This window comes from Arthrobacter glycogeni, assembly GCF_054511155.1.
This window is the reverse complement of sequence record NZ_JBTNDE010000018.1, coordinates 1-56049: the sequence shown is the minus strand read 5'-3', so window position 1 is coordinate 56049 and position 56049 is coordinate 1. Positions and strand designations below refer to the sequence as shown.

Here is a 56049-nt window from a genome sequence, read left to right as displayed (position 1 = left end):
ACGCACGGCCCAGGTGTCCATTACGCCGTCCGAGCAGAATCTGGGGGCGCTGACCGCCGCCGTGACTGAGCGTCTGGAGGGAATTGACCTGGCGGTGGGCGCTACAGCCACCCTGGGAGGCGCGTCGGCTGAGCAGGCGGATTCCTTTGCCCAGCTGTTCCTGGCGCTCTGGGCGGCCGTCGCCATCGTCTACGTGATCATGGTGGCCACCTTCAAGTCCCTGATCCAACCGTTGATTCTGCTGGTTTCGGTGCCGTTCGCCGCGACTGGAGCCATTGCCCTGCTAGTCATCACGCAGATCCCCCTGGGGCTCCCATCACTGATCGGCATGTTGATGCTGGTGGGCATCGTGGTGACGAACGCGATTGTGCTCATCGACCTCATCAACCAGTACCGGCGTCCACACGACGGCAGCCCGGGCATGAGCGTCGAGGACGCCATCATCCAGGGTGCCCGCCAGCGGCTGCGGCCCATTCTGATGACCGCGCTGGCAACCGTCTTCGCGCTCACCCCGATGGCACTCGGATTCACCGGCGAGGGAGGCTTCATCTCGCAGCCGTTGGCGATCGTGGTGGTCGGCGGCCTGGTCTCGTCCACCGCTCTGACACTGATCCTGGTGCCGGTGCTGTACCGGCTCGTGGAGGGTCGGCGGGAGGCCCGCCTGCGCTCCCGCGCCGGATCCCATCCCACCGGCCGGCGCGCAAAGTCCCACTGACGGGCCGCGGCGAATTCACCGCGGGAACAAAGCGCCGGAAACCCCGGTTACACGTGTAGTAGATGCAAATGCATCTACCCGGAGGAGGAACTATGCAAATCGGCATTTTCACCGTAGGCGATATCACTGTCGACCCGACCACAGGGACGGCACCGAGCGAACACGAGCGCATCAAGGCAATGGTGACCATCGCCAAACACGCCGAGGACGTGGGTCTGGACGTCTTCGCTACCGGCGAGCACCACAACCCGCCCTTCGTGCCAAGCTCGCCCACCACCCTGCTCGGCTACATTGCCGCCCAGACCGAGCGCATCATCCTGTCGACCTCCACCACGCTGATCACCACCAATGACCCGGTGAAAATCGCCGAAGACTTCGCCATGCTGCAACACCTCTCCGACGGCCGCGTTGATCTTATCCTCGGCCGGGGCAACACGGCGCCGGTCTATCCATGGTTTGGAAGGAACCAGCAGGACAGCGTGGAGCTCACCATTGAGAACTACAACCTGCTCCGTCGCCTCTGGGACGAAGACGTGGTGACCTGGGAAGGTAAACACCGCACCCCACTGCGCAACTTCACCTCAACACCCCGCCCGCTCGACGGCATCGCCCCTTTCGTGTGGCATGGCTCAATCCGCACCCCCCAGGTGGCCGAGATCGCCGCCTACTACGGGGACGGCTTTTTCGCCAACAACATCTTCTGGCCAAAGGAGCACTATCAGCAGCTCATTTCGCTGTATCGCGAACGGTATGCCCACTACGGTCACGGCACCGCCGAACAGGCAATCGTGGGCCTGGGCGGGCAGTTTTTCATCAGCCGCAACTCTCAGGACGCGGTGAGGAAGTTCCGCCCCTACTTCGACAACGCACCGGTCTATGGCCACGGACCGTCGCTCGAAGACTTCACCGCCCAGACACCGCTGACCGTCGGAAGCCCGCAGGAAATGATCGAGAAGACCCTCACGTTCCGGGAGTTCTTCGGCGACTACCAACGCCAACTGTTCCTGGTGGATCACGCCGGATTGCCGCTGAAGGCAGTGCTTGAGCAACTGGACCTGCTGGGATCAGACGTCCTTCCGGTACTTCGAAAAGAGTTTACCGAGCGCACTCCCGCCCATATCCCGGCGCCACCCACCTTCCAGAACCGGCTCACCGCGCCGACCGAGGCCCATCGTGTCTGACACCACCGAGCCAGCGATCCGTCTCACGGCCGAGGCCTGGGAGTCCCTGTTCCGGGCCCAGGTCGCAGTGATGCGCCGCCTGCGCACCGATCCCTCCTTCAAAAAGCTGGCGATCGGCGAGTACGACGTCCTTTTCAATCTCACCCGCTGTCCCACTGGCTGGACCCGGCTCAACGAGCTCAACCGGAGCCTGCTGATATCCCAGCCAAGTCTCAGTCGGATGGTGGAACGTCTCGAGTCCAAGGGGTTGGTCAAACGGAAACAGGCGCCGGAGGATCAGCGCGGCGTGATGGTGGCGCTGACCGATCAGGGCCACCAGCTGCAACGCGAGATTGGCGCGGCGCACGTTCGGGTGATCCACACCCTGCTGGGTCCGATCCTCAAGACCGGGGAGCTAGAACAGCTGCTTGATCTTACCCATCGAATCCGCGAGGGGGTCGACGACTCCGCGCGCGTCGACTACTGAAGCTGGACCAGCGCACCCGGCTGATCGACGGGCAGGGAATCAACCACCGCCGTGACCTCAAGCTTCTCCAGCCGTAGGCTGCCGCCCACCGTCGATAGAAAAGCCGTGTCCGCGGCATCCCGGCCCGTGGCAATCCGCAGCAGCGCCTGTCTCGGTGCCATCCCGGTGGCGTCGACTACGTGCCAGGCACCGTCCACCCACGCCTCGGCAACAGCGTGGAAATCCATCGGGCTCAGGCCCGGCGCATACACGGCGGCAAGCCGTGCCGGGACGTCCTTCGCCCGCAACAGCGAGATGACCAGGTGGGCGTAGTCCCGGCACACGCCGCGGCGGCCCAGTAGGGTTTCGACGGCACCGTCGGTCGGCCGTGAGGACCCGGCGACATACGCAAGCTCCTGACCCACCCAGTCGCGTACCGCGTTGAGCAGCCCAGATCCGGCCAACGAGCCAAATTCGGCGTACGACGTCGGCAGGAGCCGGTCCGATTCGCAGTAGCGGCTGGGGCGGACATAGCGAATAAGATCCGCTTCGGAAGCCTCCTCGGCGGTGGCCGTCCCAGTGACGGTCGCGCTGTACTCAAGTGCGATGCTCGCCTCGCCGTCCACCTGGAGGGTGTGAAGCCGTCCCCCATGGATATCTGCCAGCTCCCCCGGGACCACCGGCTGGTCATTCACCAGCACCACAAGGTTCTCGTCGAAACTGCTGTACCCGGAGTTCCGCACGGCCGCCAGGGCGAAGACGAGTGATGAGGCGGAGCTGGTCCGCGCGGTGATGCGGGCAGTGACCGATCGCTGCATGGATGTACTCCTGATCGACGTGGGGTGGCAGTGCGCGACGAGCCCGGGGTTGGGACTCTATGCTGAAGCTACCACCACGTTAGAACAAGGAAGGCTCCCTCGTGAATTCCACTCACCAGCACCAGGTCCACGACCTTGAGGGTCGCACAGCAGTGATCACGGGAGCCAACAGCGGTCTCGGGCTGCAAACGGCAATAGCCCTGGCCCGGCGAGGAGCCTCGGTGACCCTGGCCTGCCGGAACGAGGCGCGGGGGGCGACAGCCCTGGAGACACTTCGTTCCCAGGTCAACGGCGCCACGGCAGAGCTGCGGATCCTCGACCTGTCATCGCTGGCCTCGGTGCGGCGCTTCGCCGCCGACTGGACCGCTCCGCTTGATCTTCTGATCAACAATGCCGGTGTAATGGCCACGCCACGCATCCTCACCGAGGACGGCTTCGAGCAGCAACTGGGCATCAACCACCTCGGTCACTACGCGCTGACGGGTCTCCTGCTGGCCCGGCTCCGCGAAGCGGCAGAACCGCGGGTCGTGTCGGTCTCCAGCCTGGCGCACAAGCGGGGCGCCATAAACTTCGAGGACCTCAATTCCACCACCAAATACCGCCGGTGGACCGCCTACAACCAGAGCAAGATTGCCAACCTGTTCTTCACGATGGAGCTCGACCGGCGGGTGAAGGCGTCGGGCGAGCCGTTGATGGCGGTGGCCGCCCATCCCGGCCTGTCCAATACCAATCTCACAGCAGGCATGGGCACCACGGGCGTGTTGAACGTCCTCGGCGGCGTCATCAGGCTCCTGGGGCAGTCCGATATCGCCGGGTCCCTGCCCATTCTGGCGGCGGCGACGTCTCCCCAGGCCCACGGCGGCGACTACTTTGGCCCCGACGGGCCGGGCGAGACCAGAGGCAGCGCAGTCCTGGTGGCGCCGGTGCCGCGGGTGCTTGACCCCGTGATTGCCGGAAGGCTGTGGGACGTCAGCGCCGCGATGACCGGCGTCACCTTCCCCGACCTGCCGGCGGTGTGAGCGTTACTCGGCGAGCTGCAGCGACGCGATCATCCGGCGGATGCTGGTGAATTGCGCCGAGTCGAAGAATTTGTCGGCGTCGGCAATGGTTTCGAAGGACTCGGTCCGGGAACCGACCTGCTCGGGAGTCAACGCGGTCAGCGAGATCGCGTCCCCAAACGAGTACAGCCCGATGTGCTCCGGGCCCTGCACCGTGTTGGTGAGCGTGCACGCGGCACCGTTGGCGCCACCCACCACGTCGGTGATGCCGTAGGAGCTGAAGAACCTGAAGCCCTCGATCAGGCGGACCACTAGCCGGGGGTCAATTGACTGATCGGATGCTGCTGTGGACGGCAGCTCCACCGGTTGGCTGAGGATGACCGTGTAAGGGCTGGCGTCGTCGGGCGAACAATCCCCCGGCGCCGCACTGATGCCGGTGTGGAGCTCCGCCATCAGATCGCCGTCGGGATTCTCGACGGCGAGGTGGATGGAATCGGGTGCGAACCCGTCCCCGGGGGCTTCGATCGGCTCGACAACCCAATCCGGCGGAACCTCAAAGCTTGCGAGGGAGTCCGGGTCGGTGAAGATCACCCACTCGTCGTCGGGGACCGGGCGCACTGCGACCGTCGGATTTGGCGCCGATTCGGTGGTCGCCTGGGGTGCCGCAGGGCTGCTGTCCGACGACGACGCCGCCGCCGTCCCGGTTTGCGCCGGGCGGTCACCGATTTCCAGACCGGTGCAGCCGGCCAGCGCCACCGTGACGGTGACCGCCAGCGCACACCTGGCAGTGATCCGCGCGGTTCGCGTTGATCGGCTCATCTGTGTCCTGTCATCGTGGTTGCCTTGCCCTGCTGTGAGTCTAATCAGTGAAACCGCTCACAGGGAGGCATCCACACCGGTCACCGCGCAGAATTACTGGTATGCCCACCGTTTCGCCCTACACGACCGTCACCACCGAGCGCTTTCACACCGCGCTGGGATCGGTTCAGGTGAGGATTTCGCGGACCGCCGGGGTTGATGCGCCGCCGTGGGTGCTGCTGCATGGCGCGGCGGGATCCTGGCGCACCTTCAGTCAGTTGCAGGCCGCACCAAGCTTCCCCACCGAGGTGGATACGGTAGTGATCGACCTTCCAGGGTGGGGTGGCTCTCCCGGCGTCGGCGCTTTTACGATTCGCTCTCAGGCTGCGGCCATCGTCGAGGTGCTCACCCAGGCGGGCTACAGTCGATGGCGTCTCTTCGGGCATTCGATGGGCGCCGTTCCAGCCCTCGAAATCGCTACAGCCGAACCGGACCGCACCCTGGCAGTGGTTGTCCTCTCCCCCACCACGGTGATAGCTTCGCGTGCGTTTCGCCACCCGTGGCGGAACCTCCCGACGATGGGTCCGCTCCTCGGCATGAGGACCATCATGCGGTTCCTCGACCTCACCGGATCGCTGGGACCCCGCCTGGTCGCGGTCGCGCACCGGACCGGCCTGCTGAAACTGGTCTTGAGGCCCTTCGTCGTCAGCCCGACGGCCCTGACCGGACCGGTCGTCGATGCACTCGCCGTCGATGCCCGTCCCGCCGCCTTCGCTGTTGCAGCGAAGGAACTCAGGGACTATGACTTTTCTCCCTGGCGGCAGGCCGGGGGCACTCAACTGATCCTGCGGGGCGGGCATGATGTCTTCACTTCGGCTGCGGAGGTTGCGGAACTGACCCAGTTGCTGCCACAGGCACGGGCCGGCGTGCTACCAAGAACCGGGCATTTCGCCCATGTCGAGGATCCCGAGGCTGTGGCACACTTCCTGGCGCGGGAGACAGCCGCGCCGCCCACCGTCTTCGATACGGACTAGGCCGTCCGACCCAGACCCCGCACCGATGCGACGGCCGCGGTGACGGCCCTGGAGGCGAGGGCAATGTCGCGTTCAGTGGTGGCGGCGGTCCACGAGAACCGGATCGCGGTCTGCGCGGTTTCCCGCTCTATCCCTAGCGCCAGAAGGACCGCGGATGGCTCGTCGCTGCCCGCGGCGCAGGCCGACCCGCTGGAGCAGACGACGCCACGCCGTTCCAGTTCCAGCAACACCGATTCGCCGCTGGTACCGGGAAAGCAGAAGGATGCAAGATGCGGTAGCCGCTGCCCTGGGTCGCCGGTAAGGATCGCCCCGGGGACGGTGTCCAGCACCCGACCGATGAGAAAGTCCCGCTGCGCCGTTGCGGCAGGGACCGCGGCCTCCCGCTCCCCCTGCGCCAACGCCAGGGCGGTGGCGAGACCCACGGCTCCGGCAACGTTTTCCGTCCCCGAACGCCTCCCCCGTTCCTGGCCGCCACCGTGGATCAGCGGTTCCACCGGGGTGCGGCCCCTGACATAGAGCAGACCGGTTCCCTTGGGCGCGCCCAACTTGTGCCCGGACAGCGTCAGCGCGTCGACTCCCAGCTCGCTGACGGTGAGCGGGAGCCAGCCGCCCGCCTGGACGGCGTCGGTGTGGAAGGGGACTGACACCTCCGCGCAGCGGTCCGCAAGGACCCGCACGGGCTGGACAGTTCCCACCTCGTTGTTCGCGTACATGATCGAGCACAGGGTGGTGCCAGGGGTGAGCGCCGCGGTCAGGTCATCCGGGTCGACGAGGCCAGTGGACGATACCGGGACGACGGTGATCCGGAACCCGTGAAACCGGCGCAGGTAGTCGAGTGTTTCAAGGACCGCCGGGTGCTCGATGGCGCTGGTGACCAGGTGCCGGTCGCGGGGAGTGGCGAGGGCCATGCCCTTCAGCGCAAGGTTGTTGGCTTCAGTGCCACCCGAGGTGAAGGTCAGTTCGGAGGCGCGGCAGCCGAGCACCGTTGCGGCGCCCTGGCGGGCGGCGCTGAGCGCTGTTGCGGCCACTTCCCCGAGCCCGTGGTGGCTGGAGGGGTTCCCGAAGTCCGAACTCATCAGCGGCCACATCGCGGTCAGCACCTCCTGCCGCACCGGGGCAGTCGCTGCTGCATCAAGATAGATCATCAGGGGGCGCCGCTCGCCGGGGCCGGGGCCTGGTCCGGGGCCGGGCCAAGATCCAGGTCGAGCCCCAGATCCAGTGAATGGACGCTGTGGGTCAGGGCGCCGGAGGAAATGATGTCCACCCCGGTGCGGGCAATTGCCGCAACGGTGTCCAGCCGCACATTGCCGCTGGCTTCCACCAGGGCGCGCCCGGCTACCAGCCTGACCCCCTCGGTCAGCTGGTCCACACTGAAGTTGTCAAGCATGATCGTGTCCACCCCGGCGGCCAGTACCGGCTCGATCTGGTCGATCCGGTCCACCTCAACCTCGAAGTGCACGGTGTGCGGAAGACGTGCCTTCGCAGCGGTGAGGGCCTCAGTGAGGCCTGTGCTACCACCGCGGGTCAGCAGGGCAAGATGGTTGTCCTTGGCCATGAGGGCGTCCGAGAGACCGAAACGGTGATTGAATCCTCCCCCGCAGCGGACCGCGTAGCGTTCCAGGACCCGAAGCCCCGGCGTGGTCTTGCGGGTGTCGACGATCCGCGCGCCGGTGCCCGCCACCGCCTGCACGAACTGTGCGGTCAGGGTGGCGATCCCGCTGAGTCGCTGCGCCAGGTTCAGCGCCACCCGCTCGGCGGTGAGGACCGCGCGGGCGGGGCCCGTGAGGACGGCCAGGACGGCGCCGGCGGCGAACGCCTCGCCGTCGTTCACCAGGAACCGCACAGTGGTGCGCTGATCGGTCAGCCGCAGCGCCGCCTCAATGACCTGCTGGCCACAGAACACTCCCGCCTGCCGAGCCACGATCGATGCCTGCGCGGTGGCGGCAGCGGGAATCAGCGTCTCGGACGTGATGTCCCCCCACGGCGCGTCTTCGGCGAGGGCCGCGGCAACGATCCGATCGACGTCGGCCGGTGCCGGCTGAGTGGTCAGCTGATTCATGGCTGCGCCCTTCGGTAGGAGGTGAGGTGGGGGTCGCCGCCGTGTGCCTGCCGTCCCGGGAAATCGGTGCGGTAGTGGGCGCCGCGCGATTCCTCGCGGGCCGCCGCCGCGTGCACGAGCAGCCGCGCGGCGATGAGCAGGTTTCCCGTTTCACGCTGCTCGACCGTTCCGCTGGCACCGGAGAACTGGTCGAGCTGTTTGGCTGCTACCCGCAGGCCGGCTCCGCTGCGCGTCACGGCCGCATGGTCGGTCAGCAGACGCTGCAGGGTACGACGGTCGCAGACCTCGTTCGCTGCAGTGTCGGGGAACTGGAGCGGTGTGGCGGGGAATCCGGGCCAGCCGCTGCCGTCGTCGTCCGTCCTTGCGGCGAGCGCGTCGACTGCACGGCTGGCAAAGACGAGCCCCTCCAGCAGGGAGTTGGAGGCCAGCCGGTTGGCCCCGTGGACCCCGGTACAGGCGGTCTCGCCGACGGCGTAGAGACCCTTAAGGGAGGTCCGCCCCCAGAGGTCTGTCTGGATGCCGCCCATCCAGTAGTGGGCTGCCGGGACGACAGGCAGTGGATCAACCGACCAGTCGAAGCCGTGGGCGGCCGTCAGCCTGTGCAGGGACGGGAAGCGGGTGGCGAGAAAGTCCGGCCCGCCCAGACCGGTCGCATCGAGGTACACCCGTTCCTCGCCGCGGTCCCTGAGGTGGAGGGCGATGCTGCGGGAGATGACGTCCCGCGGGGCCAGCTCGGCGGCCGGGTGGTAAGCGGCCATGAACCGTTGCCCCGACCCGTCAAGCAGGACCGCTCCCTCTCCACGCACCGCCTCCGAGATCAGCACATTACCGGGGACGTCAAGGGCCGTGGGATGGAACTGAAAAAATTCAAGATCCTTCACGACGGCGCCCGCCCGCCACGCGGCCGCCACCCCGTCCCCGGTGGCGACCGCCGGATTCGTGTTGTGGGTGAAGAGCTGGCCCGCGCCCCCGGTGGCGAGGATGACGGCGTCGGCGTCGACCGTGGTCAGGGCCCCCTCGCGCAGGATCTGGACACCGGTTACCGCCGGTGCCGCTGTGTTAGCTCCGCCGGTGAGCAGGTCCGCCAGGAACGAGTTCTCCAGCACGGAGATGCCCGGATCCTGCCGGACCGCAGCAATCAGGGCCTGGGCGACCGCTGGACCTGTGGCGTCTCCGCCCGCGTGCAGGATGCGCGACGCCGAGTGCGCTGCTTCCCTGCCCAGGGCCAGTTCTCCGACGGCTGTGCGGTCGAACGGGGTCCCCAGGCCCAGGAGCACGTCGATGTGCCGGGCTGCCTCGGCGCACAGGACCTGCACCGCTTCCGGCGCGCAGGACCCGCCGCCAGCGGCGAGGGTGTCGGCAACGTGACCCGCCACGCTGTCGCCCCGGTCTGCGCCGCACCGGTGAGCCGTGTCCCCAGATCCGCCGCTGCTGTGCAGCACGCCAGCAATTCCGCCCTGGGCGTACCAGGTGTTACTGTCCTCAACCTGTGCCTTCGTGATCAGGGTGACTGCGGCTCCGGGGATAGCGTGCCGCAGGCGGAGCGCCGAGTAGAGTCCGGCGATACCGCTGCCCACCACCACAACGTGGCGGGGCGAGGCAGTGCTCATGGCTGGACGACGAGCATGCGTTCCAACGCAACCCGGGACGGTTCGGCGACTGACTCGTCGACGGTGATCCGGTTAAGCACTGTGCCTGCGACCAGCCCCTCAAGCACCCAGGCCAGGTAGCCCGGGTGGATGCGGTACATGGTGGAACAAGGGCAGATCACCGGATCGAGGCAGAAGATGGTGTGCTCCGGGTGCTGGCCGGCCAGCCGGTTGACCATGTTGATTTCGGTGCCGACGGCGAAGGTGGTCCCAGGTTCGGCCGACTCGATGGCCCGCCGGATGTAGTCGGTGGAGCCCGCGGCGTCGGCTGCGTCGACCACCTCCATGGGGCATTCCGGGTGGACGATCACGCGGACCCCGGGGTAGTCGGCTCTCGCCTGGTCAATCTGGCTCACTGAGAAGCGTTTGTGGACCGAGCAGAAGCCGTGCCAGAGGATGACCCGGGCATCCTGCAGTGCTGCCTCGTCGTTGCCGCCGAGCGGTTTGCGCGGGTTCCACAGGGGCATCTGCCCCACTGGCACCCCCATCGCTTTGGCGGTGTTCCGTCCCAGGTGCTGGTCGGGGAAGAACAGCACCCGCTGACCCCGCTGGAAAGCCCATTCGAGCACGGCCGCGGCGTTCGAGGAGGTACACACAATCCCTCCATTGCGGCCGCAGAATCCCTTGAGCGCTGCCGAGGAGTTCATGTAGGTGACGGGTATGACCGGTACGCGGCCGTCGTCGTCGGGCTCTGTCCCGAACAGCTCGGCGAGGTCCTCCCAGCAGTCGGTGACGGAATCGATGTCGGCCATGTCGGCCATCGAGCAGCCAGCGGCGAGGTTAGGTAGGATCACCGCTTGGTCCGGGCGGGAGAGCATGTCGGCGGTTTCGGCCATGAAATGGACGCCGCAGAAGATGATGGCTTCGGCTTGCGTCTTTTCGGTGGCGGCGCGCGCCAGCTGGTAGGAATCGCCCACGAAGTCTGCGTACTTGACCACCTCATCGCGCTGGTAGAAGTGGCCCAGGATGACCGCGCGCCCGCCGAGTGTTGCCTTGGCCGCGAGAATCCTCGTGTCGAGCTCCTCGTCGGTGGCGACCCGGTATTCCCCGGGTAGCTCCCCCTGCCGTGGGGTGGACGGTGGCGCAACGTCGCCCATGGAGGCGCCGGGACCGTAGGCAGGCAGTATCTCCCGGTCGACTGTCCACGGGTCCTTGGCGAGGGCCGGCGAGCACGTGGTGACACGCTGGGTCTGGGCTTGCTCGCGGGTCACGAGCTGGATCGCGGTGGTGACACTGGTCATGGGTGGCTCCTGAGGGTCTCGTCAGTGGACGTGCTGGCCGGCATGGGGATGGTCCGGGCGCCAGGGGTGCCCGCCGTCCCCGTGTAGCGGTACAGCCGGGGCGGCCGGTGGCGGACGCCCTGGAGGTACTCATCGGTGGGGGTGATGTCTGGGGTCGCTCGAAGCTGGCGGCGGAAATTCGCGGGATCCAGGTGGCGGTCAAGCACCGCCTCGTAGACCTCCCTGACCTGCGCGAGGGTGAAGGTGTCGCCGAGGAAGTGGTAGGCGATCGAGCCGTACTCCATTTTGCTGCGGAGCCGCCAGAGGGCGTAGTCAACAATGGCGTTGTGGTCGAAGGCGAGGTCCGCCAGCTTGTCAGCCCGGACCCAGCTGACATTTTCGGACTCCTGGGTCAGGGCAGCTTCATCAGGTTGAACCAGTGCCCAATAGACGATGGAGACCAGACGCTGGGTGGCCGCCCGGTCGAGCCCCCCGAAGGCATAGAGCTGCTCCAGGTAGTTGGGGACCAGCCCTGTGGTCTCCCGGAGGTTACGTGACGCTGCATCCTGTAGTGATTCGACCTGGGCAAGGGGGCCACCCGGCAGCGCCCACTTGCCGAGATGCGGCTGCCTGATCCGGCGGACCAACGGCAGCCACAGGGTGGGACGGCCCGACCTCGCGCTGGGCCGCAGGGCGAAGATCACCGTAGAGATAGCCAGGGTGGGTGGCTGCAGCTGCCGTTCGGAGACGTTTGCCGCGTCTGTGTACATCAGATCCCTCGATCCCACACTTAATGTCATTGTGACTCTAAGTAATTCTAGTCGGAGTGCGCCACTTCTCCAACTTCACCCTCTTATCTGGTGGGGTGCTCGGCGGCGGCGCGCATCAGGGGGAGGGTCCGCCCCTCGAAGTGGGTGTTGAGCACAATCACGGTCGACGAGCGCACCACCGTCCGGGTAGCGATGATCGCGTCGATGACCCGTTGCAGGTCCGGGTTGGACCGGGCCGCAACCTTGGCGATCAGGTCGCTCTCCCCCGAGACGGTGTGCACCTCCTGGATCTCCGGAATCTCGGCCAGCGCGACGGCGACGGCGTCGTGCCCCGAGTCCTGGTTGATGGTTAGCGAGCAGTAGGCGACTACCGGGTAGCCCAGGCTGCGCGGCTCGATCCGCGGACCCCAGCCGGCAATCACGCCATCGCGTTGCATCCGATCCAGCCGCGCCTGGACTGTCGCGCGGGCTACCGCTAGCCGCCGTGACGCCTCAAGCACACTCATCCGGGGATCATCCGTGAAGAGTTCCGCAATCCGGGAGTCGAGGGGATCGATAGCCATGTGTGACCTTTCGGGTCGGGGACAGGCGCACCGCGGTTGTGTCTTGGCGCAATAGTGACTACTGTCACAATCGTTGGTCTATTGACCACGCGGCAGGGGTGGGTTCGACGGCGCACGTGCTCCTGTCGCTTTTTTTGTGTCGTCCTTTCCCCAGCTTACCGAACACTCTGTCCAGTGATCGACCATAAGACTCGGCATTTCGGTACATAGTGCGCAGCCAAAGCAGAACAGATTGCAGAACCCCTAATTTGGCCGTAGCGTCGCTCCAGCACAGTGATTTCGATCATAAAAGGACGGCAATGAACCCGACGCCCATCCCTCCCGAGGAGGAACTGAAGACCCTGCACCGGCTCCTGGTGGCAGTGCGTCAGTTGGATATCGCCGCAGTCCGCTGGCAGCGGCAGGGCATCATCCCCGGGTACGCTCCCCTGCTGGGCCAGGAAGCCGCCCAGGTGGGCAGCGGTTACGCAGTGGATACCACCAGGGACTTCGTCTTCCCCACCTACCGGGAAATGGGTGTCGCCCGGGCCATGAACGTCGACATGGTGCAGTACATGGCCACCCATAAGGCCACCTGGCACGGCGGCCTCTACGATCCCGCCACCACCCGCCTTGCCCCCATCCAGGCTGTGGTGGCCGGCTCGGTCCTCCACGCCGTCGGCTGGGCCCACGGCCAGACCCTCGCCCAACAGGAGCGCGAACCCGGGACCGGCAGCGGGGTGGCTCTCGCCTACTTCGGCGACGGCGCCAGCTCCCAGGGCGACGTCCACGAGGCGATGAACTTTGCCGCAGTCATGAAGGCTCCGGTGGTGTTCTTCGTGCAGAACAACGGCTGGGCCATCTCCGTTCCCACCTCGGCGCAGGTTGCCGGCGGCGCGGTGGCGGCCCGTGCTGCCGGATACGGGATGCCGTCGCTCACCGTTGACGGGAACGACGTCGTCGCCGTCCTGGCCGCGACCCGCCAGGCCATCGGGCACTGCCGGGCCGGGAACGGGCCCATGCTGATCGAAGCCATCACGTATCGCCTCGGCCCGCACTCCACCAGCGACGACCCCGGCCGCTACCGCTCCCTCGCCGACGAACAGGCAGCCCGCAGCCTCAATCCGGTCCAGCGCTGCGCAGAGCTGCTGCGCACCGCCTACGGCACGGGCGCCGACTACTTCGACAGGGTTCTGGCCGACGCGGAAGCAGAAAGCGAACGCGTGCGCGAGGGCGTTGAGTCTCTCGGCCCGCGGCCGGGTTCCGACATGTTCACCTACGTGTTTCAGGAAAACACCCCCACCCTGCACCAGCAGGAGAAGGCTTGGAGAGAGGAATCAGAGCATGTCTGAGCAGACGGCAACAGCTGAGGCCGCAGCTGAAGCAACGGGCCAACCCGGATCCCACCTGGAACACCTCTCCATGCAGCAGGCCCTGAACCGGGCCCTGGCTGAATCGCTAGCTGAAAATTCAAAGACCCTGATCTTCGGCGAAGATGTCGGCCGTCTGGGCGGCGTCTTCAGGGTTACCGACGGGCTGCAGGAACGCTTCGGCACCGACCGGGTCTTTGACACCCCGCTGGCCGAGTCGGGCATTCTGGGCATGTCGGTGGGCCTCGCGATGGCCGGTTTCCACCCCATCCCCGAGGTGCAGTTCGACGGTTTCGCCTACCCGGCCGTCAACCAGATTGTCTGTCAGATCGGCCGGATGAACTACCGCAGCCGCGGCGCGCTCCCGATGCCCATCACCCTGCGGGTGCCCAGCTTCGGCGGGATCCGCGCGCCCGAGCACCACGGCGAAAGCCTTGAGAGCCTCTTCGCGCACGTGCCGGGCCTGAAAGTGGTCTCACCGTCCACCCCGCATCAGGCGTATCACCTGCTCAAACACGCCGCGCGGCGCCCCGACCCGGTGATCTTCATGGAACCGAAGGCCCGATACTGGCAGAAGGGCGACGTCAACACTGCCGACGGCGGCACCCTCGATGGCGCTCACGTTGCCCGCAGCGGACGACATGTCACGTTGATCGCTTGGGGAGCCATGGTGGCGCGTTGCCTGCAGGTCGCCGAGCTGGCCGCCGAAGACGGGATCGACGTCGAAGTCGTCGACCTGCGCTGGCTGAAGCCCATCGATGCCGCCGCCCTGGCCGCCTCCGTGACCAAGACGCGCCGCGCCGTCGTCGTCCATGAAGCACCACGCACCAGCGGGCTGGGAGCGGAAATTGCTGCGCTCATCACCGAGCAGTGCTTCAATGTGCTGAGAGCACCGGTGGAACGGGTGACAGGATTCGATGTCCCCTACCCCTCGGGCAATCTGGAGGACGAGTATCTGCCGAACATCGACAGAATCCTGTTTGGCATTCAACGAGTATTGGAGCACCGCCGTGGCTGAACTGTCCTTTCCACTCCCTGACCTCGGCGAAGGCTTGATCGAGGCCACAGTCCTCGAATGGCTGGTCGCCGTCGGCGACACTGTTGAACGCAACCAGCCGCTGGTCGAGGTGGAAACCACCAAGTCCGCTGTCGAGCTGCCGTCACCCCAGGCCGGAATTGTGGTTAGAGTTCATGGTGAGCCGGGCGACGTCGTCACAGTGGGGCAACCGCTCATCGTGTTTGAGGTCCCCGACAACACGGCCGGCATTGTCGGAACGGTCCCGCAGGAGCATGCGCCCAAGCGGCGGGTGCGCCTGAGCCCCGTGTCCGACGACGACTGATCCATCCAACCTGAGGAGATCGACATGGGACGACACCGGGACCACCTCGTCGAGGGCATCGACCCTCACCTGTTCGTCGAGGAGCACAGCCCAGGGCCGGAGTCCAGCTCCCGCCCGGTGCTGCTGCTGCACGGCTTCGCGTCGTCGGCCAAGCTGAACTGGCACGATTCTGGCTGGGTCAGGGCCCTGACCGACGCCGGGCGCCGGGTCATCACCGTAGATCTGCCCGGGCACGGCAAGAGCGCGTCCCCCGAGGAACGGGACGCCTACGCGCCGAGCCGGATCCGCGCGGACCTCCTGCAGGTGTTGCAGGACGCGCAGGTGATCCCCCTCGATGACTCGAAGGCCGCGACCGGCGTGGACATTATCGGGTATTCGCTCGGGTCGAGGATCGCGTGGGAGTTTGGCGCCACCCAACACGATCTGGTGCACCGTATGGTCCTGGGCGGGCCGGGATCCGAGGACCCGCTGGCCGACTTCGACCTTGAGGCGGCCCAGCGCTACCTGACCGATGGCACCCCGATCGATGACGCTTCCACTGCCGACCTGCTGCGGATGGCCCGCCTGGTGCCCTCCCACGACATCTTTGCGTTGCTCACCATGGTGGAGGCCATCAAGGGTGAACCGTTCAACCCGGCCGAGGCGGTACCACGGATGCCGCTGCTGCTGGTGGCAGGAGAGAGGGACGACCGGGCATCCACGATGCCCGAACTGGCGGCCCTCAGCAAACACGCCGAGATTCTCTGGCTCCCGGGCCGTACCCACACCAACGCGGTGACGTCGAGGGCCTTCAAGACAGCGGCCCTGGACTTCATCAACGGGTAACCCGCACGCTTTTCTGCGGGTTGCGTGCGGCGCGTCATCCGCCACGCCAAAGTACGATACCGTGGCATAGTCAGCGGACTTAGCACTATGAGCTGATCCCTGGCATATCATCCGCACCGTGAGGACCCCGTGAACGAACTTCTGGCTCAGCGGTATCAAACCGCTGAGCTCCTTGGCACGGGTGGCGCAGCAGCTGTGTACCGCGCGACCGATCAGAATCTGGGCCGCGACGTGGCGGTTAAGGTGTTCAATCCCAGCACGTCCGACGACGACGATTACCGCCGTCAGCACACCGAAACCATGCTGTTGGCCACGCTCAATCATCCCGGGCTCGTCACCCTGCATGACGCTGGACTGCACGAGGACGGATCGGGGCTGACCACCAGTTTTTTGGTGATGGAACTTGTTGATGGCCGGGACCTGCGGAAACTACTGAAGACCGAACGGCTGGAACCCTTCGAGGTGGCCCAACTCGGCGCCGATCTGGCCGACGCGCTGGCCTACGTACACTCCCAGGGCGTCATCCACCGGGACGTCAAACCAGCGAACGTCCTGTTGTTCCGGGCGGGCGAGCAGGACACCCGCCTGTACTCCAAGCTGACCGACTTTGGCATTGCCAGGGTGATCGACGCCACGACAGCCACAGCGACCGGTGCCACCATCGGCACCGCCAACTACCTCAGCCCGGAGCAGGCACACGGCACTCCTGTCGACTACAAGTCGGACATCTACTCTCTTGGTTTGGTCTTACTTGAGTGCCTCACGGGCGAAAAGGCATTCCCCGGCGCAGTGGTCGAGGCGGCTGTTGCCCGGCTGCTGAGGGACCCCGAAGTCCCGGAATCGTTGGGGCCGTTGTGGGTGCCGTTGTTGACCAGCATGACCGCGCGCAGTCCCGAGGGGCGCCCCGACGCGCATGAGGTGGCGCTCGTCCTGCGGGAATTCACCGCCGACGACGGTGTCAACGGTCTGGGCAGCGGTCAGGTTCTCCCCGCCGACGGATTCCATGACCCTTCAGAGCTTGTCACCGGCGGGATTGTCACGAGTGGGATTGTCACCGGCGGGGTGACCACCGGCAGCGTCTACATTCCTGCGCCGCCAACTCACGCCCCGACCCTGGGCTAGGCCGACGCCGGGCTGAGCGGACCGCCCCAGCTGCTTCCCTACTTGTCCTCGTCCGCGTCTTCCTCGGGCTCGAAACTGGTCGGTTCCCTGGTGACGCCCGCCCCTACTCCGTCTTCGGACTCCGGGATGGTACCGTCGGGGCCCTTGGACTTCTCGTCGGCGTTGATATCTTCGCGGTTCGGCTGCTCAGTCATGGCGGTCCTCCTGGTTGCTGGTCATCTCGTCCTGCAATCCTATGAGTCAGCCGACCAGGCCCAAAAACGACGTCACCCCGTGGCTTCGAGGTGGAGGCGGCGACACGACCGGCCGGCTGGATATGGGAAGCTGATCCAATGATGAAGTCTGATCGTGTTCACCCGTGGATACGGCGAGTGGCCATTGAAGTGGGCGGGTGGACCCTCGTGATACTCGGCGTCGCGGCACTGGTCCTACCCGGCCCCGGCCTCTTGATGCTGGCCGCGGGCCTGGCGGTGCTGTCCCTTAGGTACGCGTGGGCGGACCGCCTGCTGCATCCGGTGAAGGCTCGCGCACTGCAGGCGGCTGCCCTAGGCGTCCAGACCTGGCCCCGCATCGCGTTCAGCCTCCTCGGCGCCGTGATCATCATGGCCATCGGCGTGCTGTGGGGGTTGCAGCCGCCCGTTCCCGGTTGGTGGCCCCTGGAAGACCGGTGGTGGCTGCCGGGTGGCTGGGTTACCGGGGGGACCATGATCGGGTCCGGCGTGATCGCTATCTCCCTCATCGTCTACAGCTACCGGCGCTTCCGGCGCGCACGACCCGCGCGCTAACCACCGCGAAGCTATGCCTACTTAAGAAACTTCGAGGTCCGGCGGTCTGCAAGCGGCTTTCCGCCGGTCTGGCAGGTGGGACAGTACTGCAGCGAGGAATCGGCGAAGGAGACTTCACGTACTGTGTCACCGCACACGGGGCACGCCTGACCGGTACGGGCGTGCACCCGCAGGGCCTCCCGCTTGGTGTCCTTGAGTTCCTTGGCGGGCCGCCCCGCAGCCGCGTCAATCGCGGTCCTCAGCAGTTGGCGCATTGTGGCATGCAGGGTGCCGATGGCGTCGTCGTCGAGTTTGTTGGCGAGCGCGAATGGTGACAGCCGCGCTGCATGGAGGATTTCGTCGCTATAAGCGTTCCCGATCCCCGCCAACTTTGACTGGTCCCGCAGCAGCCCCTTGAGCTGCCCACCATGCGAATGCAGCAACTCGGTGAACGAGTCGCGATCCAGCTCGAGCGCATCCGGTCCCAGCCGGGCAATCCCCGGAACTTCCTCGGGGTGCTCCACCAGATAGGCTGCGAGCGACTTTCTGGTGCCCGCCTCCGTCAGGTCAAAGCCTGGCTCACCACCTGACCCCTGATCGGCGAACCTCACGCGCAGGGCAATCGGCCCTTTCCCCGGTTTCAACGCCGCGGTGCTGAGGCTATCCGACCACCTGAGCCAGCCAGCACGGGCCAGATGCATCACCAGAAACAGGCCGCCGATCTCCAGCATCAGGAACTTGCCGCGTCGGTTTACCGATTCCACCGCCAGCCCGGCGAGTGCCTGCACGGGAAACTGAGCGGTCTTCAGCACGGAAAAAGACGCCACTTCAAGACCGGCGACGACGGCGGGCGGGCCCTCAGCCGGGAGGAGCTTCCGACTGAGGAAATCGACGAGTCCCTGCACCTCCGGCATCTCTGGCATGGACCAAGGTTAACACCGCCGCCCGACGACGGAGGCCGACAGCAGCGTGGAACTTTCCGCCGCTGTCGGCCCCGGTGTGGTCAGCGCGAGTGTTAGTGGTGTGACACGCCGAGCGGCGCGCCCTTGGTTTCCTTGACCAGGCTGACGCCGATGAAGGAAATCACGCACAGCACCATGATGTAGATCGCCACTGAACCGGACCACTCATACGCCTCAAGGAGCGCCTGCGCCACTGTTGCAGCGAACGCGCCGCCGAGGATCGCGCCGAGGGCGTACCCGATGCTGATGCCCGAGTACCGGACCTGCGCCGGGAACATCTCGGCGTACATGGCGGACATCGGCCCGTAGGACAGGCCCAGCCCGATGGTCAGGATGAACAGGGCGATCCCGTAGAGGACGATGTCGCCGCTGTCGATCATGATGAACATCGGCAGCATCCAGAGGAACACCAGCGCATAGCCGAGCTGGAAGGTGCGGACCCGGCCAATCTTGTCCGACAGCCAGCCCCCGACCATTGTGAAGATCAGCCAGCCGAAGGAAGCGAGGACCGTCGCGAGGAGGACCTGCTGGATGGGCAGTTCGAGGCGCCCGGTGGCATAGGAGATGAAGAACGCGATCAGGAGATACCCGGCCGCATTGTTGCCGATGAAGATGGCCGCCGACAGGAAGACCTCTTTGGTGTGGTTCCTGAACAGTTCGCGGAGGGGCGCCTTGCTCTCGGCCTTACGTTGCGCCATTTCCTTGAAGACGGGGCTCTCTGCGACCGACCGACGGATCAGGTATCCCACCACGATCAGTACCACCGAGAGCAGGAACGGGATTCTCCAGCCCCAGGCCAGGAATTCGTCTTCGGTGAGGACGGTCCGCAGCAGCAGGAGCAGGCTGGTCGCCAGAATCATGCCTACAGGCACGCCAATCTGGGGGAAAGCTCCGAAGAGGCCGCGCTTGTGCACTGGCGCATGTTCGACAGCCATCAACGCGGCACCGCCCCATTCGCCGCCGGCGGAGAAGCCCTGGATGATGCGGAACAGGATCAGCAGGACCGGCGCCCAGATGCCGATTTGTGCATAGGTGGGTAGGAGACCGATCAACGCCGTTGCGCCGCCCATCAGGACGAGGGTCATCACCAGGACGGCCTTGCGTCCGATCCGGTCGCCGAGGTGGCCGGCGACAATGGCTCCCAACGGGCGGAACAGGAAGCTGATGCCGATCAGGGCGAAGGACAGGATCTGCGCCAGGCCGGGGTTTGAGTCTGAGAGGGGGGTCAGGAAGAGCCCGGCCAGGACTGTTGCGGTGAGCTGAGCGAAAATGAAGAAGTCGTACCACTCGATGGTGGTGCCGACCAGGGTGCCTGCCAGCACCTTGCGTTCCTCGCGGGTGACGCGCTGGCTGGGCTTGCCAACACTGGTTGAAGAAGACGTCATTGTGTACTCCAAAAATGGGACGGCTATTTACTGACAGAACGTTCGGTAATTGTGACGCCGATCGTACACCCCATGAACTGAACATGCCCGTGGTCAGCACCCATCGTCCCGTTTGTTCTATAGTTGAACGAATCCTGCGGACGACGTGTGACGCAGGTGCCCACCAGACAGCAAGGGGAATGATTATGGAGTCTGCGCACAGCCGCATCCCGGCTACGCCCTCGGCTCACTCGCAGACCCTGTCCCGGGGGATCCGTGCACTGGAAATTCTGGCTGAGGCGAGCGCCCCGCTGTCGATCGCCGAGTTGGCAGCGCTCCTCGGGGTTCACCGTTCCATTGCCTACCGCATCCTGCGGACTCTTGAGGATCACTCGCTGGTGGTTCGGGACACCGCGGGGCGGGTGCAGGCGGGTCCAGGCCTCGCTGCGCTGGCCCGCGGCGTGTCGAGTGACTTGCAGTCTGCAGCCCTCCCCGAACTCACCCTGCTCGCCAACACCCTGAGCATGACAGCCTTCGTGGTGGTTCTGAACCAGCACGACTGCGTCACATTGGTGGCGGTGGAGCCACGGCACACCGGGGCTACCGTGGCACAGCGGCCCGGCAGTCGCCATTCAGTGAATGCCGGGGCGCCGGGAATTGCCATTCAGTCAGCGCTCACCGAGCAGGACTGGGAACGCTTTGCCCCGGGACAGCACTACCGGGACGACGCCCGGACTGCCCAGCGGACCGGGTACGCGGTCAGCCGCGACGAGGTGATCGACGGCGTGTCCTCGGTTGCGGTGCCGGTCAGGATTCCCGGACAGCTCCCCGCGGCTGTGGCGCTGGTCTACATCCGCAGCCAGCACACCCCCGCTGAGCTCGGCGCGCAGCTCATTGGGTGCGCGCGGACCATCGAGCACCAGCTCCGCTAACCACTGCTGGCGCCGTCAGCTGGCTGAATCCTGTCGCGGAACTGCCAGCGAAACAAACCCCAGCACCAGGAGCACGCCGGCAGCGGTCACCGGCACCACGAAGGCGGTGCTGAACCCGTTGGCCTCGGCCAGCTTTCCGGCGACTGACGCGCCGATCGCCGTCCCCGCGACAATTCCGCTGGCCAGCAACGTCATGACTGTTCCCATCAGCTCCTTCGGCGCGACCATCGAGCCGATACTGAAGATGGTGACCATGGTGGGGCCGACGGGGATCCCGAGGACGAACAGCACAAGCAGCATCAGGGGCACCTCCTGCGGGAGGAACAGAAGCAGGCCCAGCAGGGTCATCCCACCGGCCGAGATGATCCACCGCCAGGATGCCGAGAATCGCGTCGGCCAGTACGCCACGGACAGGGCAGCAGCGGCGGAGCTCAGCCCCATCATCGCGTAGAGCAGGCCAGCCGTTGTTGCTGCGCCAAATTCGCCGGCGAAGGCGATGAGAGCCGTCTGCGTTGACCCAAAGAAGGTACCCATGGCAAGCATGCCGAACACGGGTAGCGGGACCAACAGCCAGAATTTACGGCTACCGGGCTGACGCTGCCGGGGCGGCGTGCCATGGGGCGCCGGGTGCGGCTGGCGGCGCAGCGGCACCACTGTCTGGACCGTGCTGTGAACCGCGAAGGCACTCACCATGGCGATGGTGAGTATGGCTGCGAGCGCCAACGGGAGCCAGGGTGTGATCAGGCTCGCCAGCAGACCCACCAGTGCCGGGCCCAACACGAAGGTCAGTTCGTCGGCTGTGCTCTCATAGGACAGTGCAATGTCCAGATCCCCCGGCTGGGTGCCGCGGGTCAGTGCAATCCAGCGCACCCGGGCGAGCGGTCCGATCTGCGGGCAGGTCAGCCCCATACCGAACGCCGCTGCTAGAATCACTGCGGTCGAAGACGATGAGAAGTCGGGAACGACGTAGCTGGCGCCAATGACCAGGGCGATGGCGACCGTGTTGAGCACCGCCGCGATGAGCAGCACCGGTCGTTGGCCGGTGCGGTCGGCGAGATAGCCAAGGATGGGAGCGCCGAGGGCCGATCCCACCCCGACAGCTCCGGCGGCGAACCCGCCGGTGGCCACGGATCCGCTGGCTGCCGTGACCAGGGTGAGGGCGCCCACGGTCAGCATGGCCAGCGGCAGCCGGGCGAAGAAACCGATGGTGAGGAAAGAAGATCCGGCCAGTGCGGGGAGGCGGCCGTAGCGCCCCAACCGACTGCCGGTTGCTGTACTAGTGGTCATGGTGTTGGTCTTTCCGGATACAACTATTCGCGCATCGTCCCCCCTCCCGATGCGCCCAACCCTGTGACGCACCCCAATTTACACTGTCTGTAACCAGCCCGCCGGATGCACCTCGCCCGGCAGCTGGTCAACAATGCGCAGGGTAGACCCGTTCCGTCCCTTCACGACCTGCAGTTGGGCGCCGATCCGCTGCTTCAACTCGGCAACATGGCTGACAAGCCCCACCATCCGCCCGCCATCCCGGAGGCCCTCCAACGCGTCCATCACCTGTTCCAGCGACTGGTCATCGAGGCTGCCGAACCCCTCGTCGACGAACAGGGTCTCAATCTCAATCCCGCCGGACTCGGCCTGGACGACGTCGGCCAGGCCGAGAGCGAGCGCCAGAGCAGCCATGAAGGACTCACCGCCGGAGAGGGTGGCCGTGTCGCGTCGATTTCCGGTCCACCCATCGATCACGTTCAGGCCAAGCCCCGATTTCTTGTTGCCCGACAACGCATCGCTGTGGACCAACGCGTAGCGTCCATCGGACATGGCCAGCAGGCGTTCGGTGGCCGCATCGGCTACCTGCTCCAGGCGCGCAGCCAGCACATAGGTGCCCAGACTCATCTTGTAGGTGTTGTCCCCACCACCCATCGCGGTGTCAGCCAGCGATCTCACCAAGTGGTGCTCGCGGCGCAGCGGCACCACCACCTGCTCCTGCGCGTCCAGCTCACCGGCATAGCGGTCCAGCTGAAGCGCTGACTCCTGGATCATCCTGAGCGACAGGAGGCTCGCGGCCGCTCGCGCTGCGGAGTCCTGCTCGGCGGCCGCCGCCGCGTCGACCACCTCACGCGTCACTACAGGCAGGCCGGCCACCTCATCCTTGAGCGCCCCCGCGATCTCCGGGAGCTCCCGTTCCGCTTCGAGCCGGTGCCCGGCCCGCTGATAGGCGGCAAGAAATAGCTCGGCTCGCTGCACGTCAGCGAGCGGCAGCAGGGAGTCCCGCACGTCGTCGGAGTCCGCAAAGACTGAGCCGGCCAGCGCCTCGGTGAGGGTGGATGACGCCCGGCGGTGATTCTCACCAGCACGTACCAGACCCTGGATGGCGTCACGGCACCCGGCCATCGCCTGGTGCGCTGACGCCAACTCAGCAATACGGGCGGCCAAAGTCGCATACCCGCCGCGGAGCGCGGTGAGACGCTCCAGCAATTCCCCGCGTTGTTCCTGCAGACCGGCCGCCGAGGATCGCAGCTCAGCCAGGGAAGTCACCAACCCCTGCTGCGTGACTGTGCGTTCCTCCTCGAGCACGGCCAGCTCACCCAGGCGGATCGTGGTGCGCTCCAGAGCCCGCCGTGCTGCCGCTGCCGTCTTCACCAGGTCGGTATCCCGCTCCAGCTGCGCCTGAACCGCAGCGCCATCGCTGTCACCGCCCTGAGCTTCAAGTCTCGCGACCTCCAGCGCTGCATCATCCCGTACCCGGCGGATACCATCCAGTTCCCGTTCTGCGCGGTCCTGCTCCTGACGCGCAGCCTGTTCCTGTTCATGAGTGACCAGGCGTGCCCCGCCAGCCGACGCCGGCCGAGGATGGGATTGACTGCCGCACACCGGGCAGTCACTGCCCTCCCCGAGACTGGCCGCCAGTTCGGCTGCCGCCTGCTCCAGCCGCTGCCTGAGGGTGTCCAGCCAGAGTCCTTTGAGTTCAAGAAAACGCCGGTCGGCCGCCGTGTACATGTCCTGCTCGCGCGCCACTCGGGTGCGCGCAGTGTTCAGTGCCGCAATAGTGGCCAGCAGCCGATTGCCTTCGGCTACCCGGTCCCCCACAGCCGATTCCTCATTGACCTGCCGCTCCAGCTCACTGCACTCCGCGCGGGCCGCGGCGGTCTCCTCGCGGACCGCGGTCTGAGCCGCGGCGCACTCGCCGACGGCGGCCTCGATCCGTGACTGCTCCTCCACAGACTCGGCGAGCCTGTTGTCGAGGGCCTGCAGTCGCTGCTCGTCGGGGAGTGCCGCACGCAATGCCCCCAGATCTGAGGTTGCAGCAGTGCAGGCGGTATCCAGGATGGCGATCGTGTCGTCCACCTCTCGGCGGGTGGCACCCGCACCGTCGACCAGGGTGCCGGTATCGAGGTCAGGCAGCAACGATCCTGCCACCCTGGAGCCCGCAACCGTCTCGGTTGCCGCCGTGGCGGTGACCCCAGCCTGGCGCAGTGTCTCCTCCGCCTGATCGAGGGCCCGCAGGCTACCCTCCAGAATTCGAGCTTTCCCCTCCCGTTCAACGAGAGCCAGGAGGTTTTCCGCCTCGTCACGCTGCGCTGCGTGGGACTGTTCGGCGTCCCGGAATCGCGCCAGCATCACCCGTCGTGCGTGCGCAGCGGACTTGTCCTCGTAGGCCTCACGAAATGCTGTCTGCTCCAGCGCGTTCTCCTGTGAGGTGCGGGCGGCGATCGTCAGCACTGTCGAGAGACGCTTCTGGAGCACCACGATGGAGTCCGGCTCCGGCTGCCCAGCACGGGAATCCTCCGCGTTCGGATCCTCCGCACCGGCGTCGCCGGAACCGGCCGGGGCGTAGCGTTCCACCTCGTCCACCGCACGCCGGCGGATGTGGGTTAGCCCTGCCTCAGCGTCCGCTACCAGCGCCCCGATCACCTTGGCACGGTCGGCCAGCACCTGCTCGACCTGTTCGTAACGGTCGGTGGAGAAGAGCCGCTGGAGCAGGTCCCTGCGGGATTTTGCGTCGGAGCGCAGAAAGGCCGCGAATTCTCCCTGCGGCAGCATCACCACTCGCGTGAACTGCTCCCGATCCATCCCGAGGAGGGCCTGGATCTCCGCCCCCGCTTCGTCATTGCGCGCAGATTTCTGGACCCATTCCCCGTCGATCCGTTCACGCAACAGGGTGCGAGCCGGCTCGGCGGTGGTGCCTTTTCCCCGTTTTGCCGGGCGGCTCCACTGCGGATTGCGGATCACTTCAAGGCGGCGTCCGCCCACGCTGAACTCGCAGCTCACCTCGGGAGCCAGCGACTCTGGGGCGTGGTCACTCCGGAGCCGTTTCGCTGCCTGCCGGGCGCCCGGGACAGACCCGTACAGCGCGTAGCAGATCGCGTCAAGGACACTCGACTTGCCGGCCCCGGTGGGACCGTTCAGGAGAAACAACCCGTGGGCGCCCAGCCGGTCGAAGTCCACCTCCTGCCGGTCGGCGAAGGGGCCGAACGCCTGCAGCTCGAGGCGGTGGATCCTCACCGCTCGACCTGACCCGAGCGAACCGCTTCGAGGGTTGTGGTGATGACCGCGCGTTCACTCTCGCTAGCTGAACGGGACCGCACGTGGTCGAGGAAGCCACAGCAGACGTCCACATCATCGGTGGCCCGGGCAATCCGCTGACTGTAGGTCTGCGGGGGCTGCCGGCGATCGCCTTCCGGTTCGAAAACCAGCACCAGGGTGGCGGGGAAGCGGCTACGTAGCCGCTCCATCGCCTGGGCGGGCCGGTCGGCGTCGACGAGCGTGATGTGGCAGTAGGCGTCTTCCGCCCACTCGTGCAGTGGGTCGGCGAGCAGTTCGTCGAGCTGCCCGCTCAACACGGCAAGTTCACGGTATCCGGGCCATTCCACCGCGCTCACCTCGCCGAGACCCTTCGGCCCGATCTCCACCAACCAGGCGCCCTTCGCCTGGTTGGCTTCGGAGAAGGAATAGGGCAGGGGCGAGCCGGAGTACCGCACGTTGGGGGCGAGCCGCTGCTGGCCGTGGAGGTGGCCCAGCGCCGCGTAGTCGAACGACTCGAACAGATCCAACGGGACGGCACCGACGCCGCCAACACTAAGGTCACGTTCGCTTGCCGAGGTGATTCCCCCGCTGGCAAAGGTGTGCGCCATGACCAGAGACCTGACTGTCCCTGCAGACTGGCGATGGGCAAGATCGGTGCGGACCAGGTCAAGTGCCGCCCGGGTGACCGCAGTATGCGTGGGAGCGCCGGCGCCCAGCGCATCCGCTACCAGGCGCGGTTCGAGGTAGGGCAAGCCATACACGGCGAGCTCAGCGCCGTCGTCGTCAAGGGGAAAGAGGACCGGCCGGCCGATGTCCTCGAGGCGGGTGCGCAAATGCACTCCCCCGCGTTCCAGGATGCGTCCGCCAAAACCCAGCCGGGTGGCCGAATCGTGGTTTCCGCTGGACACGACCACCTGCGCGCCCGCGCCGGTCAGGCGTTCGAGGGCCTCATCGAAGAGCCCGACGACGTCCACGCCGGGCAGTGCCCGGTCGTAGACGTCGCCGGCGATCAACACCACGTCAACCTCAAGTTCACGGACTGACTTCTCGAGCTGATCGATGAAGATCCGCTGCGCCTGCAGGGTACCCGCACCATGGAACGAACGTCCCAGGTGCCAATCGGATGTGTGCAGTAGCCTCATGTTTCTAAGCTACCGGCCCCCACTGACATTCCTGGGCAGCACCCTCGGCGGTGCGGATTTTCGCCGAAACCAGGCCTATTTCCCGTCGGGACGGTTCTCGGATTCGTCGAAGAAGGTCCGAGCATCGTCGCTATCGGCAGGACGATCCACCTGGCCGTCGTCAGCCGCCTCGCCGGTGCGGGCGTGGTCTGCCGGGTACCGGTCGGTCGATTCACGCCGCGTGGACTTCCCAACGGGTTCCGGCGCCGCGGAAGCTGCCGGGACGGAAGCGGCCGGGACGGGGTCGTCGCCAGCCGATTCATTCAAGGAGTCGTCATTCTTCCGCGCGCCGAAGAGATCGGTGCTGCGGTAGATCAGTCCGGTAATGGCCGCACCTAGCACCGGCGCCGCCCAGAACAGCCACAGCTGCTCGATGGCCCAGGATTCGGAGAAGATCGCCGCAGCGGTGGAGCGTGCCGGGTTCAGCGACCCGTTGGTGATCGGCAGCAGGAAAGTCAGCAGGGCTGCGTAGACCAGGCCGATGGCGAACGGGCCACCAGCGTTGCGCAGCGCACCCGTTGCGGTGCGGGAGGTGGCGCCCAGAACTACTGCGACGAAGATCGCTGTGCCAACCACCTCGGCGAGGAACGCGCTGCTCACAGCGAACTGGGTGGGGGAATGGTCAGCGAATCCGTTCGCCGACACGGCGAACAACTCCTGCACACTGCCAGCAAACTGCTGGTTGGCACTCAACAGCAACCAGATGAAACCGGCGGCGACCAGGCCACCGACCACCTGCGCCACCACGTAGGGCAGAACCGCAGCCCACGGGGTCTTGCCCGCGACGGCGGACCCCAGCGTCACGGCGGGGTTGAAGTGGCCGCCCGACACATAGCCGAACGCGACAATTGCTCCAATCAAGGCCAGCCCGAAGGCAAGGGTGGGCTGCACACCCGTCTGGGTGTTGAGGATGGTGACACCCAGACCGGCGAGTACCAACAGGAATGAGCCCGCCGCTTCAGCCAGGGACCGGGCTACGATAGAAAATTCTCGGATCGGTGCAGCGCGGCCGGGATGTTCCGGCTCAGCGTGCAGATCGTGGGAAGGCAACGATGTCTGCGTCATGGTGGACGTAATCCTTTGAGCTATTGGGGTGAGCTGACGTTGGGGGGGGTAACGGGCGGCACCGGTGAGGGCCGGGGCAGTAGAACCCTACCCGACATTAGACTGTCAAGGTGTCTACCCTTCCTACTTTTTCGGACCGTGTTCATGGCTGCCTGCTGGGCGGCGCTCTTGGGGACGCGCTCGGCTACGCGGTCGAGACCCTCGATCTGCACGCCATCCGCGCGACCTACGGTCCCGACGGCGTGACCTCACCGGAAACGCTGCCCGGCAACCTCCAGTTCTCCGACGACACGCAGCTCACGCTGTACACAGTCGACGGACTGGTGGACGCCATCCAGTGGGCCAACGACGGGGTGGCCGCCGACGAAACTGCGTGTTTGTGGCTGGCCTACCTGCGGTGGCTGGCGTCGCAAGGCGAGACGCCGCCGTCGTCGGCTCCTGCCCCTCCCCCTCGTTGGATTGATAGCCAGGAGGTACTCCGGCAGCGCCGCGGGCCCGGCGCTGCGTGCCTGAGCGCGTTGCGCAGCGGCGAGATGGGCACCCAGGCGCGACCCATCAACCCGGACGCCAAGGGGTCGGGCACGGTGATGCGCTCGGCTCCCTTCGGCCTGGTGCCGCATATTCCGGCGGAGGTGGCCGATCGGTTGGCGATGAATGCCGCGGCGCTCACCCACGGTCATCCTGCCGCCCTGCATGGGTCTGCTGTGGTCGCCGTCCTGATCCACGCCATCGTGCGCGACGGGCGGGCGCTGCCGGAGGCCGTGGCAGCCGCTGTCGCCCGCGCCCACGCCTCCAACGTCCCCGAACTCGTGCGGTTGCTCGACGCGGCCGTTGAGTTGGCGGACGACGACGACGTCTCCCCCGAGCAGATGACGGCGACCCTCGGCGGCGGCTGGACGGCCGACGAAGCAGTGGCAATCGCGGTGTATGCCGTGTTGGCGAGCCGGACTGACGCCGGTGCGGAACAGCACTTCAGGAGCGCGGTTACCCTGGCCGTCAATCACGACGGCGACAGCGACACCACCGGCTCGATCACCGGCACCATCCTGGGCGCGCTCTACGGGGTGCAGGGCCTCCCGGCCGCGTGGACCGCGCAACTGGAGGGCGCCGACGTCGTCAGTGCCATGGCCCGCCTTCTCGTCGACATCACCTCGGCCGGGTGAGGCCAGCCAACCCAGCGATGCGTGCTGCGAGCCACCGACTGCCTAGGCTTGGGTGATGCATACCTGGAACCCGAACGACCTGACAGACCTCAGCGGCCGCACTGTTGTGGTGACCGGAGGAAATGCCGGCCTCGGCTACTTTGCGTGCGAGCAGCTCGCGGCGGCCGGGGCGACAGTCGTGATGGCGTCCAGGAATGAGCAGAAGGCCTCTGCCGCGATCGCTACGATCCGCCGGCGGATGCCCGCAGCCGACGTGTCATTCCAGGAACTCGACCTGGCCCGGCTCGATTCGGTGCGCCGGGCTGTGGATGTCCTGTCCGCCCGCGGTTCGGTGGATGCACTGCTCGCCAACGCTGGCGTGGTGGGGTCGACAACACGCCAGCACACCGCCGACGGGTTTGAGCTGCAGTTCGGGACCAATCATCTCGGCCACTTCGCCCTCACGGCTGGCCTGCTCCCGGCGCTTGCCGCCGCGCGCGGACGAGTGGTTCACCTAGGCAGTATCAGCCACCGCTGGGTGCGGCTGAACACCGCTGACCTGATGCCCGCCAGGTACAACAACCCGCGGGCCTATGCGACGTCGAAACTGGCTGTCATGACCTTCGGCTTCGAACTCGCCACCCGACTCCGCCTGTTGGGCAGCCCGGTCCAGAGCATTGTGGCCCACCCCGGCCTGGCCCTGGATATGCTTACTCCGCGGCGGCCGGGAATCGGGCTGAACACTACCGCGCCCGCTCCCAGGCGTCGCATCCTTGCACCCGTTTCACAGGGCAAAGACGCCGGGGCCTGGCCGCTGGTTCGCGCAGTGGCGGATCCCGGCGTCGACAACGGCTCCTATTGTGGCCCGGATGGCTGGTTCCAGTTGCGGGGGCGCCCGGTAGCGGTCGCGGCGCAGCCCCACGCCCGCGAGCGCAACACCGCGTCCCGGCTGATCGATGCATCGCAGGACCTGACTGGGGTTCACCTGGAGCTGTAATTGCTGAGTGTCACGGACTGTCGATGGGCCAGCGGCCCTCGGTCATCTGCAGGAATTCCGCCTCGGACAAGACTTCGATCCGCTGGCCCCGCTCGTGGAGGTCGAGAACGCGCCGCGCCTTCCCGGTGACCCGACCATTGCGCAGGTCCGATGCCACAAACCCGTCGCCCACCACGAGGACCGTGGTGCGGTGGGTGACCGTGCTGGCGGGTTGCGCTCCGAGTCCCGCCGCCCGTTCCTTGGCCTGCGGGCGCGGCATCCCGAGCATGCCCGTGAACACCACGGTTTGGCCGTATAACGGGTGCGCCGGATCGGCTCCACCATTCGCCGGCGGATTAAGGCCTTCTTCCGGCCACCCGGAGGGACCGGCGCGAACCGGTCCACGGGACAGGGCGCCGCGCGTCGCTTTGGACACCGCGTTGATCCCCGGCAGATAGGCATCCTGGGTGGAGAGCGGGAGTTGCTGCATCGCCGCCAGGTCCTCAAGGGAGTCAGCGTTGTTCCTGCGGGCAATATCGATCATGATGCCGGCGCAGGCCCGGGCGTCTTCGACCGCGTCGTGATGGTTGACCAGCGGGACGCCCGCCGCCTCGGCAACGAACGGCAATGAATACGAAGGAAGGGAATAGCTGCGCCGGGACAGCACCACGGTGCAGGAGTAGCTGTATGCAGGACCGGCGATGTTGGACACCTCCTGCCCCGACCTGATGACTCCCAGATCGAAGGCAGCGTTATGGGCCACCAGCACGTCGCCTCCGATGAAGGCTCCGATCTCCGGAAAGAGGTCCCCGAACCGTGGCTGGTCCGCCACCATCTCCGCCGAGATCCCATGGATCCGCACGTTGCGCCAGTCGAAGTGGTCGTGGCCGGCGGGAGGGCGCATCAGCCAGTGTGCCTCGTCGATAATCCTGCCGTCGCGTACCTTGCTCAGTCCCACCGCGCAGGGAGAACCGCGGAACCCGTTTGCCGTCTCGAAGTCGATCGCTGTGAACTCTATTCCCACGGGGTCAACGCTACGCGGCGCGGGACTGGATTTTACCCAACGTTCACCCGCGCGCCGGGAGATACCTGCCACAGTCCCCTACCCTGAGGTATGGGAAACACACAGTGGTACCTGTTCGATTACGGCATGGTGATCTCCAACGCGCCCACGCCCGAGGATTGGCTGAACCTCGAGGATGCCGCCGGTGTGCGGCTGATGGACCCCGGCTCGCCCTATTGGCGGCATCGGCTGGACTTCGACGCCGGGCGCACCACGTCGGTTGACTATTGGTCCCTGGTCACCGGACGCGAGGTGACGACTAACCAGACGAACCTGCTGGATACGCTGGACGCCAATCAGTGGTCCCACTTCAATCTCGAGACCATCGATGTGCTGGAGGAGCTCAGCAGTCAGGGTGCGCGGCTGGCGTTGCTGTCGAACATGCCGGCCCCGATGGTGGCGCGGTTCGAAGAGGCCTCCTGGACCGGCTACTTCTCCAAGAGGTATTTCAGTTCCACCCTTCAGCTGGTCAAGCCGCAACGCGAGATTTTTGAGCATGTGCTGCGGGACCTGGGAGTGGAGCCGGGGAAGGTCACGTTCGTTGATGACGCCCCGGTCAATGTCTCAGCGGCCCGGGAGCTGGGGATCGATGCCCGGCTCCACCAGCCGGGCATCGACCTCCAACGGGAGCTGGTCGGGCCTTAAGGCTCCGCCCGCCGCAGGGTCAGATAGGAGCCTCCGGCCAGCGCCAGCCCGACGACGGCGAGCCAGCCCGCGACGCTCAGCTGTGACTGGCCGCCCAGAAACTGGCCCACCTGTCCCCACAGGACCTGCCGGGTGAAGTAGTACAGCAGTACCACCAGGAGTAGCCCGGTGCCGATCCCGGTGATGAGAAGCCCGGTGGCCTGCCACCGCTTGTAGATGGTCGCGGCCCAGACCCTTTCGGCGTCGTCGTTCATGATGATGCGGCCCCGATCGATCACGATGACGTGCTCCAGGAGATTCGCCACTTCATCGATCAGGTGGGAGGACAGGACCACGGTCCGTGGGTGCAGCGCGTAGTCCTCGACCAGCCGATCGTAGAAGAGTTGGCGCGCCACTGCGTCCAGACCGAGGTAGGGCTCATCGAAGAAGGTCAGCTCGGCCCGCGAGGCCAGACTGATAATCACTCCGACGGCTGAGAGCTGCCCCGGGAAAGTTTCCACATGGGGCGTTTGACCGGCAGCTGAAAGTCCGCCACCAGCCGGTCGGCGAGTGACTGGTCCCAGTTGCTAAAGAACAGTGCCGCCGACCGAAACGCATGCTTCGGGGTGAGCGCGTCAGCGTACTTCTGGGATTCGCGGATGAAGCAGATCCGGCTGAGCACCCCCTCGTTCTCATACGGGTTGGCACCGAAGACCGCGATGCTTCCCGAGGTGGGGAATCCCTGAGCGGTCAGGATGGACATCAGCGTGGTCTTGCCTGCACCGTTGCGGCCGAGCAGGCCATAGATCTTCTCTGGCTCGAGGGACAGGGTGACTCCGTCGAGTGCAGTTGACTTCCGGTAGGTTTTGACCAGATTCTGGGTTTCGATAACGCAGCTCATGGTGTCCTCCCTGACACTGATTCACTGGTGCGGACCATCTCCGCGAGTTCATGGGGGTCAATGCCCAGCTTTCGAGCCTCAATGGCCAGTGGCGAACGTATTGATCAAAGAAGCGGTCCCGTCGGCGCTGCAGGAGCGCGGCGCGGGCACCGGAGGCAACAAACATTCCTACTCCCCGTTGCTTGTACAGGATGCCCTCATCCACGAGCCGGTTGACGCCCTTGGCGGCGGTGGCCGGGTTGATGCGGTGGAAGGCGGCAAACTCGTTGGGTGATGGGACCTGGGCGTCTTCGGCCAGGGTCCCCGCGACGATTTCGCTCTCGATCTCTTCGGCAATCTGCAGAAAGATGGGCCTGCTGTCATCGATCATTGCGGCACTCCGGGTGGTCACCAGCCAGGTCAGTTGGTTAGTTACTGAGGGGGCGATGCCAAGGGTTCTGGAGGACGTTTGTTCGTGAGTCCGACGACGTCCGGAACTATTGCGCAGCACTGGCGGGTGAAACACGCTCCAACCCGCCGCTACTGCACATTCGGTGACACTCACCCACCACAGCTGCACAATTCCTAAGCGCCCACCGGCGGACGTCCGGGAGGGTCCTAGGACGAGAGCAGCGCTGGGCGGGCGGCGTCGAACCCCTCGACAGCGATCGACCAGCCGGGCCGAATGAACCCGGCCGCACTCAGCCGGACATGCTGGAGTTCCTGACACTCGCCCGGTCTAGGGACGCTGACACTGACGCCGTTGTCCGTATAGCCGAGGCTTCGGGAGACTGCCAGCGATGAGGTGTTCCACGCGGCGGCCTCGGACACCGCCCAGTGGGCGCCAAGGTAGTCGAACGCGAACATGAGCACGGCAGCCCGCATTTCCTTGCCCAGCCCGTCGCCGTGCTTCGAGCGGGTGAGCCAGGAGCCGGTTTGAACGGTCCGTCTGAGGCTCAGGTCCTCAGCCGACAGGTCCTGCATCCCGATCACCCTGCCCTGATAGGTGATGGCAAAGTTGAGGGTCCAGTGGTCGGGCAGCACACTGCACCGCTGCCTCCACTGGTGTTTCAGGGTCTCCCGGATCAGTACCTCGCGCGGCGCATCAGTCCAGGGAACGGTGAATGGCATCTCCGAGGGATCATGAATCCCGGCCAGCACCGCGTCAATGAGGCCGGGAAGCTGGTCATCGCGCACCGGGTTCAGCTCAAGCCGGGGCGTCAAGATCCTGAGCCCGAAAAGCGGCCAGACGTCCTCAGGCGGCGTCATGCTTCGCGCGCCTGCGGCGGATTCTCAGCACCCGGCTGACCACAAAATAGCCGACGAACAGGATGACCGCAGCGATCACGATCTTCTGGAAGACATCGGCGTAAGCCTCCACCAGATGCCAGTTCTCGCCCAGATAGAACCCGGCCATCACGAAGATGCAGTTCCAGATCAGGCTTCCGGCGGTGGTCAGAACAACAAACTTCCAGAGCGACATCCGCTCGATACCGGCCGGGATCGACACCAGACTTCGGAACAGCGGGATCATCCGGCCAAAGAACACCGCTTTGTACCCGTGGCGGTTGAACCAGTCCTCCACATGGTCGACGTCCTCAAGATCCACCAAGGGCACCCGGGACACGATCGCCCGCATCCGGTCCCGGCCCAGCCAGGCACCCAGGAGGTACAGGGCCAACGCGCCGACCACCGAACCCGCAGTGGTCCAGAAGATCGCCTCGAACAGGGTAAAGCTGCCCCGGCTGGCGGTGAACCCTGCCAGCGGCAGGATGACCTCGCTGGGGAGCGGGGGGAACAGATTCTCCAGTGCGATCGCCAGGCCCGCGCCTGGGGCTCCAATCGTTTCCATCATGGAGACGGCCCAGTCGGAGATCGTCTCGATCAGGGACCCGCCCCCGGCGGGGGTGGTGAGTGTGGCACGCAGTGAAGTAGTCATATTCCCATCAAGTTTGCCTTACTAAGCTGTTTATTGCCTCACCGCCAGCGCCAGCCCACCACCTCAGCGCAGCGCGTTGACCAGATGCGGCAGCAGCGCCGCGAACGCCTGTGCCCGGTGACTGATGGAGTTCTTCTCGCCCGCCGACAATTCGGCACAGCTCCGGTGGTCTCCAATCGGCTGCAGGATCGGGTCGTACCCGAACCCACCCGTCCCACGGGGTTCGGTGAGCAGAGTTCCTTTGAGCTCCCCAAAGGTCGCCCGCGCCGTGCCATCCGGCAGCGCAACGGCCGCCGCGCAGACGAAGGACGCGCCGCGCTGCCCAACAGGAATGTCGGCTAGCTGCGCCAGCAGGAGGTGCAGGTTGGCGTCGTCGTCGCCGTGGCGACCCGACCACCGCGCCGAGAAGATTCCCGGCGCCCCGCCCAGCACCTCGACGGCGAGACCCGAATCGTCGGCAACCGCCACCAGCCCGGTTGCCGCAGCAACCTCCCGCGCCTTCAGCAGCGAGTTGGCTTCGAATGTGGTGCCACTTTCGACGACGTCGGGCGCGCCGGCGGTCTCCGCGTCAATCACCTGGGTATCGACGTCGAGGCCAGGCACCGTGCCGCGCAACAGCTCGCGCAGCTCGCGCAGCTTGCCGGGATTGCGGGTGGCCAGGACCAGCCGCGGCTCAGGTGGATGCTGTGACGCGGCCGCCGTCTCAGGCACCAGCACCCTCACCGAGGATGTCGAGCTGGATCTGGGTCAGCTGCGACGTGCCGAGCAATGCGAGATCCAGGAGCGCGTCGAGTTCGTCCCGGTCGAACGGAGCACCCTCAGCTGTTCCCTGCACCTCGACGAACTTGCCGCCGCCGGTCACGACAACGTTCATGTCGGTCTCGGCCCGCACATCCTCGACGTAGGGCAGATCCAGCATGGGCACGCCGTCGATGATTCCCACGCTCACCGCTGCCACCGTGTCGATCAGGGGACGAGCCGATGCGGCGATGAGCTTGTTGTCCTGTGCGTAGCGGATCGCTTCGGCAAGGGCCACATAGGCGCCGGTGATCGCTGCGGTCCGGGTACCGCCGTCGGCCTGCAGGACGTCGCAGTCCAGCACGATGGTGGTTTCGCCCAGCGCCTTGGTGTCGATGATGGACCGCAGGGACCGGCCGATCAGCCGGGAGATCTCGTGGGTGCGGCCGCCGATCTTGCCCTTGACCGATTCGCGGTCCGACCGGGTGTTGGTGGCACGCGGGAGCATCGCGTACTCGGCGGTCACCCAGCCTTTGCCTTCACCCTTGAGCCAGCGGGGTACACCCTGGGTGAGGGAAGCGGTGCAAAGGACACGGGTATTGCCGAACTCGATGAGCGCCGACCCTTCGGCCTGAGTGGACCAACCACGGGTGATGCTGATGTTTCGGAGCTGATCGGGGGTCCGGCCATCCGCGCGAAGGATGGCAGCGGCGGGTGAGGAAGTGTCTGCGGGATTCATGGAGTTAAGTCTACGGGGCGCACCTCACGGCCGAAGAAAACTGCCTCTGGACATCTCTTCTACAAGGCGTAGAATTACCCCACCAACCAGTGAAACGGGGCAATTCCCTCCACCGCAATTGGCGGTGCGAGGCTCATCCAACTCTGTGCATGGGAGAACGTTCATGATCCCCGAGGCTCTAACCCAAAATCAGTTCGATACGGTCTACAACCTTCTGTCGCTCGTCATTGCAGCGCAACTCTTTACGGCGCTCTTCCTGATCCTGGCCCTGCAACGTGTCCTGCCGCGCTACCGCCAGGCCATCATCATCGCGGCTGTGGTGTGTGGCATCGCCGCCTACCACTATTTCCGGATCTTTGATTCGTTCAAGGAGGCGTTCGTTACTGAAGCGGTCGGCGGACGTGGCCTATACACCCAGGCGGACGGCGCGTCGTTCAACGAAGGGTACCGGTACGTCGACTGGTTACTCACCGTGCCGCTGCTGCTCGTGGAGCTGATCGCGGTACTCGCCCTGGCGCGCAAGATTCAGACGGCGCTCCTCTGGAAACTCGTTCCAGCCGCAGCCTTAATGATCCTCCTCGGGTATCCAGGTGAGGTGAGTTCCACGGACGGCACCCGAGTGCTGTGGGGTGTTCTGTCGACGATCCCTTTCCTATTTATCCTCTACGTGCTGTTCGTCGAACTGACCAAATCCCTCGATCGACAGCCCGCGCGGGTTCGAGTACTCATCAGCCGTCTTCGGCTCCTCCTCCTCGCCAGCTGGATCGTCTATCCGCTTGCATACTCCCTGCCACTCCTCGGAATCTCGGGAGCCGACGCATGGGTATTGAAACAGGGCGGCTATTCGATCGCTGACATCGCCGCGAAGGCGCTCTATGCGCTGATCATTTACCGCATCGCGAAGCTCAAGTCATATGCCGACGATCCCGCGTTCGCGGCAATCGAAGATCACGGCGACCACATCCCGACGAGTGACCAGGCATCCCGCCGTGGCACCGGATAAAAGGCGGCCGTCGTCTCAAATTTCGTACGACACACCGGCGACGGCGACGGCGAGGTCCCCACGGTAGCTGGTTCTGGCTTCTTCCACGGTTCGGTTGGCGTCGTTCCACACCGGGATGTGGGTCAGCAGCAACCGGTGCGACGCCGCTGCTGCCGCCACCTGTCCGGCCCGCCGACCGGTGAGGTGGACGCCCTCAATGGCGTCATCGCGGCCCTCGTGGAATGCCGCCTCGCACAGGAAGACATTGGACCCGGTTGCGGCTTCGATCAGGCCGTCGCAGGCGTCGGTGTCGCCCGAGTAGGTCAACACGCGGGGCGGGTCGCCCGGCCTTTCGCCGGCCACCTCGACGCGCAAGGCATAGGCCTCCTCGACGGGATGCAGCACCGGGTACGGGGTGATGGTGAAGGGGCCGAGGGTAACCGGGGCGCGCGGTTCCCAAAGCTTGAAGTCGAAGTCCTCATGCATACCCGGATCGAGATCCAGTCCGTAGGCGGTGGCCATCCGGTCGGCAGTAGCCTCCGGCCCCCAGACTGGGATACGGGGCCGGTTCCACCCGTTGGGATCCCAGTGCACAGCGACATGCAGCCCGCAAAGGTCCATGCAGTGGTCGGGATGAAGGTGGCTCAGGAACACTGCGTCGATGTCGCGGAGATCCATATAACGCTGCAGTGCACCCAGGGCGCCGTTACCTAGATCCAGCAGAATCCGCCAGGTGCGGGAGCTGTTGCCGTCGGGCACTGTGGCCGTAATGAGATAGCACGACGCCGGCGACTGGGGGCCGGGAAAGGACCCACTGCAGCCCACGATAGTCAACTTCATACCCGGCGGTTCCCCACCGGGTCGACACGGGCAGCGGCGATCATCTCGGGGGTAATCCGGGCCAGGCTTCCTGTGGGGTACTGGGCGGCGACGTGATCGACGTGCTCCACGCTGAGTACCTCGGGACCAAGGAACCGGCGCGCGAGTTCGCCGAACCGCTGGGCGTCCCCCGTTGCGATGAAGTGATGCTTGGGTGCTGCGTCACCGACGCGGACCAGATCGTGGGAAATCAGGGCGCGATACACGTCCTTGGCGGTTTCCTCGGCACTGGATACCAGTGTCACGGCGTCACCCATCACATAGGAGATGACTCCTGTCAGCAGCGGATAGTGGGTGCAGCCCAACACCAGCGTGTCGACGCCGGCGTGTTTGAGCGGCTCCAGGTAGCGCTGGGCCGTTGAGAGGAGCTCAGGCCCGGAGGTGATGCCCGCTTCGACGAACTCGACGAACTCCGGGCAGGCAGCCGACGTGATGGACAGCTGCGGGGCGGCAGCGAAGGTGTCCTCGTAGGCGCGGGATCCCACGGTGGCTGAGGTGCCGATGACGCCGATCTTGCCACTGCGGGTCGAGGCGACAGCCCGCCTGACGGCCGGCTGGATCACCTCGATCACGGGGATGCCGTAGCGGGCCGTGTACCGTTCGCGCGCGTCACGGAGCACTGCCGCTGAAGCCGAGTTGCAGGCGATGACCAGGAGTTTCACTCCCGAATCCACCAGCTCATCCATGACCCCCAGCGCATGGGCGCGGACCTTGGCGATCGGCAGGGGCCCGTAGGGTCCATGCGCGGTGTCGCCGACGTAAAGGATCGACTCGTGCGGCAGCTGATCGATCACGGCGCGCGCCACAGTCAGCCCACCAACGCCCGAATCAAAAATGCCGATCGGAGCCTCGGTTCGCTTCAGCGATGAAAGATCAGCCGGGACGGAGGTCATGATCTACCGACCATAAGACGTGCACCCGACATTCGACGAACCCAACCCCAGTGGAATTAGTCACAGTGACCAGTGGCCGCCACAGGGGTGAGGGCGGATCACTTGTCCTTGAGCCCGAACATGGCCTGAACCAGTGACTCCTGAAGCCAGCTCGTGAAGTTGTAGACCAACGCAAGGTACGTCTCGACGTCGTCGGCGTCGGCGACGTCGTCGATCTCATGCAGGCGGGCGGCGTCCTCATCGGACTGGATCTTCAGCCGGTCGGCGAGCACCAGGCGGACGTCGTTCAGGGCGCGCGCCAGCATCCGGGCCTGCTCGGCGGTGAGGGTCAGCGGGCTCGACTCAAGAAGGAGGGCGCTGCCGCGTAGGGCGCCAATCTTGTCCTCGCGCAGGGAACGCTCGGTCAGGCGGCGGAACTCCAGGGCCTCGTCGTCGTCGTTGCGGACCGCGTCCGGCAACAGCCGTCTGACAGCACTGTCCGACGGGGTTACCGCCACGCTGTCCACACCCACCATGGCGGCGAGCGGATCGGCATTTGCCGGCTCGGCGGGTTCCAGCAGCTCGATAATGTCCTCGAACAACTTGCGGAGCAGTTGCCGCTCCCCCGGATCCAGCGCCCCATTGATCCCGCGGCGGGTTGCCTTGAATGCCTTGGCCAAAAATTCTCCTTAACGCGCAGTGTCGGAATCGGGTCGCGGCGAAAACGCCGCGTGTGGAAAGCCCAGTTACGGGCTAGCAGGGCCTCAGGGGGCGTCGGACTTCTGGAACGTGGCCCACAGCCCGTAGGAATGCATGGCCAGCGTGTCCCGCTCCGCCTCTTCCCGGCTGCCACCGGCAACCACCGATTTGCCCGCCTGATGGACTTCCATCATGAGCTTGTTCGCCTTGGACTCGCCATAGCCGAAGTAGGTCTGGAACACGTAGCTGACGTAGCTCATCAGATTCACCGGGTCATTCCAGACAATCACGACCCAGGGGATGTCGCTGAGCGTGAGCTGGTCGGCGTCCGTTTCCTCGAGCCGTTTGGTGTCCGGAGCGGTGCCAACTGTCATAACTCCATTGTAGGACGGGGCATGGACCGAATTTTCCGGGCATCCCGGCGCCGTGAGGGGTTAGAGTTTTGGTTGTGAGCGCCTCCAACTCCGCCCCGGTCATCAGCACCCGGGCCAGCACCGCCCTATACACGGACCACTATGAGCTGACCATGCTGCAGGCAGCCCTGCACTCCGGGGCAGCCCACCGGAAATCGGTCTTCGAGGCATTCGCCCGACGGCTCCCCGAAGGCCGCCGCTACGGAGTGGTTGCTGGCACCGGACGGCTCCTGGACAGCCTTGATAATTTCCGGTTCGGCACCGAGCAACTGGACCATCTGTCGGCGGCCGGGGTAGTTGACAGCCTGACCCTCGACTGGCTAGCCAATTTCCGCTTCGGCGGGAACATCTGGGGCTATGCGGAAGGCGAGGCGTACTTCCCGCACTCCCCCCTCCTGATCGTCGAGGGCACCTTCGCCGAGGCGTGCATCCTGGAAACCCTGGTGCTGTCGGTCCTCAACCATGACAGCGCGATCGCGTCCGCCGCCTCACGGATGACCGGCGCCGCGGGCAGCCGACCCTGCATCGAGATGGGGTCCCGCCGCACCCAGGAGGAGGCTGCCGTGGCGGCCGCGCGGGCCGCGATCATCGGCGGCTTCGCCAGCACCTCCAATCTCGAGGCCGGGCGGCGCTACGGCGTGAAGACCGTGGGCACCGCCGCCCACTCGTTCACCCTGCTGCATGACTCCGAGCGGGATGCGTTCGCCGCGCAGGTGGCCTCCCTGGGCGCTGGCACGTCCCTGCTGGTTGACACATACGACGTCGAACGCGGCGTCCGGACCGCAGTGGAGGTGGCCGGACCCGAGCTGGGTGCGGTGCGGCTGGACTCGGGAGACCTGGTGGCGCAGGCCCGCTGGGTCAGGCAGTTGCTGGACGATCTGGGCAACCACAAGACCAGGATTGTGGTCACCTCCGATCTTGACGAGTTCGCGATCGGGTCCCTCGCCTCGGCTCCGGTGGATTCCTACGGCGTCGGTACCTCCCTGGTCACGGGTTCCGGGGCCCCGACCGCGGGCCTGGTCTACAAACTGGTCAGCCGGACCGACGACGACGGCGAGTTCGTCTCGGTGGCGAAAGCGGCGCTGAACAAGACCTCACGCGGCGGCCGGAAGTATGCACTCCGCCGCCTCAATCGCGCCGGCATTGCCACCGCTGAGGTAGTGGGCATCGGGCGGTCCCCGCTCGACGACGGCAACGACCGTCCCCTGCTGCAGCAGTTCGTCAGCGACGGCCACATCCTGCCAGGCTGGACGGGACCAGACGGTGTAAGGCGGGCAGTTGACCACCACCGCACGTCGATGGCCGAATTGCCCGGCTCAGTGATGCGGATGCAACGCGGCGAGCCTGCCATCCCCACCGAATACGAGGAGGAATCATGACCCGTGCCCTGATTATTGTCGATGTGCAGAACGATTTTTGTGAGGGAGGGTCGCTGGCTGTCGACGGGGGCGCGGACGTCGCCGCGCTCCTCAGCGATTTCATGGACGAGAAAGGCGGCGAGTTTGACCACATCGTCGCCACCCAGGACTGGCACATCGATCCCGGAGCCCATTTTTCCGAGACCCCGGACTTTCTCCGCTCCTGGCCCGTGCATTGCGTCGCCGACACTCGGGGGGCGGGGTTCCACCGGGACCTGGATACGGAAAATATCGAGGCGGTGTTCCGGAAAGGCCAGTTCGAGGCGGCCTACTCGGGCTTTGAGGGGGTCCTTGCACCCGAAGACGAGGTTCCGACCGGCGAGCAGAAGCTCGGGGCCGGCGACGACCTGACGCCCGAGGAACTGGTGACCCTCGATGACTGGCTGCGTGAGCGGGAGGTCGACGAGGTGGCAGTGGTTGGTCTGGCCACCGATTTTTGCGTGCGGGCAACAGCGCTGGACGCCGTCGCCGCCGGATACACCACCTCGGTGCTGGTCCGCTTCACCCGCGGAGTGCACCCCGACAGCAGCGAGACGGCGCTTGAGGAACTGGAGGACGCCGGGGTGGAGCTCGTCGAGTAGCACCGAGTCTGCGCGCCGGCACGCTCCGGCCACTTGCAGACGCGGATCGGTGAGGGAATAAGTCATCGGGGGTCAAGATTTCCCTCACGGATGTCCAGGGCGACCCGGCAGGTCGGAGTTGCTCACCGAAATGGCAGGCCCGACGGCGACCGACCGCGGGCGCGTCCTCACCTCTCGCGCTAGAGCAGCAGCGGCGGCTACTTCTTGCCGATAAACCAGCCCTGCAGCTTCTTCAGCCGCCGTTGGAGCTGGTCCTCGTTGGCCTGGGCCACTGCGGGGCCGCCGCAGGCTTTCCTCAACTCGGTATGCACCACGCCGTGCGGCATCCCTGAACGCGCCGACCACGCCGACACGTTTTTCGCCAACTCACCGCGCAGTTCGGTCAGCATCCGGTGGTCAACAACCAGAGGCTCCGGCGAGGGCGCGGCAGCGACGCCCTTGCATCCGCGCCTCGTCTGCTGTTCCTGCTGGCGTTGGCGTAGCAGGACTCCCACCTGATCGGCGTCGAGCAGCCCGGGGATGCCCAGGAAGTCCTGCTCATCCTCGCTGCCCATTTCACCGCCCGTGCCAAATTCGCCGCCGTCGAACAGCACCCGGTCAAACGACGCCTGGGACTCAAGCGCCTCGAACTTCTGCTTGGTCAACTCGTCGGAGGCCTTCTCGGACCGGTTCGCCTCCTCCATCAGGGCTTCCTCGGGTGCAAGCCCGTCCTCGTCGGTCGCCGGGCGGTCCAGTGCATGGTCCCGCTCCAGTTCCAGCTGGTTGGCCAGGATCATCAGGGTGGGCACCGATGGCAGGAACACCGACGCCGTCTCGCCGCGGCGTCGGGCGCGCACAAAGCGTCCCACCGCCTGGGCGAAGAAGAGGGGCGTTGCTGTCGACGTCGCGTAGACGCCGACGGCTAGCCGCGGCACGTCAACCCCTTCGGAGACCATGCGGACGGCCACCATCCAGCGCTTGTCGCCGGCCGAGTACTCCTCGATCTTCTCGGAGGCCTTGGCATCGTCCGACAGAATCACCGTCGGCGATTCACCGGTGATCTTCTTGAGCAGCCCGGCATAGGCCCTGGCGTCGTCGTGATCGGTGGCGATCACCATCCCACCGGCGTCGGCCACCGTGCGCCGCACCTCGGAGAGCCGCTTGTCCGCCGCCGCGAGGACGGCAGGAATCCACTCACCGGTGGGGTTCAGCGCCGTGCGCCACGCGTGGGCAGTGATGTCCTTGGTAACAGCAGACTCGCCGAGTGACGCGGCCATTTCCTCACCGGCGCTGGTCCGCCACCGCATCTGACCCGAATAGGCCATGAAGATGACCGGGCGCACCACGTGGTCCCGCAGCGCTTCGCCATAACCGTAGGTGTAATCGGACCTGGACCGGCGGATCCCGTCGGCATCGGCCGCGTACTCCACGAAGGGAATGGCAGCGGTGTCCGAACGGAACGGGGTGCCGGTGAGCGCCAGCCGCCGGGTGGCCGGTTCGAAGGCCTCCCGGATGCCGTCCCCCCAGGACAGCGCGTCACCACCGTGGTGGATCTCATCGAGGATCACGAGGGTCCTGGCCGCCTCGGTCTTGGCGCGGTGCAGCATCGGTTTGCTGGCCACCTGGGCGTAGGTCACTGCCACGCCGATGAACCCCTGGCCGTGGCGCCCATCGGCGTTCCGGAAGTTGGGGTCGATGGCCAGACCGATCCGCGCCGCCGCGTCAGCCCACTGCCGTTTCAGGTGGTCGGTGGGGGCAACGATGGTGATCCGGTTGATGGTGCCGCGTTCCACCAGTTCGGTGGCAACGCGCAACGCGAACGTGGTCTTGCCGGCACCTGGGGTTGCCACGGCGAGGAAGTCCTGCGGCCCGGTGCTGAAATATTTGGCGAGCGCCTGCTCCTGCCACTGGCGGAGCTTGGGCGCTGTGCCCCACGCCGCCCGTTCGGGGTACGCCGGCGGTAGAGACGCACCGGTGGCCGGGGCGAGGCCGAAGAGCAGGTTGTTACTCACGCTTAAGAAGAGACCTTTCCATGCCTGGTGGTGTCCGGGCGGGGATCAACCGGATCGTCGGAGACCTCCAGTGTCCCCCTCAAACCGGCAACTATACCGGCAACCGCAAAGAGGCACAGAGCCAGCCAGATCGCAACAAACACGCCGACCTGTCCCGGGTCGGAAGGGTCGCGCAGCAGGGCGAAAAGCCCTCCCGCAATGGTGCTTCCCACCACTCCGCCCAACTGGTCGCTGAGCTGGAGCGACGACGAATTCCGGCCGCGCTCGGGCGCTGGTGAGAGCTTCAACACCAGCACCGACGTGCTGGACAGGGTCAGGCCCATGGCAAAACCGGCGAGGGTCCAGACCAGAACCAGAACGGCACCATCGGGGCTGAGGCGAGCGCCAGCCCGCCAACGCTCATCGACAGGATCGACGCGCCGATCACCAGTAACCATTGCCTGCGGAACGTGACGCGTGCCTGCACGAACGACCCGGCACTCCACCCCAGCGCTCCTGCGCTGAGCGTCAGCCCCGCGGTGGCGGCGTCCATCCCACGGGAGGTCACCAGCATCAACGGAAGGAACGCCTCCGCGCCGAAGAAGGTTGCCGTCACCAGCCCCCGGGTCGCGATGATGCTCGGCAGCCCGCGGGCCAACCGGACCGTGCCTCGGGGCAGCAGCCGGGGAAAGGTCACCGCGGCGGTAACAATCCCGCCGACGGCGAGGACCACCAGCACCACCGACGCCGCGGCGTCCGCCAGACCCTGCGCCGCCAGCCGGTTGACGGCGAACTGGGCCACTAGTACGCCACCCGCGAGCCCCAACCCGGTAAGCGCCCGACGTCGGCCATCACTGCGATTCCCGGCACCCGGCTCGGGCGGCGCGAGCGTAGCGGTTCGCGGCCAGACCAGGGCAAAGGCCGCGAGGACAATCGGTGCGACGCCGAGGAACACCCACCGCCAGGTGACCTCCTCAGCCAGATAGCCTGCCACTGCCGGTCCGATCAGTGACGGCAGCACCCAGGCAGCAGAGAGCCACCCGAAGATTACCGGCTGGCGATGCTGAGGGTAGGCCCCGCCGATAATCACGTAAACGGCCACCACCAGGAAGCCGCCGCCGAGCCCCGAGACGGCCCGTCCGGCAGTAACCAGCCAGAACACCCCGGCCGCACCGGAAACCAGCAGCCCAGCGATCATGAGGGTCATCCCGACGGCGAGCGCGGGGCGGGCGCCAACCCTGTCGCACCAGGTACCAGCGATCACGGTGCCCAGCAGGGAGGCGGTGAGGTACATCGAAAAGGCAAGCCCGTAGCTGGACTCTCCGCCGAGTTCGGCGACGACTGCGGGCATGGCAGTTGCGACTGCCATCGCCTCGAAGGCGGCACAGGTGATGATGGCAATAATGCCGAAGGTCAGCGGCCGCAGGCTAGCCGGTTCCCCAACCACGGGCGACACAGGTGCTTACCTTATTCATCTTTGTTGTCCTTGTCGTCCTTGCCGGGACGCATGCCGTTGTAAATGTCCTTGCACTCGGGGCAGACCGGGAACTTCTGGGGGTCGCGGCCTGGAGTCCAGACCTTGCCGCAGAGCGCGATGACCGGATCCCCGGACAGCGCGGATTCCATGATCTTCTCTTTGCGCACATAGTGGGCGAGGCGTTCGCGATCACCGGGCTCCAGCTCTTCGCGAAGCTCTTCACGCTCGATCGTAGCGGTCGACCCGCCCCGCTGGGGATCGCTGCGCGGGTCATTGCGGGGGTCATTGTCAAAAGGGTCAGCTGGCGTACTCATAGATCCATCCTATCGGTCCCCGGCGGAGCGCGGCCGGTGGCACGGGGTCGTTAGATTCCCTGCCAGGCAGGCTTGTTGGCGTAAGTATGGCGATAGTAGTCGGCGAGTTTCAACCCCGAGGCGGCTGCCTCGTCGATCAGAACCGTGGCATGGGGGTGGAGTTGCAGCACTGACGCCGCGCAGATCGCGGCCACGGGGCCTTCGACAAGGTCGTGGACCGCCCGGGCCTTCTGCGCACCGGTAGCAATCAGCACGACGTGCCGCGCATCCATGATGGTGCCCAGGCCCTGCGTCACCACATGGTGGGGCACGTCGTCGATGCTGTTGAAGAAGCGCGAGTTGTCCTTGCGCGTCTGGTCGACAAGACTTTTGATCCGCGTCCGGGACGCCAGCGAACTGCCTGGTTCGTTGAAACCGATATGGCCGTCGGTGCCCACCCCGAGCAGCTGGAGATCCACTCCGCCCGCCGCGCGAATAGCCTCCTCGAACGCGGCGCAGGCGGCGGGAATGTCCCCGGCGGTACCATCCGGGCCATGAACATTGGTCGGGTTGATGTCGATCCGGTCGGTAAACTCCCTGCGGATCACTTCCCGGTAGGACTGGTGGTGTCCCGCGGGAAGGCCGACGTACTCATCCAGCGCGAACCCCACGACGTCGGCAAAGCTCAGGCCGCCCGAATGGCACCTGTCCACAAGTTCGTCGTAAACCCCCAGCGGCGAGGACCCGGTAGCAAGCCCCAACACCGCTGCCGGCTTCTGCCGGATCAGGGCTTCGATGGCATTCGCCGCCACAGCTGCAATGGCCGACGGATCGGGGAGGATGACAACTTCCATCAAATGTCCTAACCTGTGCGTCCTATTTGTTGACGGACACCGCCTGCAGCAGCTCGGGCGCCCTCCGGTCGTACCATCGTCCGCCCACCTTCACCCCGCCGAGGAGGAAGGCGGTTCCGAGGACACCACCCACCACCAGCGTAAGCCAGCCGAAGGCGCTATTGCCGGTAGCAACGTAGGCAATGGCAAGACCCAGTTCGGGGAGCATCAGGGCGAGCAGGACCAGCCAGCCGATCAACTGGATCGCGAGCATCGAGAAACCTGTGCCCGGTGGGGTCTTCATGGCGCTCTCCCCCGGCAGGGGCACGTTGTAGGTGTACCGCGCCGACACCACACTGGCAAACCCGATCCCGGTCAGCAGGACACCCACCGACAGGCCCAGCATCATCGGTAGGTCCGCGAGGTTGCCGGAGATCCACAGCGGAACCACAGTGAAGACCAGCACTGCCGGAGCCGAGAGCACGCCGACGGCCAGCGCACGGCCTGCCCGGTCGGCCTGCCCGGTCACACCGGTCGAGAGATGAAGCCAGAATGCCGTGTTGTCATACGAAATATCGGCCGAAATGGACCAGGAGAGCAGGAAGGCGATGATCGGTCCCACGAAGTTCAGCGTCGTGTAGTCACCGGATTGGTAGGACCAGAACAGCATCAGCAACGGCACCAGCGGTACGATCACGATCGAGCCCAGGTAGCGCGGATCCCTGGCCCAGTACGTCAACGCGCGGGCAGCGACGGCCCCGGTGGGCGTGGCCGGGAAGCGGCTGAAGAATCCCAGGTTACCGGCGCCTTTGCGGGTGACCGCGTTGTAGGCGGGGGTGACCAGGGCTCGGGCCAGGTTGACCTTCCAGAGCCATGCAAGAGCAGCAAGGGTAGCGATGCCCAGGGCAAACCGGATCGCCGCGGTGAGGTAGGCGCCGTCGGCCACGTCAGCGGGTACCGCCCAGAAGTAGCCCAGTGGCGTCCAGCCCAGGATGACGGCGAGCTCGTTGGCGAAACCCGGAGACTGTTCAAAGCCCGCTGTAATCCCGGCGATGATCGGGCCCAGCAGGATGAGCGGGACCAGCACCACCATGGAACTGACGTCCTTGAACCGGCGGGATGAGGTCAGGGAGATGACCGCCGTGGCGGCAGTGCGCGACGCGACGACGCAAAGCAGCACGGCGAGTACAGCACACACCGCCGCCACTGCAGCGGCGGCGGGATAACGGATCCAGGTTCCGACCTGGGCCAGTGAGGCGAGCAGGGTAATGATCCCGGGGATGCCGATCACGGCGCCAAGGGCCAGGCCTGCCACCAGTTGGCGCATCGGCACGGCGAACGTGACGAAACGGGCTGGGTCCAGGGTCATGTCGATGCCGGCGGAAACCATCGGGACCACGACCCAGCCCAGCACCACGGCCGAGCCACCAATCACCAGCACGTTGCGGATCACAGCCGGATCGGCGGTGCCAAGCACAATCAGTCCAACAACCAACAGCCCCAGCATCCCGAGCCCGTAGATGCCCCCGAGAATCACCCCGATCAGCGCCCAGGTGCTGCGCTTGAAGGAGTTGCGGAGCAGGGTGAGTTTGAGCCTCAGGAGGTGCGCAACCATGTCAGACCCTCCGCCGTGTTCCGGCCGCCCACCAGTTCAACGAACCGGTCCTCAAGGCTGGACCCGCCGCGCACCTCTTCCACCGTGCCGGCAGCAAGCACCGCGCCGGCGGCAATCACCGCGACGTGGTCGCACATCCGCTGCACCAGGTCCATCACGTGGCTGGAAACAATGACTGAACCACCCGAGGAGACATAGCTCTGCAGAATGTCGCGGATGTTGGCTGCGGAGACCGGGTCCACCGATTCGAACGGTTCGTCGAGGACGAGCAGGGACGGCGCGTGGATCAGGGCGGATGCCAACGCTATTTTCTTGGTCATACCGGCTGAATAATCCACCACCAGGGTCCCGGCGTCGTTGGTCAGGTCAAGGGCCCGGAGGAGGTCAGCTACCCGCTCGGCCACCGTGTCGCGGTCCATGCCGCGCAGCAGTCCGGCGTAGGTGACCAGCTGTTCCCCGGTCAAGCGGTCGAAGAGCCGCACGCCGTCGGGCAGGATACCCATCAGCTTCTTGGCTTCCAGGGGCCGCTCCCAGACGTCCACCCCGTGGACCCACACCTGGCCGTGGTCGGGGCGAAGCAGGCCGGTCGCCATCGACAGCATGGTGGTTTTACCCGCCCCGTTGGGCCCCACCAGTCCATAAAAAGATCCGGCCGGAACGTCGAGGTCCACGCCGTTGACGGCAATTTTCTCGCCGAACCGCTTGGCGAGACCCCGGATCACGAGCGCTGGGCTCTCCTGAGCGGCGGGACTGCTGGCGGACCCGGAAGATAAGGGCAGGGTTGGTGAGCTCATGCCTCAACGCTAACAACGCCGGGGGCAACTCCTCGTCATCCAAAGGGACTAAATACCCCCTGCCACGGTCCGTCGGGCGGATGAAACGTCTAGAACAGGGCGCGGGCGAGAGCTCCCCTGGCCTTGGCCACTCGTGGATCGCTGCTGCCGACGACGTCGAACAGCTCGATCAGCCGAACGCGCGCCGCTTCCCGGGGCTCACCGGCTGTCCGCCCGATGAAGGCGACGACCCTGGCGAACCCGTCCTCGACGTGACCGCCGGAGATGTCAAGGTCCGCGACAGCAAGCTGACTCGCGAGCGACTCGGGTTCGTCAGCGGCGCTTTGGCGAATGGCCTCGGCGTCGACGTCCGTGAGCCGTTGCATCAGTTCAACCTGGGCGAGCCCAGCCTTGGCCTCGGTGTCGGCGGGCTGTTCTGCGAGGGCTTGCCGGTAGGCGGCCGCAGCGGCCGGGTAGTCGCCGGCCTCGATAGCGTCGAAGGCAGCCTGGTGGAGAGGCAGCAGGGGTGGCTCCTCGGGAGCCGGTTCCCCCTCGGCCCCTTCGCGCAATGAGCCGGAGACTCCATTGGTATTGGCCACCTTCAGGAGTTCATCAATGAACGAGCGGATCTGGGCCTCCGGCAGTTCACCCTCAAACAATGGGACGGGCTGGCCCTTCAGGACCGCAACGGCTGTCGGCACGGTCTGGGCCTGGAAGGCCTGCGCGATCTGGGGCTGCGCCTCGACGTCCACTTTCGCCAGCAGCACCCGGCCGTCATGCTCGACAGTGATCGCCTCGAGGACGGCGGTGACCCTCGAGGACTCCTCGCTCCAGCTGGCCCTGAGGTCCATGATGACCGGCACCTGTGATGAGAGCTGCACCAGTTGTGGGAAACTTTGCTCCGTCACTTCGACGACGTAGGGACTTCCCGCTCCTGTTACGGCAACCGGTTGAGGCGCTCCCGGCGTCGGTGAGCCACCCTGCTGGGCGGTCCGGGCGGCATCGGCCCGGGCTTTCAAGGCTGACAGGTCAACGGCTCCGTGCAGGTTCATTGACGACGGCGGAAGGGGACCGCGGCTGTTGGGAATACTCATGGTTCCACCCTAATACGTTGGGGTCCTGCTGAAATTACCCGCAGTTCAGTGATTACCGTAGTTCAGCGGAGAGCAGTTGCTGGGCAGCGCCGATCACCGTGACGCGTTCATCGCTATCGGCGGGCGGCACGTACATCATCACCGCCTCGCCATAGCGCACGTCAATGCCCTCATCGGTCGAGGTTTCACCGGTCAGTGCCTCATACACTGTGCCATCGAGGTCAATCGAGTCACCGGCTCCGCGCGGCACGCTGGAATAGGTGTGGTTGAGGTAGCCGAACACCATGGCGCCGCCGTCGCCGGTGGACAGGGCATACGTAAAGTCGGGATCCGCCTCATGCACGAAGGTGATCTTTGCGGAGTCATTATCCGGGTCAGCCACCACGTCGGCCTGGAACGAGGTGACGGCATCCGCGAAGGAGTTCTCTTCGAAGGTAGCGGCGTTGTCGCCGTCGGGCTCGGAAAGGAAATCGGCGATAGCGTTCATGGCGGTCTGGGGCGCCAGAGCTAGCCCGGGGGCTTCGTCGAGGGGTACTTCGGCCACTCCCGCGGCACCGTCCGAGCCGGGGAAGGTGGTGCCGGGAAGCATCTGAATTGCCGCACTGAGGTGATAGTTGGAGCGCGGGTCATCCTGGACCAGCACCAGCGCATGCGGAACCGGGTTGTCTTCAGACTGGGTCAGGGCGACGACGGTGCGGGGCCAGCCGCTCTCCGACGAGACCATCGAGGTCAACACCGGCTCGGCAGCAACCGGGGTCGGCTCCGGGATATCGCTGGTCTGGGACCGGACGTCATAGTTAGCGGTCCGCAGGGCCAGCGCGGCCCCGGCTACCCGTGGCTCCAGCAGTTCCGCGTCGGAGGCCGCATCGCCTTCCGCGACGACGGTCGCCACCGAGGCGAGGATGCGCTCGAGTTGGCCTTCCAGCAACACCGGCGGAGCTTGGTCCTCGGCGGGCTCAGTAGTCGCGGGTTCAGTTGTCGCGGGCTCGGTAGTCGCGGGCCCAGTTGTCGCGGCGTGGGCGAACCCGCCTCCCGATGCGGTCAGTCCGACTACTACAACCGCCACGCTGAAGGGCGCGGCGGTGTTCCGCCGCGACTTGTTACGGGTTTCCATCCGGCGCTGATGGGCGCGGGAACCCTCCACCGTGGGGCGGCTCTTGCGCTTGGGAGTCACGAGGAACACGGCAATACCGAGCACCACTGCCAGCGCGCCCAGCACCATCAACGGCACAGCCCAGACGGTAGTCGCGTCGTTCGGCCAGGTGACGGAAATATCGGTGGGAGCGGGGTTCTCCCCATCGGCGGCCAGCAAAATTGACCATTCACCGTCAGCCGGATCCAGCCAGCGGTGGGTCACGCTGCCGTCGGCGGTTTCCTCGCTGGTCCAGAGGTCGGAACCGCTGGGGTTCGGGACTGCCTGCTCGCCGTCGGTGAACGTAGTTTCCAGACCAGCCTCGTCAATGGCCGTCACTCGAAGATGCGCTGCGTCGCCTACCCACGCGTCGACGTCCCCGGCGCGGCCTACCGCCAGGGTAAAGGTGCCCTCGGCGCGTACCGTGATATCGACGTCGTCGGCGTCGGGAGCCTTGGCGTCGGCGTCGATCACCGTCACCGGGCCGCTCTGCGACCCGGCCGGTACGGTTGCCGTCACGGTCTCCGGAGGAGACCAGAAGGTGAGCTGCCCAATGCCCACGAGCATCAACAGCACACCGATCACCAGGGCGGGGACTGCAAACTTCAAACGCACTCAAATACCTATCGTTGCTCGTGGGCTTGTCTAGCGTCCCATCGTAACGAACTTCGCGGATGCGGCAGGAATCTGTGGAGGGCGTCGCTAGTGCTGTAGTGCTCTGCTGCGTTGCTACACGGCGCGGGGCGCGCTTCACTGCGAGGCAAGTCCTCAGTAGGCTGTTAGTGTTTCGCTAACCTTGCTAACGAGGCGTGGAATCCTACCGCCAGCCGCATGCTCTATTGGGAAAGCAGAATAACGCGTGAGTAATAACCAGGATGTCCCGGCCGGCGAGCCCCTCCCCCGTCCCGCCGCTTCGATCAACGAACCAGCCGCCGAATCGGCGGGTACTCCTGAAGACGCGCCGCAAAGCGGCCTGATACGGACGATCTTCCGCGGACTCCGCCGGCCGATCCCCGGTGCACAACCGCGGCTCCGGTTTGAGTTCCCGCCGGAGCGTATTCCGGCCCCGGTACCCACCGACGCTGATGTTTCCCTTGGCGACGACCGGCTGATGTTCGGCAACTCCGAACCCCGCTCCATGCGCCACCACCCGATCCACTTTGGTTTCATGGGAACCGTCGGCGTCGGGTTGGCGCTGCTCGCCTATTTCATGATTACCAACGTCGGTCAGCTGCTCCTCTGGATTGGCGCTGCGATGTTCATCGCACTGGGGCTGGACCCCATTGTCCGGTGGCTGGAAAAGAAGCGGGTTCCGCGCCCGGCAGGAATTGCCGTTGCCCTGCTGCTCCTCGCGAGCGTCGTGGCTGCCTTTTTTGCCACCCTGATTCCCACGATCGTGAACCAAACCAGTCAATTTGTTGACCGGGCGCCGGGCTTTGTTGACAATTTCCTCAACTCGGAGTTCTTCCAGACCGTGGATGAGCAGTTTCAGGTCAGGGAGCGGGTCACCGAGGAAGTGAACAACTTCTTCAACAACTCGGAGGCAGTGGGCGGCATTTTCGGCGACGTGCTCGGTGTTGGCACCGTCATTGTGAACAGCTTGTTCGGGACCTTGATTGTCCTGGTCCTGACCCTTTATTTCCTGTCTTCGCTCCCAGCGATGAAAAAGTGGGCCTACCGGCTGGCCCCGCGTTCGCGCCGTCCGAGGGTCGAATCGCTGGCAGAGGAAATTACCAGCAGCGTCGGCAACTACGTGATCGGCCAGGCCTGTGTAGCGCTGCTCAACGCGATCTTTGCCTTCATTTTCATGACCATCGCGCAGGTGCCGTTCTCGGTGCTGCTGGCGTTCGTCGTCGTGATGCTTGCTTTCATCCCTTTGGTGGGGGCCCTGATCGCTGCAATGATCGTGACCCTGGTGGCGCTCACCGCTGGCTGGCAAACCGCACTGCTTTTTGCAGTGCTGTACCTGGCCTATCTGCAGGTCGAGGCGTACTTCATCTCGCCGCGCATCATGCAGCGTGCCGTTGCGGTGCCCGGGTCGGTGGCGGTTATTGCGGTAATCGCTGGCGGAAGCCTGCTTGGCGTCCTGGGCGCACTCATCGCCATCCCGACGGCCGCGGCTGTGATGCTGTTGTTGAAAGAAGTGTTCATCGCCCGTCAGGACAGCCAATAACTCTCCGGCGGAGCTGCCGGATCCTAGGACGCAGTGGCCGCTTGCCCGGTCCAGGTCGTCGGTAGCGGCCTGGACGTACCGGGAAGAACGGTGTCGGTGATCTCGTCGAGGACGCGGCTGGCGTACTTCTCCCCGACCCACAGGTGCTTGGCGCCGTCGACGCCGACGACGTCCGCCTGGGGCACTCGCGCAAACCGCTGTGCCGCCTCCGCGGGCTGCAAGTAGTCGTCGTGCTCGGGGACCAGCACCCTAAGCGGCAACCCGGAGGTCGCCCAAGCATTAAGATCCTCGTCCCCCGCGCGGTGCAGCGGCGGTGAGAGAAGGACCGCACCCTGAATCGCCGACGCGATGGGCTCGGTGGCTCCGTACTTCAGGCACAGCTCGGTACCGAAGGACCAGCCCACCAGCCAGATGTTCTCCGGGTGACGGTCGGCGGCCCAGGCGACGGCAGCCTCGATATCCGCTCGCTCCGCGGCTCCGCCATCAAAGTCACCCTCACTGCAGCCGCGGGGCGAGCAGGTACCCCGCGTGTTGAATCGCAGCACAGCGATGTCGGCCAGCGCAGGCAGCCTAAAGGAGGCCTTGCGGAACACATGCGAGTCCATGAATCCACCGGCGGTCGGCAACGGGTGCATGGTCACGAGGGTGGCCAAGGGCTTCCTGCCGACTGGCTCGGCGAATTCGCCCACCAGGGTCAACCCGTCGGCCGTCCGCAGCTCAATGTCGGTGCGGACCGCCGGAAGGACCGTCGCTGCCCTGATGTCCATGGGTCCGTCAGAATCAGTGAACTCATAACGAGTTGCGGTGGAAGTCATCGTTTCAGTCTAGGGGGAACTGCCGGAGGCCGCTCAGTAGCGGTAGCTGCGCGATCGCCAACAGTTCACGTGCCAGTGCCGTCGGCCGGCCAGGCCCGCGGCGGCTCCGAACAGGGAGTCTTCCTGCCACACCACGAGGTGCGCCAGGCCGGGCGGGATCACCCGATGACAGCCGGGGCAGACATAGTCTTTGGCGGCGTTGCGTTCGGTGATCCGCCGGACCGACCATTCGCCGTCGGGAGCGCTTTCCCGAGCGGGGATTCCTGCCCGCGCCCGCTCCAGATCTATCTCGGGCACTGGTCCCGCCTTGCGTCCAGGCTGCGCTGACGGGGTCCCGGGGCGGCGGGGACGGTTGGAGCGAGGCATGCATCAAGTCTGCCCGAAGAATCGATCGGTTGGCTCACCGGGCTCCTGACGGTGGAAAGGCAACGGGAGCCAGACCGGTAAAGTGCAAGGGTGCGTTTAGTTATAGCCCAGTGTTCAGTCGATTACATCGGCCGCCTCCGAGCCCACCTACCCCTGGCTACCCGATTGCTGATGGTGAAAGCGGACGGATCCGTGTTGGTTCACTCCGACGGCGGCTCCTACAAGCCTCTCAACTGGATGAGCCCGCCGGCGTCGCTGCGCATCATCACCCCCGACGGGGCTGACACCGAGCTGGGCGTGACCGAGGTGTGGAACGTCCAGCATGCAAAGAGCGACGACCGCCTCGTCATCAATATCCACGAGCTGATCCATGAGTCTTCCCACGATCTCGGTGTTGATCCTGGTCTGGTCAAAGACGGTGTCGAGGCGGATCTGCAGCGTCTCCTCGCCGAGCAGATCCACCTGCTCGGGGCCGGTTTCACCCTGGTTCGCCGTGAATACATGACAGCCATCGGACCGGTGGACATTCTCGCACGCGATTCGACGGGAGCCACAGTGGCGGTCGAGTTGAAGCGCCGTGGCGACATCGACGGCGTTGAACAACTGACCCGGTATCTTGAACTGCTCAATCGGGATCCGCTGATGTCGCCGGTACGCGGCGTTTTTGCGGCGCAGCAGATCAAACCGCAGGCCCGGGTGCTTGCGCTGGATCGGGGCATCGAGTGTCTCACCCTTGACTACGACATGATGCGGGGCGTCGACGACGTCGAATCGCGGCTCTTCTAGGGTTTTTCGCCCGGGCTTTGCTAGCTTTTGCTATGACTTTTGCGGGTCGGCGTCCTTATTCACATCGCTGGCAGCCATTTCGAAGATGATCTCCAATCCATCGTTATCGTCCCACTGCTCACCGACCGCCGTGAACCCATAGCCCCGAACAAGCGCGCGGGACGCATGATTGTTGGGACTGATCGTTGCACGAATGGTTTGGACGGCCGGGTGGGCCTTGGCGACGGCGAGCAGCCTTTCGAGGGCTTGCCGGGCGTAGCCTCTTCTACGGTGCAGTGGGTCGATTCTGTATCCGACTTCAACAATTCCACCTCCATCGGGTGGCCCGTGAAAACCCGCCAGTCCAACCGGGGCGGCAAAGCCTTGAACGACCACGAGCCTGGTGATCCATGGGGCATCCGCTGGGGCTGCGGCAATCTGGACACTCCGCATTCGCCACAGACCTGCGCACTCGTCGCCCCTCAAGTACAGGGTTAGAGGGGGATCGCTTTCTGGGCCGATCGTGCCCTGAGCTAACCCATGCAACAAGGGTGCCGGAACGGGGACAAGTAAGAGGTTTGATCGTCCGGGTTCCGGGTGCTGCCATGGTCGGCCAAGAGCTGCGACACGCACATCTTTGCAGACGCCGGGCCTGGAGGGCCGCGTGATCAACACCATCGATGGTCTCGAATCCTGTCCACACCAGTTCCTGAGGCATCTGTGATTGGCTTTGTCATGGGGTCCGCGTTGACCCGTGCCTTGGCACATCTTCAGCCCACCGGAGGTCTTTCCGTAAGGCTCCCAACGTGTTTGCAACCATCCAGAAGTCATCCTTGAGCTCCTTCCTCGTGTTCGAAGGTTTGTTCGAGAGATTTATCCACATAAGGCGGTCAGTCCTCGAAATGTCAGGGCGGTTTGGGACAATTGAGGTATGGACGGAAGCGCAGCTCCAGCGTTGATTTGGAAGGGATTTCCCCTCCCGGTGACGGCTCAACGTGGAGCATTTAGCGCCGGGTCCGCCACTGTTCCGGGGTCCTACCGTGTTCCGGGGGTTGGGGCTGTCGCTGATGGTGGGATCCGGGTGTTGCTCGACGCCTTGAAGGCACTGAGGCCGGCTATG

56 protein-coding genes and 3 pseudogenes (1 of these 59 only partly in view) are annotated in these 56049 nt (G+C 65.6%); 21 read left to right on the top strand and 38 right to left on the bottom strand.

Annotation, left to right across the window (positions count from 1 at the left end; translation table 11 throughout):
* The 3 genes from ACX80O_RS12810 to ACX80O_RS12800 all read left to right on the top strand — a co-directional run.
* Positions 1-715, top strand: partial view of an efflux RND transporter permease subunit gene (locus ACX80O_RS12810; RefSeq protein ID WP_459333682.1) — the end only. The gene continues 2423 nt to the left of window position 1, outside the view; only the last 715 of its 3138 coding nucleotides appear in the window; the start codon falls outside the window, past its left edge; its stop codon occupies positions 713-715.
* A gap of 92 nt (positions 716-807) precedes the next feature.
* Complete coding sequence (locus tag ACX80O_RS12805) at positions 808-1896, top strand: LLM class flavin-dependent oxidoreductase (protein WP_459333681.1); 1089 nt, start codon at positions 808-810, stop codon at positions 1894-1896.
* On the top strand, positions 1886-2362 hold the full coding sequence (locus ACX80O_RS12800; RefSeq protein ID WP_459333688.1) for a MarR family winged helix-turn-helix transcriptional regulator: 477 nt from the start codon (positions 1886-1888) through the stop codon (positions 2360-2362). The genes ACX80O_RS12805 and ACX80O_RS12800 overlap by 11 nt, the downstream gene beginning before the upstream one ends.
* Here ACX80O_RS12800 and ACX80O_RS12795 read toward each other — a convergent pair.
* On the bottom strand, positions 2356-3159 hold the full coding sequence (locus ACX80O_RS12795; protein WP_459333680.1) for a transglutaminase-like domain-containing protein: 804 nt from the start codon (positions 3157-3159) through the stop codon (positions 2356-2358). The two genes, ACX80O_RS12800 and ACX80O_RS12795, sit on opposite strands and share 7 nt — an antisense overlap.
* Positions 3160-3260: 101 nt before the next feature.
* On the opposite strand from ACX80O_RS12795, the gene ACX80O_RS12790 reads away from it, so the two are divergent.
* Positions 3261-4178, top strand: a complete 918-nt coding sequence (locus ACX80O_RS12790) for an oxidoreductase (protein WP_459333679.1) — start codon at positions 3261-3263, stop codon at positions 4176-4178.
* Positions 4179-4181: 3 nt separating this feature from the next.
* On the opposite strand, the gene ACX80O_RS12785 is transcribed toward ACX80O_RS12790, so the two are convergent.
* On the bottom strand, positions 4182-4976 hold the full coding sequence (locus ACX80O_RS12785; RefSeq protein ID WP_459333678.1) for a hypothetical protein: 795 nt from the start codon (positions 4974-4976) through the stop codon (positions 4182-4184).
* Positions 4977-5077: 101 nt separating this feature from the next.
* Here ACX80O_RS12785 and ACX80O_RS12780 point away from each other — a divergent pair, with 101 nt between their 5' ends.
* Positions 5078-5989: an alpha/beta fold hydrolase gene (locus ACX80O_RS12780; protein WP_459333677.1), complete on the top strand. Its 912-nt coding sequence runs from the start codon at positions 5078-5080 to the stop codon at positions 5987-5989.
* On the opposite strand, the gene ACX80O_RS12775 is transcribed toward ACX80O_RS12780, so the two are convergent.
* The 6 genes from ACX80O_RS12775 to ACX80O_RS12750 all read right to left on the bottom strand — a co-directional run bounded on the left by ACX80O_RS12775 (position 5986) and on the right by ACX80O_RS12750 (position 12250).
* Entirely contained in the window at positions 5986-7134 is a 1149-nt protein-coding gene (locus ACX80O_RS12775) for a cysteine desulfurase family protein (RefSeq protein WP_459333676.1), read from the bottom strand. The genes ACX80O_RS12780 and ACX80O_RS12775 overlap by 4 nt on opposite strands.
* Positions 7134-8048, bottom strand: a complete 915-nt coding sequence (gene nadC, locus ACX80O_RS12770) for a carboxylating nicotinate-nucleotide diphosphorylase (protein WP_459306938.1) — start codon at positions 8046-8048, stop codon at positions 7134-7136. Before nadC ends, ACX80O_RS12775 begins: the two co-directional genes overlap by 1 nt.
* Positions 8045-9658, bottom strand: coding sequence for an L-aspartate oxidase (gene nadB, locus ACX80O_RS12765; protein WP_459333675.1), 1614 nt, complete (start codon positions 9656-9658; stop codon positions 8045-8047). The genes nadC and nadB overlap by 4 nt, the downstream gene beginning before the upstream one ends.
* The gene (nadA, locus tag ACX80O_RS12760) at positions 9655-10938 is read right to left on the bottom strand and encodes a quinolinate synthase NadA (RefSeq protein WP_459333674.1); all 1284 of its coding nucleotides are present in this window, start codon (positions 10936-10938) and stop codon (positions 9655-9657) included. Before nadA ends, nadB begins: the two co-directional genes overlap by 4 nt.
* On the bottom strand, positions 10935-11687 hold the full coding sequence (locus tag ACX80O_RS12755; protein ID WP_459333673.1) for an NUDIX hydrolase: 753 nt from the start codon (positions 11685-11687) through the stop codon (positions 10935-10937). The genes nadA and ACX80O_RS12755 overlap by 4 nt, the downstream gene beginning before the upstream one ends.
* Before the next feature lie 83 nt (positions 11688-11770).
* A complete protein-coding gene (locus ACX80O_RS12750) occupies positions 11771-12250 on the bottom strand; it encodes an Lrp/AsnC family transcriptional regulator (RefSeq protein ID WP_459306946.1) in 480 nt (159 codons plus the stop codon).
* A gap of 299 nt (positions 12251-12549) precedes the next feature.
* Between ACX80O_RS12750 and ACX80O_RS12745 the strand changes: the two genes are divergently transcribed.
* From ACX80O_RS12745 to ACX80O_RS12725, 5 genes are all read left to right on the top strand, one after another.
* The gene (locus tag ACX80O_RS12745; protein ID WP_459333672.1) at positions 12550-13581 is read left to right on the top strand and encodes a thiamine pyrophosphate-dependent enzyme; all 1032 of its coding nucleotides are present in this window, start codon (positions 12550-12552) and stop codon (positions 13579-13581) included.
* Positions 13574-14617 (top strand): alpha-ketoacid dehydrogenase subunit beta, encoded by a 1044-nt coding sequence (locus tag ACX80O_RS12740; protein WP_459306950.1) that lies wholly within the window; start codon positions 13574-13576, stop codon positions 14615-14617. Before ACX80O_RS12745 ends, ACX80O_RS12740 begins: the two co-directional genes overlap by 8 nt.
* Positions 14610-14939, top strand: coding sequence for a biotin/lipoyl-containing protein (locus ACX80O_RS12735; RefSeq protein WP_459306952.1), 330 nt, complete (start codon positions 14610-14612; stop codon positions 14937-14939). Before ACX80O_RS12740 ends, ACX80O_RS12735 begins: the two co-directional genes overlap by 8 nt.
* 24 nt (positions 14940-14963) lie before the next feature.
* Entirely contained in the window at positions 14964-15764 is an 801-nt protein-coding gene (locus tag ACX80O_RS12730; protein ID WP_459333671.1) for an alpha/beta fold hydrolase, read from the top strand.
* 129 nt (positions 15765-15893) lie between these two features.
* Complete coding sequence (locus ACX80O_RS12725; RefSeq protein ID WP_459333670.1) at positions 15894-16886, top strand: serine/threonine-protein kinase; 993 nt, start codon at positions 15894-15896, stop codon at positions 16884-16886.
* Between the two features lie 38 nt (positions 16887-16924).
* Here the strand turns inward: ACX80O_RS12725 and ACX80O_RS12720 are convergent, their stop codons facing one another.
* Positions 16925-17080 (bottom strand): hypothetical protein, encoded by a 156-nt coding sequence (locus tag ACX80O_RS12720; protein ID WP_459306957.1) that lies wholly within the window; start codon positions 17078-17080, stop codon positions 16925-16927.
* Between the two features lie 177 nt (positions 17081-17257).
* On the opposite strand from ACX80O_RS12720, the gene ACX80O_RS12715 reads away from it, so the two are divergent.
* Positions 17258-17671, top strand: coding sequence for a PGPGW domain-containing protein (locus tag ACX80O_RS12715; protein ID WP_459306959.1), 414 nt, complete (start codon positions 17258-17260; stop codon positions 17669-17671).
* Positions 17672-17688: 17 nt separating this feature from the next.
* Here the strand turns inward: ACX80O_RS12715 and ACX80O_RS12710 are convergent, their stop codons facing one another.
* Positions 17689-18573 carry a DNA-formamidopyrimidine glycosylase family protein gene (locus ACX80O_RS12710; RefSeq protein ID WP_459333669.1) on the bottom strand — a complete coding sequence of 295 codons (885 nt, stop codon included), beginning with the start codon at positions 18571-18573 and terminating at the stop codon, positions 17689-17691.
* A 92-nt stretch (positions 18574-18665) separates the two neighbouring features.
* On the bottom strand, positions 18666-19997 hold the full coding sequence (locus ACX80O_RS12705; RefSeq protein WP_459333668.1) for an MFS transporter: 1332 nt from the start codon (positions 19995-19997) through the stop codon (positions 18666-18668).
* A gap of 179 nt (positions 19998-20176) precedes the next feature.
* On the opposite strand from ACX80O_RS12705, the gene ACX80O_RS12700 reads away from it, so the two are divergent.
* Positions 20177-20908, top strand: a complete 732-nt coding sequence (locus tag ACX80O_RS12700; RefSeq protein WP_459333667.1) for an IclR family transcriptional regulator — start codon at positions 20177-20179, stop codon at positions 20906-20908.
* Between the two features lie 15 nt (positions 20909-20923).
* On the opposite strand, the gene ACX80O_RS12695 is transcribed toward ACX80O_RS12700, so the two are convergent.
* The 4 genes from ACX80O_RS12695 to ACX80O_RS12680 form a co-directional block, all read right to left on the bottom strand.
* Positions 20924-22195: an MFS transporter gene (locus ACX80O_RS12695; RefSeq protein ID WP_459333666.1), complete on the bottom strand. Its 1272-nt coding sequence runs from the start codon at positions 22193-22195 to the stop codon at positions 20924-20926.
* 78 nt (positions 22196-22273) lie between these two features.
* On the bottom strand, positions 22274-25411 hold the full coding sequence (locus ACX80O_RS12690; RefSeq protein WP_459333665.1) for an AAA family ATPase: 3138 nt from the start codon (positions 25409-25411) through the stop codon (positions 22274-22276).
* Positions 25408-26574, bottom strand: coding sequence for an exonuclease SbcCD subunit D (locus tag ACX80O_RS12685; RefSeq protein WP_459306971.1), 1167 nt, complete (start codon positions 26572-26574; stop codon positions 25408-25410). The genes ACX80O_RS12690 and ACX80O_RS12685 overlap by 4 nt, the downstream gene beginning before the upstream one ends.
* Before the next feature lie 75 nt (positions 26575-26649).
* Positions 26650-27678, bottom strand: coding sequence for an MIP/aquaporin family protein (locus ACX80O_RS12680; RefSeq protein ID WP_459306973.1), 1029 nt, complete (start codon positions 27676-27678; stop codon positions 26650-26652).
* A 110-nt stretch (positions 27679-27788) separates the two neighbouring features.
* On the opposite strand from ACX80O_RS12680, the gene ACX80O_RS12675 reads away from it, so the two are divergent.
* Positions 27789-28841, top strand: coding sequence for an ADP-ribosylglycohydrolase family protein (locus ACX80O_RS12675; RefSeq protein WP_459333664.1), 1053 nt, complete (start codon positions 27789-27791; stop codon positions 28839-28841).
* Between the two features lie 55 nt (positions 28842-28896).
* Positions 28897-29817 carry an SDR family NAD(P)-dependent oxidoreductase gene (locus tag ACX80O_RS12670; RefSeq protein WP_459306975.1) on the top strand — a complete coding sequence of 307 codons (921 nt, stop codon included), beginning with the start codon at positions 28897-28899 and terminating at the stop codon, positions 29815-29817.
* A 10-nt stretch (positions 29818-29827) separates the two neighbouring features.
* Here ACX80O_RS12670 and ACX80O_RS12665 read toward each other — a convergent pair whose 3' ends face one another.
* Positions 29828-30820 carry a 3'-5' exonuclease gene (locus ACX80O_RS12665; protein ID WP_459306976.1) on the bottom strand — a complete coding sequence of 331 codons (993 nt, stop codon included), beginning with the start codon at positions 30818-30820 and terminating at the stop codon, positions 29828-29830.
* 90 nt (positions 30821-30910) lie between these two features.
* Here ACX80O_RS12665 and ACX80O_RS12660 point away from each other — a divergent pair, with 90 nt between their 5' ends.
* A complete protein-coding gene (locus ACX80O_RS12660; RefSeq protein WP_459306978.1) occupies positions 30911-31504 on the top strand; it encodes an HAD family hydrolase in 594 nt (197 codons plus the stop codon).
* 215 nt (positions 31505-31719) lie between these two features.
* Here ACX80O_RS12660 and ACX80O_RS12655 read toward each other — a convergent pair.
* The 6 genes and pseudogenes from ACX80O_RS12655 to rph form a co-directional block, all read right to left on the bottom strand.
* Positions 31720-32384: pseudogene (locus ACX80O_RS12655) on the bottom strand (ATP-binding cassette domain-containing protein); the annotation flags it as partial.
* A pseudogene (locus tag ACX80O_RS12650) lies at positions 32381-32754 on the bottom strand (GntR family transcriptional regulator). The pseudogenes ACX80O_RS12655 and ACX80O_RS12650, both read right to left, overlap by 4 nt.
* Before the next feature lie 227 nt (positions 32755-32981).
* Positions 32982-33632 (bottom strand): GNAT family N-acetyltransferase, encoded by a 651-nt coding sequence (locus ACX80O_RS12645; RefSeq protein WP_459333663.1) that lies wholly within the window; start codon positions 33630-33632, stop codon positions 32982-32984.
* Positions 33619-34302 (bottom strand): DedA family protein, encoded by a 684-nt coding sequence (locus ACX80O_RS12640; protein ID WP_459333662.1) that lies wholly within the window; start codon positions 34300-34302, stop codon positions 33619-33621. The genes ACX80O_RS12645 and ACX80O_RS12640 overlap by 14 nt, the downstream gene beginning before the upstream one ends.
* A gap of 63 nt (positions 34303-34365) precedes the next feature.
* The gene (gene rdgB / locus ACX80O_RS12635; protein ID WP_459333661.1) at positions 34366-35013 is read right to left on the bottom strand and encodes an RdgB/HAM1 family non-canonical purine NTP pyrophosphatase; all 648 of its coding nucleotides are present in this window, start codon (positions 35011-35013) and stop codon (positions 34366-34368) included.
* Entirely contained in the window at positions 35006-35779 is a 774-nt protein-coding gene (gene rph / locus ACX80O_RS12630; RefSeq protein ID WP_459306986.1) for a ribonuclease PH, read from the bottom strand. Before rph ends, rdgB begins: the two co-directional genes overlap by 8 nt.
* Before the next feature lie 163 nt (positions 35780-35942).
* On the opposite strand from rph, the gene ACX80O_RS12625 reads away from it, so the two are divergent.
* Positions 35943-36782 (top strand): bacteriorhodopsin-like, encoded by an 840-nt coding sequence (locus ACX80O_RS12625; RefSeq protein WP_459306988.1) that lies wholly within the window; start codon positions 35943-35945, stop codon positions 36780-36782.
* 15 nt (positions 36783-36797) lie between these two features.
* On the opposite strand, the gene ACX80O_RS12620 is transcribed toward ACX80O_RS12625, so the two are convergent.
* The 4 genes from ACX80O_RS12620 to clpS all read right to left on the bottom strand — a co-directional run bounded on the left by ACX80O_RS12620 (position 36798) and on the right by clpS (position 39585).
* Entirely contained in the window at positions 36798-37601 is an 804-nt protein-coding gene (locus ACX80O_RS12620) for an MBL fold metallo-hydrolase (RefSeq protein WP_459306990.1), read from the bottom strand.
* On the bottom strand, positions 37598-38533 hold the full coding sequence (murI, locus tag ACX80O_RS12615; protein WP_459333660.1) for a glutamate racemase: 936 nt from the start codon (positions 38531-38533) through the stop codon (positions 37598-37600). Before murI ends, ACX80O_RS12620 begins: the two co-directional genes overlap by 4 nt.
* Before the next feature lie 98 nt (positions 38534-38631).
* Positions 38632-39192: a DUF2017 domain-containing protein gene (locus tag ACX80O_RS12610; RefSeq protein ID WP_459333659.1), complete on the bottom strand. Its 561-nt coding sequence runs from the start codon at positions 39190-39192 to the stop codon at positions 38632-38634.
* Positions 39193-39276: 84 nt separating this feature from the next.
* Positions 39277-39585: an ATP-dependent Clp protease adapter ClpS gene (clpS, locus tag ACX80O_RS12605; RefSeq protein WP_459306994.1), complete on the bottom strand. Its 309-nt coding sequence runs from the start codon at positions 39583-39585 to the stop codon at positions 39277-39279.
* Between the two features lie 68 nt (positions 39586-39653).
* Between clpS and ACX80O_RS12600 the strand changes: the two genes are divergently transcribed.
* Both ACX80O_RS12600 and ACX80O_RS12595 read left to right on the top strand, forming a co-directional pair.
* Entirely contained in the window at positions 39654-41003 is a 1350-nt protein-coding gene (locus tag ACX80O_RS12600) for a nicotinate phosphoribosyltransferase (protein ID WP_459333658.1), read from the top strand.
* On the top strand, positions 41000-41623 hold the full coding sequence (locus tag ACX80O_RS12595) for a nicotinamidase (protein ID WP_459333657.1): 624 nt from the start codon (positions 41000-41002) through the stop codon (positions 41621-41623). The genes ACX80O_RS12600 and ACX80O_RS12595 overlap by 4 nt, the downstream gene beginning before the upstream one ends.
* Positions 41624-41820: 197 nt before the next feature.
* On the opposite strand, the gene ACX80O_RS12590 is transcribed toward ACX80O_RS12595, so the two are convergent.
* From ACX80O_RS12590 to ACX80O_RS12550, 9 genes are all read right to left on the bottom strand, one after another.
* Positions 41821-43614, bottom strand: a complete 1794-nt coding sequence (locus ACX80O_RS12590; protein ID WP_459333656.1) for a DEAD/DEAH box helicase — start codon at positions 43612-43614, stop codon at positions 41821-41823.
* 2 nt (positions 43615-43616) lie between these two features.
* Positions 43617-43937: a hypothetical protein gene (locus ACX80O_RS12585; protein ID WP_459333655.1), complete on the bottom strand. Its 321-nt coding sequence runs from the start codon at positions 43935-43937 to the stop codon at positions 43617-43619.
* The gene (locus tag ACX80O_RS12580) at positions 43928-45049 is read right to left on the bottom strand and encodes an MFS transporter (protein WP_459333654.1); all 1122 of its coding nucleotides are present in this window, start codon (positions 45047-45049) and stop codon (positions 43928-43930) included. Before ACX80O_RS12580 ends, ACX80O_RS12585 begins: the two co-directional genes overlap by 10 nt.
* Before the next feature lie 11 nt (positions 45050-45060).
* Positions 45061-45384: a DUF3039 domain-containing protein gene (locus ACX80O_RS12575; RefSeq protein ID WP_459333653.1), complete on the bottom strand. Its 324-nt coding sequence runs from the start codon at positions 45382-45384 to the stop codon at positions 45061-45063.
* A 50-nt stretch (positions 45385-45434) separates the two neighbouring features.
* Positions 45435-46217 carry a glucosamine-6-phosphate deaminase gene (nagB, locus tag ACX80O_RS12570; RefSeq protein ID WP_459307003.1) on the bottom strand — a complete coding sequence of 261 codons (783 nt, stop codon included), beginning with the start codon at positions 46215-46217 and terminating at the stop codon, positions 45435-45437.
* Positions 46218-46239: 22 nt separating this feature from the next.
* The gene (locus ACX80O_RS12565; RefSeq protein WP_459307005.1) at positions 46240-47811 is read right to left on the bottom strand and encodes a transporter; all 1572 of its coding nucleotides are present in this window, start codon (positions 47809-47811) and stop codon (positions 46240-46242) included.
* Positions 47793-48605 carry an ABC transporter ATP-binding protein gene (locus ACX80O_RS12560; RefSeq protein WP_459307007.1) on the bottom strand — a complete coding sequence of 271 codons (813 nt, stop codon included), beginning with the start codon at positions 48603-48605 and terminating at the stop codon, positions 47793-47795. The genes ACX80O_RS12565 and ACX80O_RS12560 overlap by 19 nt, the downstream gene beginning before the upstream one ends.
* An 89-nt stretch (positions 48606-48694) precedes the next feature.
* Positions 48695-49678: a tetratricopeptide repeat protein gene (locus tag ACX80O_RS12555; RefSeq protein ID WP_459333652.1), complete on the bottom strand. Its 984-nt coding sequence runs from the start codon at positions 49676-49678 to the stop codon at positions 48695-48697.
* Between the two features lie 52 nt (positions 49679-49730).
* Entirely contained in the window at positions 49731-51425 is a 1695-nt protein-coding gene (locus tag ACX80O_RS12550; RefSeq protein ID WP_459333651.1) for a DUF8094 domain-containing protein, read from the bottom strand.
* Positions 51426-51669: 244 nt separating this feature from the next.
* Between ACX80O_RS12550 and ACX80O_RS12545 the strand changes: the two genes are divergently transcribed.
* Positions 51670-52983 carry an AI-2E family transporter gene (locus ACX80O_RS12545; RefSeq protein WP_459307012.1) on the top strand — a complete coding sequence of 438 codons (1314 nt, stop codon included), beginning with the start codon at positions 51670-51672 and terminating at the stop codon, positions 52981-52983.
* Between the two features lie 23 nt (positions 52984-53006).
* On the opposite strand, the gene ACX80O_RS12540 is transcribed toward ACX80O_RS12545, so the two are convergent.
* Positions 53007-53798: an alpha/beta hydrolase gene (locus ACX80O_RS12540; protein WP_459333650.1), complete on the bottom strand. Its 792-nt coding sequence runs from the start codon at positions 53796-53798 to the stop codon at positions 53007-53009.
* A gap of 33 nt (positions 53799-53831) precedes the next feature.
* Complete coding sequence (locus ACX80O_RS12535; protein ID WP_459307015.1) at positions 53832-54164, bottom strand: Rv1322 family protein; 333 nt, start codon at positions 54162-54164, stop codon at positions 53832-53834.
* 90 nt (positions 54165-54254) lie between these two features.
* Between ACX80O_RS12535 and nucS the strand changes: the two genes are divergently transcribed.
* Positions 54255-54950: an endonuclease NucS gene (nucS, locus tag ACX80O_RS12530; RefSeq protein WP_459307017.1), complete on the top strand. Its 696-nt coding sequence runs from the start codon at positions 54255-54257 to the stop codon at positions 54948-54950.
* Between the two features lie 30 nt (positions 54951-54980).
* On the opposite strand, the gene ACX80O_RS12525 is transcribed toward nucS, so the two are convergent.
* Positions 54981-55382 (bottom strand): GNAT family N-acetyltransferase, encoded by a 402-nt coding sequence (locus ACX80O_RS12525; RefSeq protein ID WP_459333649.1) that lies wholly within the window; start codon positions 55380-55382, stop codon positions 54981-54983.
* Between the two features lie 478 nt (positions 55383-55860).
* Here ACX80O_RS12525 and ACX80O_RS12520 point away from each other — a divergent pair.
* A pseudogene (locus tag ACX80O_RS12520) lies at positions 55861-56049 on the top strand (HNH endonuclease); the annotation flags it as partial.

What these genes read in the sequence shown, in the direction of transcription:
- ACX80O_RS12805 (WP_459333681.1), top strand. Translation starts at nt 808, where the DNA reads ATGCAAATCGGCATTTTCACCGTAGGCGATATCACTGTCGACCCGACC.
- ACX80O_RS12795 (WP_459333680.1), bottom strand. Translation starts at nt 3,159, where the DNA reads ATGCAGCGATCGGTCACTGCCCGCATCACCGCGCGGACCAGCTCCGCC.
- ACX80O_RS12785 (WP_459333678.1), bottom strand. Translation starts at nt 4,976, where the DNA reads ATGAGCCGATCAACGCGAACCGCGCGGATCACTGCCAGGTGTGCGCTG.
- ACX80O_RS12780 (WP_459333677.1), top strand. Translation starts at nt 5,078, where the DNA reads ATGCCCACCGTTTCGCCCTACACGACCGTCACCACCGAGCGCTTTCAC.
- ACX80O_RS12775 (WP_459333676.1), bottom strand. Translation starts at nt 7,134, where the DNA reads ATGATCTATCTTGATGCAGCAGCGACTGCCCCGGTGCGGCAGGAGGTG.
- nadC (WP_459306938.1), bottom strand. Translation starts at nt 8,048, where the DNA reads ATGAATCAGCTGACCACTCAGCCGGCACCGGCCGACGTCGATCGGATC.
- nadB (WP_459333675.1), bottom strand. Translation starts at nt 9,658, where the DNA reads ATGAGCACTGCCTCGCCCCGCCACGTTGTGGTGGTGGGCAGCGGTATC.
- nadA (WP_459333674.1), bottom strand. Translation starts at nt 10,938, where the DNA reads ATGACCAGTGTCACCACCGCGATCCAGCTCGTGACCCGCGAGCAAGCC.
- ACX80O_RS12755 (WP_459333673.1), bottom strand. Translation starts at nt 11,687, where the DNA reads ATGTACACAGACGCGGCAAACGTCTCCGAACGGCAGCTGCAGCCACCC.
- ACX80O_RS12750 (WP_459306946.1), bottom strand. Translation starts at nt 12,250, where the DNA reads ATGGCTATCGATCCCCTCGACTCCCGGATTGCGGAACTCTTCACGGAT.
- ACX80O_RS12745 (WP_459333672.1), top strand. Translation starts at nt 12,550, where the DNA reads ATGAACCCGACGCCCATCCCTCCCGAGGAGGAACTGAAGACCCTGCAC.
- ACX80O_RS12740 (WP_459306950.1), top strand. Translation starts at nt 13,574, where the DNA reads ATGTCTGAGCAGACGGCAACAGCTGAGGCCGCAGCTGAAGCAACGGGC.
- ACX80O_RS12730 (WP_459333671.1), top strand. Translation starts at nt 14,964, where the DNA reads ATGGGACGACACCGGGACCACCTCGTCGAGGGCATCGACCCTCACCTG.
- ACX80O_RS12720 (WP_459306957.1), bottom strand. Translation starts at nt 17,080, where the DNA reads ATGACTGAGCAGCCGAACCGCGAAGATATCAACGCCGACGAGAAGTCC.
- ACX80O_RS12710 (WP_459333669.1), bottom strand. Translation starts at nt 18,573, where the DNA reads ATGCCAGAGATGCCGGAGGTGCAGGGACTCGTCGATTTCCTCAGTCGG.
- ACX80O_RS12705 (WP_459333668.1), bottom strand. Translation starts at nt 19,997, where the DNA reads ATGACGTCTTCTTCAACCAGTGTTGGCAAGCCCAGCCAGCGCGTCACC.
- ACX80O_RS12700 (WP_459333667.1), top strand. Translation starts at nt 20,177, where the DNA reads ATGATTATGGAGTCTGCGCACAGCCGCATCCCGGCTACGCCCTCGGCT.
- ACX80O_RS12695 (WP_459333666.1), bottom strand. Translation starts at nt 22,195, where the DNA reads ATGACCACTAGTACAGCAACCGGCAGTCGGTTGGGGCGCTACGGCCGC.
- ACX80O_RS12685 (WP_459306971.1), bottom strand. Translation starts at nt 26,574, where the DNA reads ATGAGGCTACTGCACACATCCGATTGGCACCTGGGACGTTCGTTCCAT.
- ACX80O_RS12680 (WP_459306973.1), bottom strand. Translation starts at nt 27,678, where the DNA reads ATGACGCAGACATCGTTGCCTTCCCACGATCTGCACGCTGAGCCGGAA.
- ACX80O_RS12670 (WP_459306975.1), top strand. Translation starts at nt 28,897, where the DNA reads ATGCATACCTGGAACCCGAACGACCTGACAGACCTCAGCGGCCGCACT.
- ACX80O_RS12660 (WP_459306978.1), top strand. Translation starts at nt 30,911, where the DNA reads ATGGGAAACACACAGTGGTACCTGTTCGATTACGGCATGGTGATCTCC.
- ACX80O_RS12645 (WP_459333663.1), bottom strand. Translation starts at nt 33,632, where the DNA reads ATGACGCCGCCTGAGGACGTCTGGCCGCTTTTCGGGCTCAGGATCTTG.
- ACX80O_RS12640 (WP_459333662.1), bottom strand. Translation starts at nt 34,302, where the DNA reads ATGACTACTTCACTGCGTGCCACACTCACCACCCCCGCCGGGGGCGGG.
- rph (WP_459306986.1), bottom strand. Translation starts at nt 35,779, where the DNA reads ATGAATCCCGCAGACACTTCCTCACCCGCCGCTGCCATCCTTCGCGCG.
- ACX80O_RS12625 (WP_459306988.1), top strand. Translation starts at nt 35,943, where the DNA reads ATGATCCCCGAGGCTCTAACCCAAAATCAGTTCGATACGGTCTACAAC.
- ACX80O_RS12620 (WP_459306990.1), bottom strand. Translation starts at nt 37,601, where the DNA reads ATGAAGTTGACTATCGTGGGCTGCAGTGGGTCCTTTCCCGGCCCCCAG.
- murI (WP_459333660.1), bottom strand. Translation starts at nt 38,533, where the DNA reads ATGACCTCCGTCCCGGCTGATCTTTCATCGCTGAAGCGAACCGAGGCT.
- clpS (WP_459306994.1), bottom strand. Translation starts at nt 39,585, where the DNA reads ATGACAGTTGGCACCGCTCCGGACACCAAACGGCTCGAGGAAACGGAC.
- ACX80O_RS12595 (WP_459333657.1), top strand. Translation starts at nt 41,000, where the DNA reads ATGACCCGTGCCCTGATTATTGTCGATGTGCAGAACGATTTTTGTGAG.
- ACX80O_RS12585 (WP_459333655.1), bottom strand. Translation starts at nt 43,937, where the DNA reads ATGGGCCTGACCCTGTCCAGCACGTCGGTGCTGGTGTTGAAGCTCTCA.
- ACX80O_RS12575 (WP_459333653.1), bottom strand. Translation starts at nt 45,384, where the DNA reads ATGAGTACGCCAGCTGACCCTTTTGACAATGACCCCCGCAATGACCCG.
- nagB (WP_459307003.1), bottom strand. Translation starts at nt 46,217, where the DNA reads ATGGAAGTTGTCATCCTCCCCGATCCGTCGGCCATTGCAGCTGTGGCG.
- ACX80O_RS12565 (WP_459307005.1), bottom strand. Translation starts at nt 47,811, where the DNA reads ATGGTTGCGCACCTCCTGAGGCTCAAACTCACCCTGCTCCGCAACTCC.
- ACX80O_RS12560 (WP_459307007.1), bottom strand. Translation starts at nt 48,605, where the DNA reads ATGAGCTCACCAACCCTGCCCTTATCTTCCGGGTCCGCCAGCAGTCCC.
- ACX80O_RS12555 (WP_459333652.1), bottom strand. Translation starts at nt 49,678, where the DNA reads ATGAGTATTCCCAACAGCCGCGGTCCCCTTCCGCCGTCGTCAATGAAC.
- ACX80O_RS12540 (WP_459333650.1), bottom strand. Translation starts at nt 53,798, where the DNA reads ATGACTTCCACCGCAACTCGTTATGAGTTCACTGATTCTGACGGACCC.
- ACX80O_RS12535 (WP_459307015.1), bottom strand. Translation starts at nt 54,164, where the DNA reads ATGCCTCGCTCCAACCGTCCCCGCCGCCCCGGGACCCCGTCAGCGCAG.
- ACX80O_RS12525 (WP_459333649.1), bottom strand. Translation starts at nt 55,382, where the DNA reads ATGCGGAGTGTCCAGATTGCCGCAGCCCCAGCGGATGCCCCATGGATC.